This is a genomic window from Trinickia terrae, from assembly GCF_005144415.1.
In the GTDB taxonomy this organism is placed as follows: domain Bacteria; phylum Pseudomonadota; class Gammaproteobacteria; order Burkholderiales; family Burkholderiaceae; genus Trinickia_A; species Trinickia_A terrae.
This window is the reverse complement of record NZ_SWJE01000022.1, coordinates 1-56,453: the sequence shown is the minus strand read 5'-3', so window position 1 is coordinate 56,453 and position 56,453 is coordinate 1. Positions and strand designations below refer to the sequence as shown.

Here is a 56,453-nt window from a genome sequence, read left to right as displayed (position 1 = left end):
TCGATCAGCAGGAACGAGATGCCCTCTTGCTTCTTCGCGCCGCTATCCGTGCGCACGAGGCAGAACATCATGTCGGCATGCTGGCCGAGCGTCGTCCAGGTCTTCTGACCGTTCACGACGTAGTGATCGCCAACACGCTCGGCCCGCGTGCGCAGCGACGCGAGATCGGAGCCCGAGCCCGGCTCCGAATAGCCCTGGCACCACCAGTCGGTGCCGTCGAGAATGCGCGGCAGGTAATGGCGCTTCTGCGCTTCGCTGCCGTACTTCATCAGCACGGGCGCCACCATCGATACACCGAACGGCAACACGGGCGGCGCCCCCACTCGCGCGCATTCCTCTTCCCAGATATGGCGCTGCGTCGCGTTCCAGCCAGGCCCGCCGTATTCGACAGGCCACGCGGGTGCGGACCAGCCGCGCGTACCGAGCTTCTTGTGCCAGCTGGCAATGTCGTCGCGCGACAGACGTTTGTGATTGAGGATTTTGGCGGCGAGCCCGGCAGGCAGGTTAGCCTCGAGCCAGGCGCGGATTTCGGCGCGGAACGCGCCTTCGGCGGGGGTGTAGTCGAGATTCATGCGCAGTGTCTCCTGGCCGCGCCGTGGGCCGCCAGGATGACGCTGCGTCTATTGCAGCGACTCTTTGAGTGCGGTCGGAACCGGCAACGGCATCACGTCGATGCCCTCTTCGACCAAGGCCTTCGCATCCTCCGGCGTCGTGACGCCGCGAATGCTGCGCGCGGGCGCTTCGTTATAGTGAATGCGCCGCGCTTCCTCGGCAAAGCGATCGCCCACGTTCTCGGTTTTATCCAGCAATTCGCGCAACGCACGCATCGCACGCGCCTGCAACTCACCGGCATCCGCCGCGGGCCGCGCATCGCTCGCACCCGACAGGTTGAGACGGGGTGCAGACGGCATGCGGCTCACTTCGGTCGCACCGCAGATCGGACATTCGACGAGCTTGCGGGACAACTGCGATTCGAAATCATCGGCGGAAGCAAACCAGCCTTCGAACCGATGGCCATGCGGACACTGTAAGTCGAGGACCTTCATGAGTCAGGGCTTGCGCACGAGTGTAGCGCAAAATCTAGATTTGTGAACGATCGTTCGTAAATTTATGAGGAGGCAGCGGAGAAAAAATCGCAGCATGTGCGCGATTTTAACGCTTTGCGTGAAATTGCGCCGAAGGTGTCAGCGCGATGACAGGCTTCGAGGAATGGCCAGCGAATGCCGCACTTGCCGCATCACGCCCGTGCAACGGCACTGCGAATGCAAAAAAAAACGGCGGATAACTCCGCCGTTTTTTGGTATTGCGACGCCTTGTCGTCGGAGCAACGGAGCCGTCGTCGCTCGCCGGCATTCAGCCCGGCGGCGCTTCGCCCATCGTCCACGTGCCGGAAAGCACCTTCTCGAGCCAGAACGTACCGATGATCGTCTTCACGTCGCTGATCTTACCCGTGCGCACCCACTCGCTCACCTGCGCGAGATCGACGGTGAACGTCTCGAGAAACTCGCCGTCGTCGAGCTTACGCTCGCCGGCCGTCAAGCCGCGGGCCAGGAAGATATCGATGAATTCCGTCGAGTACGAGATGATCGGATGAATGCGCGTCAGGTACACATACTCGCGCGCCGTGTAGCCGGTCTCCTCGCGCAGCTCGCGCTTGGCGCAAGCGAGCGCGCCCTCGTTCGGATCGAGCTTGCCGGCAGGATATTCCGTCATCACCTTGCCGATCGGATACCGGTATTGGCTTTCCATCAGCACGCGACCGTCGTCGAAGAGCGGGATCACCATCACCGCCCCCGGGTGCTGCACGTATTCGCGCGTCGCGTGCTTGCCGTCCGGCAGGCGCACGGTGTCGCGCTTGAGCGTCAGGAAGGAACCGGCGTGGATCGTATTGCTGTCGACGCAGGTCTCGGTGAGCGCGGCGTCGTGATTAGGCAATTCAGCCATGTAGCACCCTTACAGCCAGGAGCGCGATGGCGCGATGCCATCAGCGGCGTTTGACGAGATATTGAAACGTGAAGCCGGGAAACGCGAACACGACAAACAGGCTGAACGTGATCGCGTAGAACTGCCAGCCTTGCTCGAAGCGGTTGCCGGCGCGCGCTTCGAGCATGAAGCCGAGCGCGCCAACCGCAAAATACAGCACGATCAATTCGCCGATCCGAATCCACGCGCTCTTCCTGACCGCCTTGAGCGGTACCACGGCGAAGAGCTTCTGATTCAGAAACGGCAAGTTGGCGCCTGCTAGCGCCAACAGCACGATAAACCAGCCAGCTGCCGACATTACAGCGACACGGGCAGCGTGTGCGTGATCGCGTTCAGGCAGAGGGTCATCAACGGACCCGGGATGATGCCGAGCACCACCACCGCGACGCCGTTCAGCGCCAGCAGGATGCGGTTGCACGCATCGCCTGCGATCGGCGCGGTGTCTTGCGGTGCGTCGAAGTACATCAGCTTGACGATGCGCAGGTAGTAGAACGCGCCGAAGAGCGACGTCACCACCGCGAGCACCGCCAGCCAAGTAAGGCCGGCGTTCATCGCTGCCTGCAGCACGGCGAGCTTCGCGTAGAAACCGACGGTCGGCGGAATGCCGGCCAGCGAAAACATCATCACCATCATCACGAACGCGAAGACCGGGCTGCGCTTGTTCAAGCCCTTGAAGTCGTCGAGCGTATCGGCTTCGAACTCGCGGCGTGCGAGCAGCATCACCACGCCGAACGAGCCGAGCGTCGTGATCACATAGACGATGCTGTAGAACATCGCCGAGCTGTATGCACCGGCCATGCCGCCAGCCTTGCCGTCGACCACGCCTGCGAGCAGGCCGAGCAGCACGAAGCCCATGTTCGAGATCGCCGAGTAAGCCAGCATCCGCTTGACGTTGCGCTGGACGATACCCGTGATGTTGCCGACGATCATCGACAGCGCCGCCAGGATCACGAGCATTTCCTGCCAGTCGACTGCGAGCGGCAGCAGGCCCATCACGAGAAAGCGCAGACCCCACGCGAATGCCGCGACCTTCGGCCCGCCGCCGACCAGGAGCGTCATGGCAGTCGGCGCGCCGTGATAGACGTCCGGCACCCACATGTGGAACGGAACGGCGCCCATCTTGAAGGCGATGCCCGCGACGATGAAGATCACGCCGAACAGCAGCACGACATCATTGATGCGGCCCGAAGCCGCGGCCTTCAGCACTTCGTTCAGGTCGAGCGAGCCGGTCGCGCCATAGAGCATCGAGATGCCATACAGCAGGAAGCCCGAAGCCAGCGCGCCAAGCACGTAGTACTTCATCGCGGCTTCGTTCGACTGCGACGCGTCGCGGCGCAGCGCGATCGCCGCATACAGCGACAGCGACATCAGTTCGAGGCCGAGATAGAGCGTCAGGAAGTTGTTGCCCGAGATCATCACGAGTTGCCCGAGCAGCGAGAACATCCCGAGCAGGATGAAGTCGCCGCGCAGCAGGTTGCGATCTTCGAGGTACTTGCGCGAGTAGACGAGCGTCACCGCAAACGTCAGCGACACCACCGCCTTCATCGCGCTCGCGAACGAGTCGACCACGTACATCCGCGAGTAGAAATACAGCGTCTGCGTATCGAACGCGAGCGCCGCGAACCACAGGCCCGCGACGACCGACGAGACGACCGCGATCAGATACGTCAGGCGGCGGCCGGACTGGCCGACGAACGTGTCGTTCAGCCAGGCCACGACGATCGCGGCCATGACCAGCGCGTCCGGACCCAGAGCAGACATAGAAGCGTTTTGCATGATCTTTAAATCCCTCTGCTCTCTCTTACTGTGACAACGGCGGCAGCTTCGACTGCGCGACGTGGGCGAGGAGGTTTTCCACGGAGACGTGCATCACATCGGTGAAGGGCTTCGGATAGAGACCCATGAACAATGTCAGCGCTGCCAGCACGATCAGGAAGAAGAACTCGCGGCGATTGACGTCCTTCAGTTCCGCCACGTGGTCGTTCGCCACCTTGCCGAAGTACACGCGCTTGTACATCCACAGCGTGTATGCCGCACCGAGGATCAGCGTGAAGGCCGCGCCGAACGCGATCCAGAAGTTGTACTGGACCGAGGCCAAGATCACCATGAACTCGCCGACGAACCCCGAGGTGCCCGGCAGGCCGCAGTTCGCCATCGCGAACAGCATCGTGAGCGCCGCGAACTTCGGCATCGTGTTGACGACACCACCGTAGTCGGCGATCTGGCGCGAGTGCATGCGGTCGTACAGCACGCCGATGCAAAGGAACATCGCGCCGGACACGAAGCCGTGCGAAATCATCTGCACGATCGCGCCTTCAACGCCGAGCTGGTTGAAAATGAAGAAGCCGAGCGTCACGAAGCCCATGTGCGCAATCGACGAGTACGCGACCAGCTTCTTCATGTCGGCCTGCACCATCGCAACGAGGCCGATGTAGATCACCGCGATCAGCGACAGCGCGATGACGACGGGCGCCAGCGTGTGGCTCGCGTCCGGCATGATCGGCAGCGAGAAGCGGAGGAAACCGTACGCGCCGAGCTTCAGCATGATCGCGGCCAGCACGACCGAGCCGCCCGTCGGCGCTTCCACGTGGGCGTCAGGCAACCACGTGTGCACCGGCCACATCGGCACCTTCACCGCGAACGCGAGGAAGAACGCGATGAAGAGCAGCACCTGCGGCGTCATCGCGATAGGCGCGTTCTGCCACGTCGCGAGATCGAACGTGCCGGTCTGAATGTACAAGTAGATCAGACCAACCAGCATCAGGAGCGAGCCGGCCAGCGTGTAAAGGAAGAACTTGAACGCCGCATAGACGCGGTTCGGTCCCCCCCACACGCCGATGATGATGTACATCGGAATCAGCGTCGCTTCGAAGAACACGTAGAACAGCATGCCGTCGGCAGCCGAGAACACGCCGACCATGATCCCCGACAGGATCAGGAACGCCGCCAGATACTGCGACACGTGCTCGGTGATCACCTCCCAGCCGGCGATCACGACGATCACCGTGATCAGCGCGGTCAACACCACGAACCACATCGAGATGCCATCGACACCGAGGTGGTACGTGATATGGAAGCGCTCGATCCAGTTCGACTGCTCGACGAACTGCAACGCCGCCGTGCTCGAATCGAAGCCGGTAATGAGCGGCAGCGTGACGAGCAGGCCCAGGACCGAACCGATCAACGCAAGCCAGCGCGCCGGCGCGGGGTTCCTGTCGGAACCGATAGCGAGAACTGCGAGGCCGAAAACGATCGGCAGCCAAATCGCGATACTGAGAATCGGAAAAGAGTGCATTAGTATCCCCCGCCTTATTTGCCGCCGAGCGTTACAAACAGGGTCAGGAGCCCCAACATGCCGATAATCATGGCGAACGCGTAGTGATAGATGTAACCGGATTGGAGGAAGCGGATCACGCTCGCGAACCAGCCGATGAAGCGCGCGCTTCCGTTGACGACACCGTCGATGACCACGACATCGCCCTCTTTCCAGAGGCCACGGCCGATCGCCACGGCGCCCTTCGCGAAGACCATGTCATTGATCTTGTCCATGTAGTACTTGTTATCGAGCAGCGTATAGATCGGGCCGAACGCACGGCGGATCACCGCGGGCAGATCCGGACGCTTCAGGTACAGGAACCATGCGGTCACCACGCCAGCGAGCGCGAGCCACACCGGCACACCCGACACCGAGTGCAGGCCCATCGCCGCCCAGCCTTGGAATTCGTCGGCCATCTCGTGCAGCGCCGGATGGTTCTCGCCGATGAAGATCACCTGGCTGAACGCGACGCCATGCTGGAAGAAGTCGCCGAACAGCATGGGGCCGACGGCGATCGCACCGATCACGACCGACGGAATCGCGAGCAGCACCAGCGGCACCCAGACGACCCACGGCGTTTCGTGCGGCTCGTGTGCGTGATCGTCGTGGCCGTGACCATGGCCGTGGTCGTCATGACCGTGGCCATGCGCGTGCGACGCGGCTTCCGCGCCCATCGGCGAATCAGGGTGCTTCGGACCGCGGAAGCGCTCTTCGCCGTGGAACACCATGAAGTACATACGGAACGAGTACAGCGCGGTGACGAACACGCTCGCCACGACCGCGAAGTACGCGAAGCCCGAACCCGGCAGATGCGAGAGCTTCACCGCATCGATGATCGAGTCCTTGGAATAGAAACCGGCGAAGAACGGCGTACCGATCAGCGCCAACGAGCCGACCAGCGACGTGATCCAAGTGATCGGCATGTACTTGCGCAGGCCGCCCATGTTGCGCATGTCCTGGTCGTGGTGCATACCGATGATCACCGAGCCGGCGCCGAGGAACAGCAGCGCCTTGAAGAACGCGTGCGTCATCAGGTGGAATACCGCGACCGGGTAAGCCGACACGCCGAGCGCCACGGTCATGTAGCCGAGCTGAGAGAGCGTCGAGTACGCGACGACGCGCTTGATGTCGTTCTGGACGATGCCGAGGAAGCCCATGAAGAGCGCCGTGATCGCGCCGATCACCGTGATGAACGACAGCGCGGCGTCCGACAGCTCGAACAGCGGCGACATGCGCGTCACCATGAAGATGCCGGCCGTCACCATGGTCGCCGCGTGGATCAGCGCGGAGATCGGCGTCGGGCCTTCCATCGAATCAGGCAGCCACACGTGCAGCGGGAACTGCGCCGACTTACCCATCGCGCCGATGAACAAGCAGATGCAGGCGACCGTCAGGAGGCCCCAGCTCGTGCCCGGGAAATTCAGGCTGGCGAGGTCGTGGCTCTTCGCGAACACGTCCGTGTAATTCATCGAGCCCGCGTACGCGAGGATCAGGCCGATGCCTAGCAGAAAGCCGAAGTCGCCCACGCGGTTCACGAGGAACGCCTTCATGTTCGCGTAGATCGCGCTTTCGCGCTCGAAGTAGAAGCCGATCAGCAGGTACGACACGAGACCCACCGCTTCCCAGCCGAAGAACAGCTGCAGGAAGTTGTTGCTCATCACGAGCATCAGCATCGAGAACGTGAAGAGCGAGATGTACGAGAAGAAGCGCTCGTAGCCGTCGTCTTCGGCCATGTAGCCGATCGTGTAGATGTGCACCATCAGCGACACGAAGGTCACCACGCACATCATCATTGCGGTCAGCGAATCGACGAGAAAGCCGACTTCGAACTTCAGCGTACCGACTCGCATCCATTCGTAGACCGTCGCGTTGAAGCTCGCGCCGTTCAGCACGTCGGCGAACACCATCGCCGACAGGATGAACGAAACGAGCACGCCCAGGATCGTGACCCGGTGGCTCCCCTTGCGCCCTACCGTCTTGCCGAACAGCCCCGCAATCAGCGAGCCGGCGAGCGGTGCGAGCGGAACCGCCAGCAGCAGGTTTTCATTGAGTGTCGTTGACATAACAGCTGTGCCTGAATTTAACCTTTGAGCTGATCGAGGTCTTCGACGTTGATCGTGTCGAGACTACGGAACAGAGTCACCAGAATCGCGAGGCCGATCGCGGCTTCGGCCGCCGCCACCGTCAGCACGAAAAACACGAAGATCTGGCCGTGCACGTCGCCGAGGTAATGCGAGAACGCGACGAAATTGGTGTTCACCGCCAGCAACATCAGTTCGATCGCCATCAGGATGATGATGACGTTGCGGCGGTTCAGGAAAATGCCGACGACGCTGATCGCGAACAGGATCGCGCCGAGCACGAGGTAGTGAGCAAGGGTCAACATGTTTTTCTCCAGTGCGCTCAGGCCTTGTTGCCGACCGTGCCGGCGCCGGTGTTGCCCGGCGCGGCTTCGCTTGCGGCGGCTTCCGGCAATGCCTTTTCCGCCGGCATCTTCACGAGGCGCACGCGGTCTTCGCGACGCACCTTGACCTGTTGCGATACGCGCTGGCGTTTGCTGTCCTTGCCTTGGCGGGCGGTCAGCGCCACAGCGGCGATGATCGCGACGAGCAGCACGAGGCCGGCAATTTCAAACGCGAAGATGTAATCGGTGTAGATGACCTTGCCGATGATGCGCGTGTTCGGCATCGCACCCGCTGCCGCGCTCAAGCCGGCGGCCGTCACATCGTGCACCGGCGTGATGGTCGCGCCGTAGCCGTGCCACAGGATCAGCGCCGTCTCGATCACGATGATCGCGCCGACCACCGTCGCCATCGGCACGAAGCGCTTGAAGTCCTTGCGCAGGACGTCGAGGTTGATGTCCAGCATCATCACGACGAACAGGAACAGCACCATCACCGCGCCGACGTAGACGAGCACCAGCAGGATCGCGAGGAATTCGGCCTGCAGCAGCATCCAGATGGCCGCCGCGTTGAAGAACGCGAGCACGAGGAAGAGCGCAGCCGCAACCGGATTGCGCGAGGTGATCACCTTCAGCCCCGACACCGTCAGGAGCGCAGCGAAGATGTAGAACAGTACGGTCGTGAATTCCATGATTACCGATTCATCGTTAGCCCATCGTCAGGCATGGTGGTTCTTTGGCTCGTGGCATCCGCCAGACGGCACAGCGGCCTGCCGCGCCGCGGATCGCCCCGCGGCGCACGGCCTTCAAGCCGGCAGCAGCAAACCCAAAACGGTCAAGCTAAAGCGTTGCAACGCGTTTCAACGGTACTGCGCATCGGCCGCCTTGGCCGCTGCGATCTCGGTCTCGTAGCGATCGCCGACTGCCAGCAGCATCTCCTTCGTGAAGTACAGGTCGCCGCGCTTTTCGCCGTGGTACTCAAGAATCTGCGTTTCGACGATCGAATCGACCGGGCAGCTTTCCTCACAGAAACCGCAGAAGATGCACTTGGTCAGGTCGATGTCATAGCGCGTCGTGCGGCGCGTGTTGTCCGCGCGCGTTTCCGACTCGATCGTGATGGCCATCGCCGGGCACACCGCTTCGCACAGCTTGCAAGCGATGCAGCGCTCTTCGCCGTTCTCATAGCGGCGCAGCGCATGCAGCCCGCGAAAACGCGGCGAGATCGGCGTCTTTTCCTCCGGGAACTGCACAGTGAACTTGCGCTTGAACGTGTAGCGTCCGGTCAGCGCCAAGCCCTTGAGCAGCTCGGTCAGGAAAAACGTCTTGAAGAAGTTTTGGATTGCGGTCATGTTCTCGTCCGCCCTTTATTTCCAGATATTCAACGGCGACATGATCCAGAACCCGACCACGATCACCCACACCACGCACACCGGCAGGAACACCTTCCAGCCCAGGCGCATGATCTGGTCATAGCGGTAACGCGGGAACGTGGCGCGCGCCCAGATGAATACCGACAACAGCAAGAAGACTTTCAGCACGAGCCAGAAGATGCCCGGGATGAACGACAGGAAACCGAACGGTGCGCTCCAGCCGCCGAGGAACATCGTGGCCGCCAGCGCCGAAATCACGATCATGTTGATGTACTCGGCGAGGAAGAACAGCGCGAACGCCATACCCGAGTAGTCGATCATGTGGCCCGCGACGATTTCCGACTCCCCTTCCACCACGTCGAACGGGTGGCGGTTCGTTTCGGCGATGCCCGAGATGAAGTAGATGACGAACACCGGCAACAGCGGCAGCCAGTTCCACGACAGGAACGTCAGACCATAGTTCGCGAAAATACCGCGCTCTTGCGACGTCACGATATCCGAGAGATTCAGGCTGCCTGAGGTCATCAGCACGACGACAAGCGCGAAGCCCATGGAGATTTCGTACGACACCATCTGCGCCGCGGCGCGCATCGCGCCAAGGAACGCGTACTTCGAGTTCGACGCCCAGCCGGCCAGAATCACGCCGTACACGCCGACAGACGAAATCGCGATCGCGTACAGGAGACCCGCGTTGATGTCGCCGAGCACCGCGCCCGCCTGGAACGGAATCACCGCCCACACCGCGAACGCCGGCACAACCACCATGACCGGCGCGATCAAGTAGATCCAGCGGCTGGCCGCGGACGGCTGAATCACTTCCTTGAGCAGCAGCTTCAAGACGTCGGCGATCGGCTGCAGCAAGCCGGCGGGACCGACGCGGTTCGGACCGAGACGCACATGCATCCAGCCGATGAGCTTGCGCTCCCAGAGGATCAGATAGGCCACGCACAGCAGGATCGCGACGGACACCACCAGGATCCGGATGAGCGCCCACACCGTGGGCCATGCTATGCCGAGAAGCTGACCGCCGCCCGAGTTGATCGTATCGAACAAGCTCATTTACGCCTTCTCCACCACCAGTTCACCGAACAGGCTGCCCAGCGCAGCACCGGCAGGCGTAGCCGCCGATACGCGGACAACGTCTGCAGCAAGATTTGCCTCGCGCACCGCGGGCGCTTGCACCTCGCGGTCGCCCTGACGCACACGCACCGCGTCACCATCCTTCAACGCCAGCTTGTCGAACAACGCGGCAGGCAGGCCGATCGTGTTCGCAGCGCGCGCGGCGGCCGTCAGATGCAGCGACGGCGCGCGCCGCACGAGCGGGTCGGCGTGATAGATCGGCACGTCGGCGATGCGCTCGAATTTGCCAACGGCCGCCTTGACGGCGCCGTTGGCGCGCGCGGGCGCGACACCGGTGCGGTTCGACAGACGCGCGGCGATTTCGCCATCACCGAGCGCGGCCGTACGCACTTCCTCAGCCGTATCGAATTCGAAGTTAGCCAAGCCGAGCAGGCTGCCGAGCACGCGCAGCACTTTCCATGCGGGACGCGTTTCGCCGAGCGGACGCACCACGCCGCTGAAACTCTGCACAGTGCCTTCGGCGTTGACGAACGCGCCAGCCGTCTCGGTGAACGGGGCGATCGGCAGCAGCACGTCGGCGTAGTCGGTGCCGTGCTTGAACGCCGACAACATCACGACCATTTCCGCCTGGTTCAGCGCAGCCAGCGCTTGCGTCGGATTGGCGGTATCGAACTCGGGTTCGACGTTGAGCAGCAGATAGCCCTTGCGCGGCTGCTCGAACACTTCGCGAGCGTTCAGGCCGCCCTCGCCCGGCAGCGCGCCGGCCAAGTGTGCGCCGACGGTGTTCGCCGCTTCGGTGACGAAGCCGAGCGTAGCGCCCGTGTTTTCGGCAATCCATTGAGCCGCTGCGTGGATGCGTGCGAACTCGGGATGACGCACGGCGCTGTTGCCGAGCAACACTACGCGCAGTTCGCCGGTGGCGAGCGAAGCAGCAACGTCCTTCGCGGAAGCCGATGCCTCCACCAAGCCGAACGCTTCCGGCAGCGCCACGCCGCGCGCTTGCGCGACGGCGGCTGCAATGCCCGCGAGCTCGTCGAGCCATGCCGACGGCGCCGCGGCGATGCGCTTGGCGGTCGGGATCAGCGCGTCGTCGCTGGTCGCGTTGAGGAAATGGATCTTTGCTCCGCTCTTTGCCGCTTGACGCAGACGCGCCGCGATCAGCGGATGGTCGCGACGCAGGAACGAACCGATGACGAACGCGGCATCGACCTTCGACAGATCGGCGAGCTTCACGCCAAGCCACGGCGCGCCTTCCACCTTCGCCGAGAAATCGGCCTGACGCAGACGGAAGTCGACGTTCGGCGTGCCGAGCGCGTCGGCGAGCTGCTTCACCAGGAACAGCTCTTCGACCGTGCCATGCGGGCTCGCGAGCGCCGCAAGCGCCTTCGCCCCGTGATCGGCGGTAATGCCCTTGATGCCCTTCGCGACGTATTCGAGCGCCGTCTGCCAGTCGGTTTCGATCCACTGGCCGCCTTGCTTGATCATCGGCTGCGTGAGGCGTTCTTCGCTATTGAGGCCTTCGTACGAGAAACGGTCCTTGTCGGAGATCCAGCACTCGTTGATCGCTTCGTTCTCGAACGGCAGCACGCGCATCACGCGATTGTTCTTCACCTGGACGACGAGATTCGCACCGACCGAATCATGCGGGCTCACCGACTTGCGACGCGACAGTTCCCAGGTACGGGCGCTGTAGCGGAACGGCTTGCTCGTGAGCGCGCCGACCGGGCACAGGTCGATCATGTTTCCGGACAGCTCGGAGTCGACGGTCTTGCCGACAAACGACGTAATTTCGGAATGTTCGCCGCGACCGAGCATGCCGAGCTCCATCACGCCGGCGATTTCCTGGCCGAAGCGCACGCAGCGCGTGCAGTGAATGCAGCGCGACATCTCTTCCATCGAGATCAGCGGGCCGACATTCTTATGGAACACGACGCGCTTTTCTTCGCTATAGCGCGACGACGACTTGCCGTAGCCGACTGCGAGGTCCTGCAACTGGCATTCGCCACCCTGGTCGCAGATCGGGCAATCGAGCGGGTGATTGATCAGCAGGAATTCCATCACCGATTGCTGAGCCTTCACCGCCTTGTCGGACTTCGTATGCACGATCATGCCTTGCGAGACCGGTGTCGCACATGCGGGCACGGCCTTCGGCATTTTCTCGACGTCGACGAGACACATCCGGCAGTTGGCCGCGATCGAGAGCTTCTTGTGATAGCAGAAGTGAGGAATGTACGTGTCGACCTTATGCGCAGCCTGGATCACCATGCTGCCTTCGGCCACCTCGACCTTCTTGCCGTCTATTTCAAGTTCAACCATGATGGTGAATGGTCCTTAACCTATTTACCGCTCAATCATTCGCTCAGTGCCGGCCCGGCGATTCGCCGCCAGGCCGCTCAATCTCGCAATGAAATCCGTGCGTGGGTACTGCGCCGCGCTTTACGCGGTCACCGCTTCTGCCGAAGCCGTCGCGCCGGCGTGGCCGCCGACGAGGCAATGCTTGTGCTCGACGTGATAGGCGAATTCGTCCCAGTAGTGCTTCAACATCCCGCGCACCGGCATCGCCGCTGCGTCGCCGAGCGCGCAGATCGTGCGGCCCATGATGTTTTCCGCTACCGAATTCAGCAGATCGAGGTCTTCCTTGCGGCCCTGACCGTGCTCGATGCGATGCACGACGCGATAGAGCCAGCCCGTGCCTTCACGGCACGGCGTGCACTGGCCGCACGATTCCTCGTAATAGAAATACGAAAGACGCAGCAGCGAACGCACCATGCAGCGCGTCTCGTCCATCACGATCACCGCGCCCGAACCGAGCATCGAGCCTGCCTTCGCGATCGAGTCGTAGTCGAGATCGGTCTGCATCATGATGTCGCCCGGCACGACCGGCGCCGACGAGCCGCCAGGAATCACAGCCTTGATCTTCTTGCCGCCGCGCATGCCACCGGCGAGCTCCATCAGCGTCGCGAACGGCGTGCCGAGCGGCACTTCGTAGTTGCCCGGACGCTCGACGTCGCCCGACACCGAGAAGATCTTGGTGCCGCCATTGTTCGGCTTGCCGAGCTCGAGATACGCCTGCGGCCCGATCGCGAGCAGGAACGGCACGGCGGCGAACGTCTCGGTGTTGTTGATGGTGGTCGGCTTGCCGTAGACGCCGAAGCTCGCCGGGAACGGCGGCTTGAAGCGCGGCTGGCCTTTCTTGCCTTCGAGCGATTCGAGCAGCGCGGTTTCTTCGCCGCAGATATAGGCGCCGTAACCGTGGTGCGCGTGCAGCTGGAACGAGAAACCCGAGCCGAGGATGTTGTCGCCAAGGAAACCCGCACGGCGCGCTTCTTCGAGCGCCTCTTCGAAGCGCCTATAAGTTTCGAAGATCTCGCCGTGGATATAGTTGTAGCCGACCGTGATGCCCATCGCGTATGCGCCGATGGCCATGCCTTCGATCAGCGCGTGCGGATTCCAGCGCAGGATGTCGCGATCCTTGAACGTCCCCGGCTCGCCCTCGTCAGAGTTGCAGACGAGATACTTCTGCCCCGGGAACTGACGCGGCATGAAGCTCCACTTCAGGCCGGTCGGGAAGCCCGCACCGCCACGGCCGCGCAGACCCGACGCCTTGACGTCGGCAATCACCTGCTCGGGCGGGATCTTTTCTTCGACGATACGGCGCAGCTGGGCGTAACCGCCGCGCGCCACGTAGTCTTCGAGGCGCCAGTTGTCGCCGTTCAGGCCGGCGAGAATCAGCGGGTTGATGTGACGATCGTGGAGAGACGTCATTTCGAAAGTTCCTCCAGCAACTGGTCGATCTTCTCGCGGCTCATGAAGCTGCACATGCGGTGGTTGTTCACGAGCAGCACCGGCGCGTCACCGCACGAACCCATGCACTCGCCTTCCTTCAATGTGAACTTGCCGTCGGGCGTGGTTTCGCCAAAGTCGATGCCAAGCTTTTTCTTCAGGTATTCGGCAGCGCTGTCGGAGCCGCCGTCCGGGCCGAGCTGGCACGGCAGGTTCGTGCAGAGCGTGATCTTGTATTTGCCGACAGGCGCCGTCTCGTACATCGTGTAGAACGTCGCGACTTCCTGCACGGCAACCGCAGGCATGCCGAGATAGTCCGCGACGTACTGCATGATTTCGGGCGACAGCCAGCCGTGCTCTTCTTGAGCCACGGCCAACGCCGACATCACGGCGGACTGTTTCTGATCGGCGGGATACTTCGCGATCGCACGATCGATTTCTTTCAGGCCTTCAGCTGAGATCATTTTCAGACACGACTCTTTCAATTCCTACCGAACGAAAACCTGCCGCTGGTGTTTCATGCGACAGACCTAGCGCTCCTCTTGGCTCCTGACGGGGTCGCGATTCTCGCGTCGCCCCGCGGGCAGACTCGCCGCCTCGGACGGCACCCGCCGTATCCGGCGCGTGCCCCCGTGACAGTTTGACAGGGCTAGCGGTCGACTTCCCCGAACACGATGTCCTGCGTACCGATGATCGTCACGGCGTCGGCGATCATGTGGCCGCGCGCCATTTCGTCGAGCGCGGACAGGTGCGCATACCCCGGCGCGCGAATCTTCAGGCGATACGGCTTGTTTGCGCCATCGGAAATCAGATAGATGCCGAACTCGCCCTTCGGATGCTCGACAGCGGCGTATGCCTCGCCTTCCGGCACATGGAAGCCTTCCGTGAAGAGCTTGAAGTGGTGAATCAAGTCTTCCATGTTCGACTTCATGCCGACGCGCGACGGCGGCGCAACCTTGTGATTATCGGTCATCACCGGGCCCGAGTTCTTCCGCAGCCACTCAATACATTGTTTCGCGATGCGCGTGGACTGACGCATCTCTTCGACACGCACCAGGTAGCGGTCATAGCAGTCGCCGTTCACGCCGACCGGGATGTCGAAGTCGAGGCGGTCGTACACTTCGTACGGCTGCTTCTTGCGCAAATCCCACTCGATACCCGAGCCGCGCAGCATCGCACCGGTCAAGCCGAGCTGCATCGCGCGCTCCGGACTCACGACGCCGATGCCGACCAAACGCTGCTTCCAGATACGGTTATCGGTGAGCAGCGTTTCGTATTCATCGACGCAAGTCGGGAAGCGCGAGAAGAAATCGTCGATGAAATCGAGCAGCGACCCTTGGCGCGCTTCGTTCATCCTCGACAACGCCTTCGCGTTGTGGATTTTGGACGCCTTGTATTGCGGCATCGCGTCAGGCAGATCGCGATAGACGCCGCCCGGACGGTAGTACGCCGCGTGCATCCGCGCGCCGGACACCGCCTCGTACACGTCCATCAGATCTTCGCGCTCACGGAACGCATATAGGAATACCGCCATCGCGCCGACGTCGAGCGCGTGCGCTCCGATCCACATCAGGTGATTCAGGCAGCGAGTGATTTCGTCGAACAGCACGCGGATGTATTGCGCGCGAATCGGCACGTCGATGCCGAGCAGCTTTTCGATCGCGAGCACGTAACCATGCTCGTTGACCATCATCGACACGTAGTCGAGACGGTCCATGTACGGCACGGACTGGATGAACGTCTTGGTTTCCGCAAGCTTTTCCGTCGCGCGGTGCAGCAGGCCGATGTGCGGATCGGCGCGCTGAATCACTTCGCCGTCGAGCTCGAGCACGAGGCGCAACACGCCATGGGCTGCCGGGTGTTGCGGGCCGAAGTTGAGCGTGTAGTTCTTGATTTCTGCCATGGCGTCCTCTTAGTGTTTCAGACCGCCATAGCGATCCTCGCGGATCACGCGCGGCGTGATTTCGCGCGGCTCGATCGTCACCGGCTGGTAGACGACGCGCTTCTCTTCCGGGTCGTAACGCATTTCGACGTAGCCGGAGACCGGGAAATCCTTGCGGAACGGATGGCCGATGAAGCCGTAGTCGGTCAGGATGCGACGCAGATCCGGATGGCCTTCGAATACGATGCCGTACAGATCGAACGCTTCGCGCTCGTACCAGTTCGCCGAATTCCAGATATCGACGACCGACGCGACGAGCGGCATCTCGTCATCCGGCGCGAACACCCGCACCCGCAGACGCCAGTTGTTCGAGATCGACAGCAGTTGCAGCACCGCTGCAAAGCGTGGGCCGTCGTAAGCGCCGTCGCCATAGGTTTGGTAGTCGACGCCGCACAGATCGATCAACTGCTCGAAACCGAGCGTACGGTCGTCGCGCAGACGCTTCGCGATGTCGAGGTATTCGCTGGCCTTCACGACGATCGTCAGTTCCCCGATCGATTCCGTGATGCTTACGAGGCGGCCGCCAAATGCCGCATCGAGGTTCGCTTTGAGAGTCTCGAGTTTGCTTGCCATGTTGTGGGGAAGGCTAGGCCTTATTGACGCGCGATGGTGTTGGTGCGGCGGATCTTCGCTTGCAGCTGGATCACGCCGTAGACGAGCGCCTCGGCCGTCGGCGGGCAGCCCGGCACGTAGACGTCGACCGGCACGATCCGGTCGCAGCCGCGCACCACCGAATACGAGTAGTGATAGTAGCCGCCGCCGTTCGCGCACGAGCCCATCGAGATCACCCAGCGCGGCTCCGCCATCTGGTCGTAGACCTTGCGCAGCGCCGGCGCCATCTTGTTGCACAGCGTGCCGGCGACGATCATGACGTCCGACTGGCGCGGACTCGGACGGAACACGACCCCGAAACGATCGAGGTCGTAACGGGCTGCGCCCGCATGCATCATCTCGACCGCGCAACACGCGAGACCGAACGTCATCGGCCACAGGGAACCGGTGCGCGTCCAGTTGATCAGCTTGTCAGCCGTGGTGGTGACAAACCCTTCCTTCAAGACCCCTTCGATACTCATTTGCTTTCCACTCCAGACGGGCGGCGGTGAGTGGCCGCCCACGCAAACCGGCGAATAGCCCGTCACTCCCAGTCAAGGCCGCCTTTCTTCCAGATGTAGGCGAAGCCCAGCAGGAATTCGAGCAGAAAAATCATCATCGCCAAAAAGCCCGGCCAGCCGATGTCGCGCAGGGCAACGCCCCACGGAAACAGGAACGCGGTCTCAAGGTCGAAAATGATGAACAGGATTGCAACAAGGTAGTAGCGCACATCGAACTTCATGCGCGCGTCTTCGAACGCTTCGAAGCCGCATTCGTACGGCGCGTTCTTTTGATTATCGGGCTTGTTGGGGCCGAGGATCTTACCAATGCTGACCAGCGCTACGCCTAAACCGGTGCCCACGAGGAGGAACAACAATACGGGGAAATAGGCTGCGAGGTTCAAGACTATCCTCAATTGGTTGGTTCTGAATTCCGCCGGGAGTGTACACCCTAACGGGAAATCACTTCGTCCAACTTCGCATCGCAAGGATGACGCAAGGCCAGGGCCAGAAGTGACAATGCCAGCCGAAGCGATGCATGCGGCTGGCATTGGATAACTTTGGTGCCGACGGCGAGACTCGAACTCGCACAGCTTTCGCCACTACCCCCTCAAGATAGCGTGTCTACCAATTTCACCACGTCGGCACTGTCTGCAATCCGGGAAAACAACTTATATTACTCGCGAATCGCTTCAAGACTTAAATTCTAACCCGTCTAAACAGATTGTTCAACGCACAAATGCGTTTTGAACGAAATTTTTATTTCGGCACATTCTGACCCGGAGCCGACGCCGACGAAGCGGCCGCCGGCAGCGAAGCCGCAACCGGAACCGAAGCAGCAGACGCCATCGCCGGCGCTGCCGGAACCTCACCCAGCACCCCGGCGGAAGGCTTCGATTTGTACGAACCGAGGTAGGTCAGCGCAAGCGTGGTCACGAAAAAGAGCGTCGCGAGGACCGCCGTGGTACGCGACAGGAAGTTCGCAGAGCCCGTCGCGCCGAACAGACTTCCCGACGCGCCGCTACCGAAGGCCGCGCCCATATCGGCGCCCTTGCCGTGCTGCAACAGCACGAGACCGATGACCCCAAGCGCCGACAGCAACTGGACGACGATGATCAACGTTTTCAAATACAGCATTGCACTCACCTGAGTTTGGGTTAATCGTCCGACACAAATGCGTCAGACGTGTGTCCTGCCAGCGCGCCCGCGCAACATCGCAGACGCCCTCTTCAATCACTGCGCCGCGATCGCCGCCTGCGCCGCCTCGCAGATCGCGAGGAAATCCTTGCTCTTCAACGACGCGCCGCCAATCAGGCCGCCGTCAATGTCCTTTTGGCGGAACAACTCTTCCGCGTTCTCAGGCTTCACGCTGCCGCCGTACAAGAGCGGCACGTCACCCACCGCGGCGCCCTTCGCAGCCAGACGCGCACGCAGGAAAGCATGCACCGCCTGCGCCTGCGCCGACGTTGCGCTCAACCCGGTACCGATCGCCCAAACGGGCTCGTACGCGACGACAATGCGCGCCGCTTCGTCTGCCGACAACAGCGCCAGTACAGCGTCGAGCTGCGCACCGACGACTGCCTCCGTCGCGCCGGCCTCGCGCTCCTCGAGCGTCTCGCCAATACAGACGATCGGCGTCAAACCCGCCTGCAGCGCGCGCCGCGTTTTCGTCGCGACGAGCTCCGCACTTTCGCGGTGATACGCCCTGCGCTCCGAATGCCCGACGATCGCGAGCGTCGCTCCGAAATCGATCGCCATCTCCGCCGCCACTTCACCGGTGTACGCACCATGCGTGTGCGCAGAAATGTCCTGCACGCCGTAGCCGACACGCGTGCCGCCCAACAAGGCCTGCACCTGCGCCAGATAGGGCGACGGCACGCACACGCCGACGTGCACGCCGCCGGAAAGCGAAGCTGCATCCTTCACGACGGACCGAAGCAGCGCCTCGTTCTCCGCAAGGCGCCCGTGCATCTTCCAGTTACCGATTACCCGCTTCGCTCGTTGTCTCGACATTGTTTGGTCCTGGCCGATCCCGACCTTTTGATGCTGCTCCCGGTACCGCAGCCAACCGCACGCGGCGTGCGCAAAACATGCAATTTTACTGCGTGCCAGCCAAGCAGGTCAAACCGCGCGCGTCAAGCACCTGGACTCCAATCAAGCACGATCTTCCCAATGTGCTCGCCGCTTTCCATCAGCGCGTGGGCTTGAGCAGCCTGCGCCGCCGGAAACACGCGATAGATGACCGGCTTGATGCGGCCCTCTTCGAGGAGCGGCCATACGTGTTCTTTCAATTGCGCCGCGATCCTCGCCTTGAAGTCGACGGGGCGGGGGCGCAGCGTCGAACCCGTCACCGTCAGCCGCCGGCGCAGAACCTCGTTGAAGTTGAGTTCAGCCTTCGCCCCGCCGAGAAGCGCGATCAGGACGAGCCGCCCGCCGTCCGCGAGCGCCGTCAATTCGCGCGGCACATAGCTTCCCGCAACCATGTCGAGAATCACGTCAACGCCGCGATCGTTCGTCAGCGACTTCACGACTTCGACGAAATCTTCCGACTTGTAGTTGATCGCACGGTCCGCCCCCAGTTGCTCGCACGCGCGGCACTTGTCGGCGGAGCCCGCCGTGGCGAATACGCGGTATCCGAGCGCGTGCGCGATCTGGATAGCCGTCACGCCGATCCCGCTCGACCCGCCCTGCACGAGCAGGGTCTCGTTCTCGCCGCCTTCGCCGCCCCCCAATTGCGCGCGCTCGAAGACATTGCTCCACACCGTGAAGAATGTCTCGGGAAGCGACGCCGCCTCGACGTCGGAGAACCCCTTGGGCGCTGGCAGACATTGCAGGAGCGGCACGCTCGCGTACTCGGCATAGCCGCCGCCCGCCAGGAGCGCACACACGCGATCGCCGATCTTGAGGCCGAACGGATTGCGTTTTTCGTCGATCACGCCGCCGACGATCTCGCCTGCGATCTCCAGCCCAGGAAGGTCCGACGCGCCCGGCGGCGGCGCATAACCGCCTTTGCGCTGAAACACATCCGGGCGATTGACACCCGATGCCGCCACCTTGATGAGCACCTCGCCGGCCTTCGGCTCGGGCATCGGACGCTCCCCAAGCACCAGGACTTCCGGTGCACCGAATTCGGTAATTTCGATCGCCTTCATCTACGTCACCTCCAAGGTTGGGATGGCCTTGCGAGTTGCATCCTCGCCGCCCGCAAGGCCATCCACCCTGCTACAAGATTGCCGCAAGAAAACGGCCGGCTCGCTTTCGCGCAGCCGGCCGTCCTTACATCACTGCATTACTGCTGCGGCGCCGACTCCGGCTGCGCCGCACCCGAAGCCGCGTCGTTCAACAGCGCCTTCGCAGACAGGCGCACGCGACCCTTCTCGTCCGTCTGGATCACCTTGACCTTCACGATCTGGCCTTCCTTCAGGTAGTCGTTGATGTCCTTGATGCGCTCGTTGGCGATCTCGGAGATATGCAGGAGACCGTCCTTGCCCGGCAGGATGTTCACGATCGCGCCGAACTCGAGCAGCTTCAGGACGGGGCCTTCATACACCTGACCCACCTCGACTTCCGCCGTGATGTTCTCGATGCGCTTCTTCGCCTCGGCCATCCCTTCGCTGCTCGTGCTCGCGATGGTGACGACGCCGTCGTCGGAGATGTCGATCGTCGTACCGGTTTCTTCCGTCAGCGCGCGGATCACCGAACCACCCTTGCCGATCACATCGCGGATCTTTTCCGGGTTGATCTTGATCGTGATCATGCGCGGCGCGAACGCCGACAGCTCGGTGCTGGCGCCTGCCACGGCGGCCGTCATCTTGCCGAGGATGTGCATGCGGCCTTCCTTCGCCTGCGCGAGCGCGACCTGCATGATTTCCTTGGTGATGCCCTGGATTTTGATGTCCATCTGCAGCGCGGTCACGCCAGCTTCCGTGCCGGCCACCTTGAAGTCCATGTCGCCGAGGTGGTCTTCGTCGCCGAGGATGTCGGTCAGCACGGCGAACTTGTTGCCTTCGAGGATCAGGCCCATCGCGATACCCGCGACGTGCGCCTTCATCGGCACGCCGGCGTCCATGAGCGCCAGGCAGCCGCCGCAGACCGACGCCATCGACGACGAACCGTTCGACTCGGTGATTTCCGACACGACGCGGATCGAATAGCCGAATTCGTCGGCGCTCGGCAGGCACGCGACGAGCGCGCGCTTGGCCAGACGCCCGTGGCCGATTTCGCGACGCTTCGGCGAGCCGACGCGGCCCGTTTCGCCGGTCGCGAACGGCGGCATGTTGTAGTGGAGCATGAAGCGGTCGCGGTACTCGCCTTCGAGCGCGTCGATGATCTGCTCGTCGCCCTTGGTGCCGAGCGTCGCGACCACGAGCGCCTGCGTTTCGCCGCGCGTGAAGAGCGCCGAGCCGTGCGTGCGCGGCAGCACGCCGGTGCGGATCTCGATCGGACGCACGGTACGCGTGTCGCGGCCGTCGATACGCGGCTCGCCATTCAGGATCTGGCTGCGGACGATCTTCGCTTCGATGTCGAACAGGATGTTGCCGACGGTGGCCTTGTCGGCCGACGCGGCGCCCGAAGCTGCCGCCTCCTCGTCGAGCTTCGCCGAGACGGTTGCGTACACTTCCTTCAGCTTCGTCGAACGGGCTTGCTTGTCGCGGATCTGGTAGGCGGCGAGCAGGTCGCCTTGCGCCTGCGCCGTCACGCGCGAGATCAGCGCCTCGTCCTTCGGCGCCGGCTGCCAGTCCCATTCCGGCTTGCCGCCGTCACGCACGAGCTCGTGGATTGCGTCGATCACCGTTTGCATCTGTTCGTGACCGAACACCACGGCGCCCAGCATCACGTCTTCCGGCAGCTGGTCGGCTTCCGATTCAACCATCAGCACCGCACGCTCCGTGCCCGCGACCACGAGATCGAGGCGCGAATCCTTGATTTGCGCGCGCGTCGGGTTCAGCACGTATTCGTTGTTGATGTAGGCCACGCGAGCCGCGCCCACCGGGCCGTTGAACGGCAGGCCCGAGACCGCGAGGGCGGCCGACGCGCCGATCAGTGCGGGGATGTCCGCCGGGACTTCCGGGTTCACCGACATCACGTGCACGACGACCTGCACTTCGTTGTAGAAGCCTTCCGGGAAGAGCGGACGCAGCGGACGGTCGATCAGGCGCGAGGTCAGCGTTTCATGCTCCGACGGACGGCCTTCGCGGCGGAAGAAGCCGCCAGGGATCTTGCCCGCGGAGTAGGTTTTTTCGATGTAATCGACGGTCAGCGGGAAAAAATCCTGGCCCGGCTTGGCCGACTTAGCACCGACGACGGTGGCGAGCACGACGGTGTCTTCGACGTCGACGATCACGGCGCCGCCTGCCTGACGAGCGATTTCGCCCGTTTCCATCCGGACGTTATGTTGTCCCCACTTGAACTCTTTGACGACTTTATTGAACATGGACATGGTCACTCCTTCTCTCTTTTCGCTCATTTCACTTGTATCGTTTCGCCGCAGCCTGCATCGGCGCGGCGACGTCGCAGCCGAAGCCCATCCGGGGAGAGGAGTGTCATGCCATTCCAGCGGTCCGCTTCACGCGGCGAGTGAATCGCTGGAATGACACAAAGCTCTGCCCGTCAAGCCAGGCCGTGTTACGCGCCGGGCGCCGCATCATTCATGGCCACGGCGCCCTGCGTTTCGACGCAACTCACATGAAGTGCGCCATTCAAAAACAAAATGCCTGTATCAGTAGACTGACACAGGCATCTTGCTGAAGAGACGATCGTCCGATTACTTGCGCAGGCCCAGCTTCTCGATCAGCGAACGATAGCGGTCAGCATCCTTGCCCTTCAGGTAGTCGAGCAGCTTGCGGCGGCGGCTCACCATGCGCAGCAGCCCGCGGCGGCTGTGATGGTCCTTCGAGTGGGACTTGAAGTGGCCGGTCAACTCGTTGATGCGAGCCGTCAGCAGAGCGACTTGCACTTCCGGGGAGCCGGTGTCATTGGCAGCACGCGCGAATTGCGCGACGACGTCGGACTTCTTGATATCAGCAACAGACATTTGATTTCCTTAAGAACTAGACAGGCGGTCACGGAAGAAAGGCCGTGCCGTGGGGGTACAGCAAGACGCGTATTGTAGCACAGCCGAGATCGGCGGCTAGCGGTCCCTGGAGCCGCCTCTTTCGAGCACGTTCAAGGGCGCCTCATCTGGCACGTCGTCGGCAGCGCCGTGCGCTCGGGCGGCAGCGCCAGCATCGTCCGGAAACCGTATCCCGTGCCCTCGTTGTCGAAGCGCACGCCGGGCGTGCCCGCCTTGTCCATCTCCATCACGTAAAGGGGCTGGATCAACTGATGATCCTCGGCACGCATCCAGGCGCGATGGAAGCCGTTGTCGAACTTAATCCCCTCGAGCGCCTTGGCGACCGCCGCCGGGTCCGGCGTGCCGGCGCGCGTCATCGCGTCGGCCAGCATCTCGATCATCACCTCCATGCGCAGCACCGGGTAGTCGTCCTCGGCAGCCGGGAAGCGAGCGCGAAACGCCGCGTAGTAAGCGTCGGACGCCGCCCCTCCGGCGTTCGGATGCCAGTCCGCGACGGCGAGCACGCGCTTCACGCCGGCATCGCCGAGCGCAGCGGGCGCATCGAGGCTGTTTCCATAAAACGTGTAGAACTTCGCATCGAGCCCCTGCTCGCGCGCCGCCTTGACCAGCAGGCTCAAGTCGTTGCCCCAGTTCCCGGTGATCACCGCATCGGCTCCGCTCGCGCGCATCTTCGCGATATAGGGCGTGAAGTCCTTGACGCGGCCGATCGGATGAAACTCGTCGCCTACGATCGCGACGTCCGGGCGCTTTTGGGCGAGCGCCTGTTGCGCGAGCGTGCTGACGTCGTGCCCGAAGCTGTAGTCCTGATTCAGTAGATATACCTTTTTCACCGCGCGGTCCTGCTGGATCACGTCGGCAAGCGCATCCATGCGCATCCCCGCATGGGCGTCGAAGCGGAAATGCCAGAAGCTGCAGCTGGCGTTGGTGAGCGCGGGGTCGTCGGCGGAATAGTTGAGGAACAGCTCGCGATTATCCGGCTCGCGCGAGTTCTGCTTTTCGATCGCCGCGATAAGCGCCGCTGCCACCGCCGAGCTGTTGCCTTGCATGACGAAGCCGATATGGCGATCGGCGGCCGCGCGCAGTTGCACGAGCGCGCCTTCGGTGCTGCCCTTGCTGTCCAGCACGACGAGCTCGAGCGGATGCGCACCATCCGCAAGCTTCACGCCGCCGCGCGCATTCACGCGCTCGACGCCGAAGCGCAGATTCCGCTCGACCGCCGCTCCCGCGTTCGCGAAGGGCCCCGACACGCCTTCGATCAAGGCGAGCTGGATCGGCGTGCCGGCCGCCGCCGTCGCCTTCGCCGCCGGCATCGCCGCCACCCATGCCGCAACGGCAAGCGCCGCCAGCCGGCTCGTCCATGCTCGTGTCATCGCTACCCCGCTTGAATCGATCGAAGCGCGGATCATAGGCCGGCCTGCGGATGATTCGCAAGCGCAAGCGCCGTCGCGCCACGCGCCGGCAGCGCCAAAATCTTTTGCCGCGCAACCTGTCAAAATCTTGTGACCCCGTGCTAAAACGCGTCACTCAACGAATCGGAGGACTCCATGACGAAGCGCCTGACATCCCTGCTTGCGTGTACCGCGGCGCTCATGCTCGCCGGTTGCGCGCAGCCGTGGCAGCAATTCCAGGCGGGCGCGGACCAATCGACGATCGTGAGCCGCCTCGGCCCGCCGCGCGAAGTCTACGACCTGCCCAACGGCGGCAAACGTCTGATGTGGCCGACTCAGCCGATGGGCGAAGTCACCACAGCGGCCGATATCGACGCATCCGGCAAGATCGTCAACGTGCGGCAGGTGCTGCAGCCGAACGAGTTCTACCGCGCGCAAATCGGGGAATGGACCAAGAAGGATGTGCTCATCAACTTCGGCCGCCCCGTCGAGACTTCGTACTTCCCGATGATGAAGCGCGAGGTATGGACGTATCGATACATGGAAGACAACGTCTGGTATCTCATGTACAGCTTCTATTTCGACGATCAGGGCATCCTGCGCCTGACGCAGAAAACCCCCGATCCGCTGCACGATCCCGACCGCCGCAACCTGTTCTGACACGCGCCCGGCTCTCCTTGGGCCTCGCCGCCTTGGCGCGGACGTAGCCAAGCTTCTGGATGAAGCGGCTTCCGGAAGCCAACTGGTTCGCCGCGCCCGCATATGAAAACCCCCGCGTCCTTGCGGAGCGCGGGGGGTTCGAGCACGGCGGGGAATCGAGGCGGTACTGCCAATAGCGCCGCGTCCCCGCGCATCAAGAGCGCTGCGGGTTGAGCTTTTCCGAATTCGAGTAGAGCTTGTTCAGCGCCGAGATGTACGCCTTCGCCGACGCTGCGACGATGTCCGGATCGGTGCCGACGCCGTTCACGATACGCCCACTCTTCGACAGACGCACCGTCACTTCGCCCTGCGCCTGCGTGCCGGTCGTGATCGCATTCACGGAGTACAGCAACAGCTCGGAGCCGCTGCCCACTTCGCTTTCGATCGCATTGAGCGTCGCGTCGACCGGCCCGTTGCCGTTCGCCTCGCCCGTCATCTCCTTGCCGTCGACCGAAAAGACGACGCGCGCATGCGGCTGCTCGCCGGTCTCGGAGTGCTGCGCCAGCGACACGAACTTGTAGTGCTCGCGCTCCTGCGCCTGCGCCGATTCCTCGGTGACGATCGCGATGATGTCTTCGTCGAAGATTTCCGCCTTGCGGTCGGCGAGCTCCTTGAAGCGTGCAAACGCGGCGTTCAATTCGGCTTCACTATCGAGCGCGATGCTCAGCTCCTGCAAGCGTTGCTTGAACGCGTTGCGGCCCGACAGCTTGCCGAGCACGATCTTGTTCGCGGTCCAGCCCACGTCTTCCGCGCGCATGATTTCGTAGGTGTCGCGTGCTTTCAGCACGCCATCCTGGTGGATGCCCGACGCGTGCGCGAACGCGTTCGCGCCCACCACGGCCTTGTTCGGCTGCACGACGAAGCCCGTGATCTGGGATACCAGCTTCGAAGCCGGCACGATCTGGGTCGTGTCGATACCGAGATCCAGGCCGAAATAATCCTTGCGGGTCTTCACGGCCATCACGATTTCCTCGAGCGACGTGTTGCCCGCGCGCTCGCCGAGACCGTTGATCGTGCACTCGACCTGACGCGCGCCGCCGATCTGCACGCCCGCGAGCGAATTCGCAACCGCCATACCGAGATCGTTATGGCAATGGACCGAGAACACCGCCTTGTGCGAGTTCGGAATGCGCTCGCGCAGTGTCTTCACGAGATTGCCGTACAGCTCGGGAACGCCGTAGCCGACGGTGTCGGCGATATTGATCGTCGTCGCGCCTTCATCGATCACGGCTTCGAGCACGCGGCACAGGAAATCCATGTCGGAGCGGCTGCCGTCCTCCGGCGAGAACTCGACGTCGTCGGTAAACTTGCGCGCGAAACGCACCGCGAGGCGCGCCTGCTCGTAGACCTGGTCGGGCGTCATCCGCAGCTTCTTTTCCATGTGCAGCGGCGACGTCGCGATGAACGTGTGGATGCGGAAACGCTCCGCGGGGCGCAGGGCATCGGCGGCGCGCTGAATGTCCTTGTCGTTCGCGCGGGCGAGCGAGCAGATCGTGCTTTCCTTGATGAGCGACGCGATCGTGTTGATCGCGTCGAAGTCGCCGTTCGAGCTGGCGGCGAAGCCCGCTTCGATCACGTCGACGCGCATCCGCTCCAGCTGCTTCGCGATGCGGATCTTCTCTTCCTTCGTCATCGACGCTCCGGGCGACTGCTCGCCGTCGCGCAACGTCGTATCGAAAATGATCAGTTTGTCAGCCATGTCAGGTCTCCGGGGGACTCGTTCGTTCAATCGATGGGATACAGAAACGGAATTCGGGTGTTTGCGCCACCGCAGGCGACGCCAAACAACGAACGAGGCAAACGGAGGGCGGAAACGATCAGCGCGGCAGGCGCGCTAGAGCTAGCGCGCGTAGCGGCGCACCGGCTAGAAGGGAAAGGAAGGGGAACTGGAAAGTTGCCATGCCGCAGACTATAGCGGCATTCTAAGAATCGCGCAAATGGCGGAGCCCCCCGCTGGTTAGCACAAACAAAAACGGCAGCCGCGATGGCTGCCGTTGACGGAAAACAGGTCAATCAGTGATCGTGCGGTGACGAACGGGCCGGATTCTCCCTGCCCCTGACCGCCATGTAGGCCCAGAAGGCGTAACCCGAGAAGCCGTACAGCACGAACAGGCCGAACAACATCAGCGGCGGATCGGACGACACGAGCACGAATGCAACGACGACCAGCAGCGTCGCCGCGAACGGCACCCGATGACGGACGTCGAGCGCCTTGCCGCTATAGAACGGCGCGTTCGACACCATCGTCACGCCCGCATAGACCGTCAGCGCGAACGCGACCCACGGCAGCCACACGAGCTTGACCGGCACGCGGTTGTCGGTCGCGAGCCAGACGAAACCCGCGATCAGCGCCGCCGCCGCCGGACTCGGCAACCCCTGGAAGAAACGCTTGTCGACGACGCCGATGTTCGTGTTGAAGCGCGCAAGACGCAACGCCGCGCCCGAGCAGTAGACAAACGCCGCCAGCCAGCCCCAGCGGCCGAGATCCTTGAGCACCCATTCGTACATCACAAGCGCCGGCGCCACGCCGAACGACACCATGTCCGAGAGGCTGTCGAACTGCTCGCCAAACGCGCTTTGCGTGTGCGTCATCCGCGCGACGCGGCCGTCCATGCCGTCGAGCACCATCGCCACGAAAATGGCGATCGCCGCGATCTCGAAGCGCACGTTCATCGCCTGCACGACGGCGAAGAAGCCGCAGAACAGCGCCGCGGTGGTGAACGAGTTGGGCAGCAGATAGATGCCGCGCTTCCTCAGGAACTGCTGGCGCTGGACGCGCCGGCTCTCGACCGGCGCCGTCTCCGCCGCCAGCGCCTTGTTGCGGCGGAACGGCCTCGGCAAGTGAGCGCCTTTCAAGCGGGGGCGGCGCGGTTTCAATGCGGCCATCGATACCTCCTTGTGCCGCCTTAGAGTTCGGCAAGAATCGTCGACGACGCGGAAACCTTCTCGCCAATCGAGACGCGCGGACGGCTGCCGACCGGCAGATACACGTCGACGCGCGAGCCGAAGCGGATGAAGCCGTAGCGCTGACCGCGCGTGAGCGGCTCACCGGCGCGCACGTAGCAGAGAATGCGCCGCGCGATGAGGCCCGCGATCTGCACCGAGGTCACGGTCTGGCCGCTGGCGGTCTGGATCACGACCGCGTTGCGCTCGTTCTCGAGCGACGCTTTGTCGATCGCCGCGTTCAGGTAGGCGCCCGGGAAATATTCGACCTTGGAGATCGCGCCATCCACCGGCGAGCGCTGCGAATGGACGTTGAAGACGTTCATGAACACGCTGATCTTCAGCGCTTCGCGATTCGCGTAAGGATCGTGCGTGGTTTCGACTGCGACAATCCGACCGTCGGCCGGACACAACACGGCATTCTCCTGCGTCGGAATCGGACGCGGCGGATCGCGGAAAAATTGCACGACGAAAATGAGGAGCAGCCAGAACGGCCAGGCAAAGCCGAACCCCGCGACGGCATGGATCAAGAGCGCGACGACGCCGGCGATTGCAATAAACGGCCAGCCTTCGCGCGCGATGATCGGGTGAGGGTAATTCATGGATTGATTCAGTGTTTTTGTAAAACCGTAGGATAGCAAAAGCCGCCCGGTGCACAGCGGCTCCGGACGGCTTTTTGGTGCAGCCGGCACGCTTTTCGCGCCGGCTGCGGCAAGGCCAGCAAATGCGCGCGCCTTAGTTCTTCGACTGATCGACCAGCTTGTTCTTCGCGATCCACGGCATCATCGCGCGCAGCTTCGAGCCGACCTGTTCGATCTGGTGCTCGGCCATCAGGCGGCGGCGCGATTGCAGCGTCGGCGCGCCGGCGCGGTTTTCGATGATGAAGCTCTTCGCGTACTCACCCGTCTGGATGTCCTTCAGGACGTCCTTCATCACCTTCTTCGTTTCTTCGGTGATGACGCGCGGACCCGTCACGTACTCGCCATACTCGGCGTTGTTCGAGATCGAGTAGTTCATGTTCGCGATGCCGCCTTCGTAGATCAGGTCGACGATCAGCTTCAGCTCGTGCAGGCACTCGAAGTACGCCATTTCCGGCGCGTAGCCCGCTTCGACCAGCGTCTCGAAGCCGGCCTTGATCAGCTCGACCGTGCCGCCACACAGCACGGCTTGCTCGCCGAACAGGTCGGTTTCGGTTTCTTCGCGGAAGTTCGTTTCGATGATGCCGGCACGGCCGCCGCCGTTAGCCGCCGCGTACGACAGCGCGATGTCGCGCGCCGCGCCCGACTTGTCTTGCGCCACTGCGATCAGGTGCGGCACGCCGCCGCCTTGCGAGTACGTGCCGCGCACCGTGTGGCCCGGCGCCTTCGGCGCGATCATGATCACGTCGAGATCGGCGCGCGGAATCACCTGGCCGTAGTGGACGTTGAAGCCGTGCGCGAACGCGAGCGCGGCGTTCTGCTTGATGTTGGCGTGCACTTCCTTCGCGTACACCTCGGCGATCTGCTCGTCGGGCAGGAGCATCATCACGACGTCGGCGCCCTTCACGGCTTCCGCCACTTCCTTGACGGCGAGGCCCGCGTTCTCGGCCTTGCTCCACGACGCGCCGCCCTTGCGCAGACCGACCGTCACGTTGACGCCGCTTTCCTTCAGGTTCAGCGCGTGCGCATGGCCTTGCGAGCCGTAGCCGATGATCGTGACCTGCTTGCCTTTGATGAGGGAGAGGTCGGCGTCTTTATCGTAGAAAACTTTCATGTCTGTTCCTTCGCGTAATCAATGAAATTCAAATGCGTTGCGTGGTTGCGCCGGGCTTTGCGAATGTTTTCGCACCCGGCGCCGATCGAAGCGGCGTCACACCTTCAGAATGCGTTCGCCACGCCCGATCCCCGAGCTGCCCGTGCGGACCGTTTCGAGAATCACGGCGGCGTCGAGCCCTTCAATGAAGGCGTCGAGCTTGTCGCTCGCGCCTGTCAATTCGATCGTGTAGGTTTTTTCGGTGACGTCGATGATACGTCCGCGGAAGATATCCGCCATCCGTTTCATCTCTTCACGCTCCTTCCCGACCGCCCTGACCTTGATCAGCATCAGCTCGCGTTCGATGTGGGCGCCCTCGGTCAGGTCGACCACTTTCACCACCTCGATCAGGCGGTTCAGATGCTTCGTGATCTGTTCGATCACGTCGTCGGAGCCAATGGAAACGATGGTCAGGCGCGACAGCGAATGGTCTTCGGTCGGCGCCACCGTCAAGGTTTCGATGTTGTAGCCGCGTGCCGAAAAGAGCCCGACGACGCGCGATAACGCGCCCGGTTCGTTTTCCAGCAGGACGGAAATAATGTGTCTCATGGTTTGCTTTCCCGCGAATTTTCTCGATTGATCCAGTTCGATGCGAGCACCTGCCGCCGCTTCGCCTGCACTGCGCCCTTCGTGAAGGCATGTGCGAACCGAAGCCGGCGACGGGCAGTCGTTATAGGTCTTCCGAACCGAGCAGCATCTCGGTGATGCCCTTGCCGGCCTGAACCATCGGCCAGACGTTCTCGGTCGGATCGGTCTGGAAATCGAGAAATACGGTGCGATCCTTCAGACGCAGCGCTTCCTTGAGCGCCGGCTCGACATCCGCAGTGCGTTCGATGCGCATGCCGACGTGGCCATACGCCTCGGCGAGCTTCACGAAATCGGGCAGCGCATCCATGTACGAATGCGAATAGCGCTTGCTGTATTCGATCTGCTGCCACTGCCGGACCATGCCGAGGTAGCGGTTGTTGAGCGAGATGATCTTGACCGGCGTGTCGTACTGCTTGCAGGTCGAGAGCTCCTGGATGCACATCTGGATCGAGCCTTCGCCCGTGATGCAGACGACATCGTCGTCCGGATGCGCCATCTTCACGCCCATCGCCGCCGGCAGGCCGAAGCCCATCGTGCCGAGGCCGCCCGAATTGATCCAGCGGCGCGGCTTGTTGAAGCGGTAGAACTGCGCGGCCCACATCTGGTGCTGGCCGACGTCGGAGCAGACGAACGCATTGCCGTCGGTCAGCTCCCAGAGCTTTTCGACGACGTATTGCGGCTTGATGATGTCGCTCTCGCGGTCGTACTTGAGGCAGTTCTTCGAGCGCCAGCCTTCGATCTCCTTCCACCATTGCGCGAGCGCTTCGGTGTCGGGGCCGTGCTCGGCGTGCTGAAGCTGCTCGATCAGCTCCTTGAGCACTTCCTTCACGTCGCCGACGATCGGAATGTCGACCTTCACGCGCTTGCTGATCGACGACGGATCGATGTCGATATGGATGATCTTGCGCGGACGCGATGCGAAGTGCGCCGGGTCGCCGATCACGCGGTCGTCGAAGCGCGCGCCGATGGCGATCAGGACGTCGCAGTTCTGCATCGCCATGTTGGCTTCGTACGTGCCGTGCATGCCGAGCATGCCGAGGAACTTCTTGTCGCTCGCGCGGTAGCCGCCAAGCCCCATCAGCGTGTTCGTGACAGGGTAGCCGAGCAGGTCGGCGAACTGATTCAGCTCGCGCGACGCGTCGGCGAGGATGATACCGCCGCCGGTGTAGATGTACGGGCGCTTGGCCGACAGCAGGAGCGAGACGGCCTTGCGGATCTGGCCGGAGTGCCCCTTGGTGACCGGGTTGTACGAGCGCAGCGACACGCTTTTCAGCGGCTCGTACTGGCACGGCGCCTTGGAGACATCCTTGGGAATGTCGATCAGCACGGGGCCTGGACGGCCGGTGCGGGCGATGTAGAACGCTTTCTTGACGGTGGCGGCGAGATCGCGCACGTCCTTCACGAGGAAGTTGTGCTTCACGCACGGACGCGTGATGCCGACCGTATCGCACTCCTGGAACGCATCCTGGCCGATCGCGGCGGTCGGAACCTGGCCGCTGATGATCACCATCGGGATCGAATCCATGTAGGCCGTCGCGATGCCGGTCACCGCGTTGGTGACGCCGGGGCCGGAGGTCACGAGACAGACGCCGACCTTGCCCGTCGAGCGCGCATAGGCGTCGGCGGCGTGCACGGCAGCTTGCTCGTGGCGCACGAGGATGTGCTGAAACTTGTCTTGCTTGTAGAGCTCGTCGTAGATGTAGAGTACCGAGCCGCCGGGATAGCCCCAGATGAATTCGACGTCTTCGTCGGCCAGCGCGCGCATGAGCACGGTTGCGCCGATGGAGTCAGCTTCGTGAGGGAGAGGGGTATCCGACGTGGAAAATTCCGCGCTAGGCATGTTCATCGTTCACCTTTCGAATTTTCGGCAAAAAATTGATCGGGTGCTCTCTGCCGGGCTTGTGGCTCGGGTTCAAGCGGCGCGTCCAGTTTGACAGGCGGGCTTCTTGGGCTCGCCCCAAAAGAGACAGTCACTTATGTTGCGAACCGTCGACGATATCCGCTGCGCGTGGCGCGGTCAAGTCATATTTCCCGCATCGCAGCACGCATGACGCCGCAGCGCGTCAAAATCGGCCGTAAAAACCGCGTAAAAACAACGCACCGGCCACGCTTTGGAGCGCGGGACGACCCAGCGTCGCAAAAGTTTGTTAGCATCCGCGGGTTTTACGACATTTTTCAATCGATTACGGCGCGCACTCGCTGCGCCGATTCCCACGGATGGCATCAGACAAGGAACTCGCCGATTTTCTGGCGGGCGTCGAAAGGCGCGCGTTCAAGCAGACGGTCTACGCCGTGCGCGACGACGATGCCGCCCTGGATATCGTTCAGGACGCAATGATCAAGCTCGCCGAGAAGTACGGCGACCGTCCCGCAGCCGAGCTTCCTCTTCTCTTTCAGCGTATTCTCCAGAATGCGACGCACGATTATTTTCGTCGCCAGAAAGTACGCAATACTTGGGTCAGTCTTTTCTCATCGCTAGGCAACGCCGAAGACGAGGAATTCGACCCGCTCGAAACCCTCGAATCCGAGGCAGGCTCGGTCGGGGCCGAGAGCAGCGAGCAGGCGCTCGAGCGCGATCAGGTGCTCGCGCTGATCGACGCGGAGATCCAAAAATTACCGGCACGTCAACGGGAGGCGTTTCTCATGCGTTACTGGGAAGATATGGATGTCGCCGAGACCGCCGCCGCAATGGGCTGCTCCGAAGGCAGTGTCAAGACCCACTGCTCGCGAGCCACGCACACACTGGCGGCCGCGCTCAAGGCCAAAGGAATCACGCTATGAGCTCCGCTCCCGATACAAAAGAACTCGAATTCGCACTCAAAGTGCGTCGCGCGCTCGACGAAAACGCCGCCAACCTGCCTGCCTCCGCTGTCGGCAAGCTGGCCTTGGCGCGGCGCGCCGCCCTCGCCCGCAAGAAGCCGGAAGCCGTCACTGCACCGGTCTTCGTGCCGGTGCTCGCCCATGCCGGCGTCAATGCGAGCATGCCCGCTTCGCCCCCCGGGCAACACCGCGCGTCGCCGCTGCGCCGGCTAGCCCGCATGTGGCCGCTCGTCGCGCTCGTTCTGGGCGTGATGGCCGTTGCCTACTGGGAAGACGTGCAGCGCTCCGCCGAACTCGCCGATATCGATGCCGCCATGCTGAGCGACGACCTGCCGCTCAACGCATACCTCGATCACGGGTTCAACGCCTATCTGTCGCGCGCCCGCTAAAGCGGCAGGGAGAACATCGGGGTGAGCTACAAGCGCGGCTTGGCCGTTGTGTTCGGGTGCGCGATCGCGGGCCTGGTCGCATTCGCCGCCACCTATCCACGCTTCTATCCGGCGCAGGGCGCCGCGCCCTCGGCAGGCGCGGCTACGGGTGCGTCTGCGCCTCCGTCGCTGGCGGCCGACCTCCCGTCGCTGCCGATCGACAGCAACCCGCTCTCGTGGGCGCACCTGACGCCCGACGAGCACGCGGCGCTCGCACCGTTCGCGTCCGAATGGGACGGGTTCAGCGACGAACGCAAGCGCAAATGGATCAAGATCGCGTCGCGTTTCGCGAAGATGTCGCCTGAAATGCAAAAAAGACTACACGATCGCATGATGGAGTGGGCCAAGATGACGCCGGAGCAGCGGCGTGTCGCCCGCGAGAACTATCAAGTCTCGAAAGAGCTTCCGGCGCAGGCGCGCCAGAACGCCTGGAAGGCCTATCAGCAGTTGCCCGAAGAGCAGAAAGAGAAGCTGGCCGCGACCGAGCGCAAGCGCCGCCCCACCGTCGTCAGCGCGCCGCCGTCAGGCAGCAAGAGTGAGATCAAGGGGATCAACCGCCTCGTGAACCAGCACGAGCACCCGGGCGGCAGCGTGGCAGCCCTGCCCGCGCCGAGCCCCACGAGCGAGCCGGCGTCCATCGGCTCGCCGCAAGCGCCGATGCCGGGCACCGTGACGCCGGCGGTGCCGACGCCGGTATCGCCATCCGAAGCGCCGTCGATCTACCAAGGCTCCTGACCGCGGTTGCGCCCTCCCGTGCCTACGCCCGCCCCCGCAACCGACGCCCTCCCGCCTCACCCTCCCGCCGCGAGCGCGCCACCGACCGTGCGCCGCAGGCTTGCGGCGCTGGCCTATGAAGGCGTGATCCTGTTCGGCGTGGTGTTCTTCGCCGGCTATCTCTTCAGCACGTTGACGCAGCAGCGCAACGGCCTTACCCATCACAACCTGCTGGCCGCCTGGATCGGCCTCGTGGTCGGCATCTATTTCGTCTGGTTCTGGACCCACGGCGGCCAGACGCTGCCGATGAAAACATGGCGTCTGCGCGTAGTCAGCGCCGACGGCGCGGCCGTGCCGGCGATGCGCGCAATCGTCCGCTATGTGCTCGCGTGGCTGTGGTTTCTCCCGCCGCTCGCCTTGCACCCGCTCCTGAACCTGAGCGTGCCCGCGACGCTTGGCGCCTGTGCCGCCTGGTTCGTGCTGTGGGCCGCCGCGGCGCAGCTCGACAATGAGCGACAGTTCCCGCACGACCGGCTCGCGGGCACCCGCATCGTCACCGCCGATCTCGCCCGGCCCGACACAAAAAAGGGCCGATGATGCACTTTTGCAACGCCCGGCACGTCGCCGGAGGGGAGTAATAAGAACTTCTCGTGACTGTCACGGAGCAGTCACAGCCTCATGGCGGAATGCGCGTATTGCAACTCGGCGCGTGAGCCATGGACCAGAACACGTCCGCGACTTCCCTCCTCCGCCAAATTGGCGCCAGCGTCGACCCCGTCGCGTTCCGTCCGGCCTCCGCGGGGGGCTCGCCGCCCGTCCCGCAAGAACCTGGTCTTCCGCCCGCGTCAGCGAGCAGCCACCACGATGACGACGATGCCAGCTCGCACCGCTACCGCACCATCTGGCTGTCGGACATCCATCTGGGCTCGAGCGGCAGCCAGGCGCCATACCTGCTCGACTTCCTGCGCCACAACGAATCGGAGTACCTGTACCTCGTCGGCGACATCATCGACGGCTGGCAGTTGAAGAAAGGCTGGTACTGGCCGCAGGCGCACAACGACGTCGTGCAGAAGATCCTGCGCAAAGCCAGAAAAGGCACGCACGTCGTCTACATCCCGGGTAACCACGACGAAGGCGCGCGGCAGTTCTGCGATCTCGCGTTCGGCGACATCCACGTACGCGGCGAGGCGTTCCACACGACGCTCACCGGCAAGCGCCTGTGGATCGTGCACGGCGACTTGTTCGACGGCGTGATCCAGCACGCGAAGTGGCTTGCCTACCTCGGCGACACCGCCTACTCGCTGATCCTGATCCTGAACCGCTGGTTCAACCGCATCCGCATCAAGCTCGGCTTCCAGTACTGGTCGCTCTCGCAATACCTCAAGCACCAGGTGAAGAACGCGGTCAACTTCATCTCGTCGTTCGAACGCGTGATGACCGATGAAGCGCGCCGCCGCGGCTGCGACGGCGTCGTCTGCGGACACATCCACAAGGCCGAGATCCGCGACATCGACGGCGTGCTCTATTGCAATGACGGCGACTGGGTCGAGAGCCTGTCGGCGCTCGTCGAAACACTGGAAGGCGAGCTCAAGGTCATCTACTGGACCGTGATGCGCTCGCCGGAAGTCAGCTCTCGCAAGGCGAAAGCCACTGCCTAACTCTGTTCCTCATCGGACCGCCAACAATGAAAATCCTGATCGTCACAGATGCATGGGAACCGCAGGTCAATGGCGTGGTGCGCACGCTGAAGAACACGTCGCGCGAGCTGGCGGCGCTCGGCCACCGCGTCGAACTCCTCACGCCGCTCGAGTTCAAGACGATCCCGTGCCCGACTTATCCGGAGATCCGGCTGTCGCTGTTTCCGCGCCGCAAGCTGAATGCGCGCATCGACGAGTTCGCGCCCGACGCGCTGCACATCGCGACCGAAGGCCCGCTCGGCCTCGCCGCGCGCGCCTATGCGATCAAGCACAAGCTGCCGTTCACGACCGCCTATCACACGCGCTTTCCCGAGTACGTGCAGGCGCGCTTCGGCATTCCGCTCGCGGCCACCTACAAGTTCCTGCACTGGTTCCATAAGCCGTCGCTGGCGGTGATGGCGCCCACGCCGGTCGTCAAGGCCGATCTCGAGAAGTACGGCTTCACCAACGTCGTGCTGTGGACGCGCGGCGTCGATCTCGACATCTTTCATCAGATGGAATCGAAGGTCCTCAACACCGCGCGGCCGATCTTCCTGTACGTGGGGCGCGTCGCTGTCGAGAAGAACGTCGAAGCGTTCCTGAAGCTCGACCTGCCCGGCTCGAAGTGGGTCGCGGGCGAAGGCCCGGCGCTCGCCGAGCTGAAGTCGCGCTATCCGCAGGCCAACTATCTCGGCGTGCTGACGCAGGCCGAGCTGGCGAAGGTCTATGCGGCCGCCGACGTGTTCGTGTTCCCGAGCCGCACCGACACCTTCGGCCTTGTGCTGCTCGAAGCGCTCGCCTGCGGCACGCCGGTGGCGGCCTACCCGGTGACGGGCCCGATCGACGTGCTCGGCGACGGCGGCGCGGGCGCGATGCACGAGGACTTGCGCGAAGCCTGCCTCGAAGCACTGAAGATCGACCGCAACCATGCCCGCGCGTGGGCCGAGCGCTTCTCGTGGGCGGCGGCTTCCGAGCAGTTCGCGGCGCATTTGAAACCGCTGCCGCGCCAGTCGTTCAGCGAGGAAAGCGCAGCCGCATGACGCGCGGCACGACAGGCGCCAAGGCGCAGCCGATGCCGCCCGCGACGCCGCGGGCCGGTCGGCCGTCGCCGGACGCCGCTTCGCGCGACGGCAGGCTCGCTGCCGAGCCGTTCGGCGACCCCGCGCCGTCGCCCCCCGCGCACGCCGTGAGCACGCCCTCCCCCTCGGGCGCGATAATGACCACACCGTCGAACGACACGTCTAGCAACCCGCCAGCCGCGCCGGCCGGTCACGCCCCGCAGGTCACGCCGATGCGCCTTCATCTCTCCGATTCGCACGATAGCGCCGACGCGCACGAGCCGCTCGGCCCCGACGATCCGCTCGCGCCGCTGCCGTTCAACCCGTACAAGGGCAACCGCGGCATCACGCGCGCCTGGCATGCGCTCAAGAACTCGCTGAACGGATTTCGCGTGGCGATCCGCGAGGAGAGCGCATTCCGTCAGGAGCTCACCCTTACGGCGATCCTGGTGCCGTGCGGCATGTTCGTTCCCGTCGATGCGGTTTCGCACGTGCTGCTGCTAGGCTCAGTGCTGCTCGTGCTGATCGTCGAGCTGCTCAATTCGAGCGTCGAAGCGGCGATCGACCGCATTTCGCTCGAACGCCACGAACTCTCCAAGCGCGCGAAAGACCTGGGCAGCGCGGCGGTGATGGTGGCGCTTTTCGTCTGCGTAATGACCTGGGTGCTGATCGTCGGGCCGCTCGTGGTGCGCTGGACCGGGCACTGGATCGGGCGCTAGAAGCGCTTCGGTTCGGACCCCAAAACGCAGACAACACGCCTGTGCGAAGCGGCAATTCGGTCTAGACCAGTAAAAACCCTGAATCCAAACCTGGATAAGAGAACGACCGTTTATAATCGCCCGGCAGTCTCAAAATCATAGAAACCGAGCCGGGTCTACGCCGCGACACCCCCATTGCCGTGCGCCAGTCCCGGCGGAAACCAGGGCCGAGAGATGGAAGCCAAACCTCCCCGCCGTACTCGTGAGCGCATTCTCGAGTTGTCGCTGAAGCTCTTCAACGAGATCGGTGAACCGAACGTCACGACGACGACGATCGCCGAGGAAATGGAGATCAGCCCCGGCAATCTTTACTACCATTTCCGTAACAAAGACGACATTATCAATAGCATCTTTGCGCAATTTGAACAGGCTATTGAACGTCGTCTGCGCTTTCCCGAAGACCATCGTCCGACGATCGACGAGACCTGGTCCTATCTGCAGTACATGGCCGAGTTCATGTGGGCCTACCGTTTCCTGTACCGGGACCTGAACGACCTGCTCGCGCGCAACCGCACGCTCGAAACGCACTTCAAGCAGATCATCAGCCACAAGGTGCGGTTCGCACACGAGATGTGCGAACTGCTCGTCGCCGACAACGAGATGGTCGCCACGCCGGAAGAGATCCAGGTGATCGCGACCAACATGGGCGTCGTCTCGACCTACTGGCTGTCCTACCAGTTCGTCATGAACCCGCGCAAGTACAACGAGCAGGACGCGATCCGCGACGATCTGCACAAAGTCAGCGTGCACGTGATCTCGATGATGGCGCCCTACCTGCGCGGGCGCTCGCGCCAGCTCTTCGACGACCTCGTCTCCGGCAAGCTGCCCAAGCGCGAGTTCGCCGACTTCCTGCCACCCCGCGAGCCCGGCGCGGCACGCTCCGATGCGAAGGACGCCCGCTAGATGAAATCGGTATGCGTGTACTGCGGCTCTTCGTTCGGCGCGAAGCCGGTCTATGCGCAGGCCGCGCAGGCGTTCGGCCGCGCGCTCGTGGACGCGGGCCTGACGCTCGTCTACGGCGGAGGCCGCGTCGGCTTGATGGGCACGATCGCCGATGAGGTGCTTGCCGCCGGCGGGCGCGCGATCGGCGTGATTCCCGAGCTGCTCGTCAACAAGGAGGTCGGGCATCGCGGGCTGTCGGAGCTGCACGTCGTGCCGGACATGCATCAGCGCAAGAAGATGATGGCCGACCTCTCCGACGCGTTCGTCGCGCTGCCGGGCGGTGCGGGCACGCTCGAAGAGCTGTTCGAGGTCTACACCTGGGCGCAGCTCGGCTATCACCACAAGGCCGTGGCGCTCTACAACATCGACGGCTACTACGATCCGCTCGTGACGATGCTCGAGCACACGGTGCAGGAAGGCTTCATGCAGCAGACCTACCTCGATATCCTGCAGATCGACACCGATCCCGCCGCGCTGATCGACAAGCTCAAGCGCTATCGGCCGCCCGGCAATGACAAGTGGTCCGCCACGCCTGCTACCGGCGCAGTGTGACAGCGGCGCCGCCACCTTCCCCCAACCCTCGACAAGCCCCCTAATGACAAAAACGGTTCTGATCACGGGCGCGAGCCGCGGCATCGGCCGGGCGACAGCGCGCCTGCTGGGCGCGCAGGGCTGGGCGGTGGGCGTGAATTACGCAAGCAACCGCGCGGCTGCGGAAGACACTGCCGCCGAGGTGGTGCGAGCCGGCGGCCAGGCATGCGTCGTTCAAGGCGACGTCGCCGACGAAACGGCTGTCGTTGCAATGTTCGACGCCGTCGTGGCCGCCTTCGGCCGCATCGACGCGCTGGTCAACAACGCAGGCATCGTCGCGGCCTCGCTGCCGCTCGCCGAGATGGACTATGCCCGCCTGAAGCGCATGTTCGATGTCAACGTCCTCGGCACCTATCTCTGTGCGCGCGAAGCGGCGCGACGCATGTCGACGGACCGCGGCGGCCATGGCGGCGCGATCGTCAATGTTTCGTCGGCAGCCTCTCGCCTCGGCTCGCCGAACGAGTATGTCGACTACGCCGGCTCGAAAGGCGCGATCGATACGCTGACGATCGGCCTCGCCAAGGAGCTCGGCCCGCGCGGCGTGCGTGTGAACGCTGTGCGTCCCGGCCTGATCGACACGGAGATCCACGCGAGCGGCGGCCGTGCCGACCGCGCCGCCGTGCTCGGCGCACAAACGCCCGCCGGGCGGCCCGGCACGGCGGACGAAGTAGCCGAAGCGATCGTCTGGCTGCTCGGCGACGCTGCGTCTTACGTGACCGGCGCCCTTCTCGATGTCGCCGGCGGACGCTAGGGTGTCCCACCCTTACCCAGCCTTTGCGAGAGCGAGCGCCCGTATCCGTGCGGATCTTCGCGTGAGCGGCCCCCGCGAGCCCTCGCCATTTGCGCCAAGAATCCGCATGCAAACGACATAACTTCACAATTCTCCACAAATCCCCGTAATACTCAGTAACAAATGCGAGATAGCATGGCGCAACCCTGACAGCTTGGCGCCCGCGCGTGTCGCGCTTGTCAGCGACCCACGCGACGAAGCATCACGAGGCCGGGTTCCAAGCAGAATTCGGCCGTCAGGACCGGACCATGCAGGACTCCTCATACTCCTCCTCGCGCCACGCACGCGCCGGTGCGCCGGTCGCGCCAGGCGCCGTATCGATGACGCCCTCGGTGGCGACACCCTCCACCGTCGCCCGGCCTGCAGGGCGTGCGCTGCCCTGGTCGGGACTGCGCATCGCGCTGGCGGTCGTCGCCATGCTGTGCGCCTACCTGCTGCCCGGCACGCTAGGCCACGATCCCTGGAAACAGGACGAGACCTATACCTTCGGCATCATCCAACACATGCTCGAATCCGGCGACTTCGTCGTGCCGAGCAACGCCGGCCAGCCGTTCGTCGAGAAACCGCCGCTCTACGACTGGATCGCGACCGGCCTTGCGTGGCTCTTCGAGCGCTGTATGCCGCTTCATGACGCGGCGCGGCTCGCGAGCGCGCTCTTCACGGCGCTCACGCTCGGCTGCGTCGCACGGCTTGCGCGCGGCGCGACTCGCGCGCGCGGCTGGCTCGACATCCGCGTGCTGGGCGCGCTCGCGCTCTTTGCCGGCACGCTCGTCGTGCTCAAGCATTCGCATGACCTGATCACCGATGTTGCGCTGATGGCCGGCACCGCACTCGGATTCTGCGGGCTGATCGAGCTTACCGTCGCCTTCGTGCGGCGACCGCAGGGGCCGGCCAGGCAAGCGGTCCGGACGGCCTCGATCATGCTCGGCGCAGGCGTCGGCATGACGTTCATGACGAAAGGCCTGTTCCTGCCGCTCGTCTTCGGCGCAACGTTCTGTGCGATCCCGCTGCTCTACCCCGCCTGCCGCAGCCGCGCTTTCCTGCGATCGCTCGGGCTCGCCGCGCTCGTGTTCGCGCCGTTCGCGCTGATCTGGCCGATTGCGTTCTATCTGCGCTCCGAAGCGCTCTTCGAGGTCTGGTTCTGGGACAACAACGTCGGCCGCTTCTTCGGCTTTTCGGTGTCGGCGCTCGGCTCCGAGAACAACAAGCCGTTGTTCATCTGGCGTGCGCTCGTCACCGTCGGCTTCCCGGTTGCTCCGCTCGCCGCAGCCGCGCTCGCGAGCGGCGCGTGGCGGCGCTGGCGCGAGCCGCAGATCGCGCTGCCGGTCGTGTTTTGCGGCGTCGGCCTCGTCGTGCTGCAAGTGTCGGCGACATGCCGGGAACTCTATGTCCTGCCGTTCATCGCGCCGCTCACGCTCGTTGCGCTGCAGGGTGTCGAGCGCCTGCCGCAGCGCGTTCACCTGGCCTGGGACTACGCGAGCCGCGCGCTGTTCGGCGCCATTGCGGCAGTAGCCTGGGTCGTCTGGTCGGACATGACGGACCCGGCGAGCACGCATGCAAACCTGCAATGGCTCGGCCGCTGGCTGCCGCTCGACTGGACCCTGCCGATCAGGCCGCATCTGGTGCTCGCCGCACTTACGCTGACGATAGGCTGGGTGTGGCTGATGCCGCTCTTCGCGCGCGCCGGCAAATGGCGCGGTGCGTTCAGCTGGTGCACAGGCGCCGTCGTCACGTGGGGACTCGTGTTCACGCTGCTCGTGCCGTGGATCGACGAGGCCAAGAGCTATCGCTCCGCCTTCGAGGATCTGGACACCCACCTGAACACGGCATGGATTCCCGGCGACTGCATGGCGAGCCTGAATCTCGGCGAATCGGAAGCGCCGATGCTTTATTACTTCACGGGGGTCCTGCATCGGCCAGCGGCCACGCCGGATGCTTCCGCCTGCAGGTGGCTCATCGTACAAAGCGTTCGCACCGACGCAGCGGCGCCGGACAGCAACTGGGAGCCGTTCTGGTCAGGCGCGCGTCCCGGTGACGATAGCGAGCTCCTGCGCGTGTTCGTGCGCAAGCCAGGGCAAGCGCTCGCCGTGCGTTGAGCGGTTGAAGGCAGCGGTTGCGCTGAACGCCAATTGCTGCCCGCGCCTCGCGGAGCGTTCAAAACGAAGACCCGGGCTCGCGCAGGAACGCGATCTCCTCGTCGGTCGAAGCGCGGCCAAGCACGGCGTTGCGATGCGGAAATCGCCCGAAGCGCTCGATGATGCGCGCGTGCCGATGCGCGTAGTCGAGATAGCCGGTGTCCCCCGCTTCGCGCTCCAGCTCGCCGAAGAGACGTATCGCTTCGCGCTGGCTCTCGATCGACTCGTCGTGCTCGAACGGTAGATAGACGAAGGCACGGTGAATGCAGGACGGCAAACGCAAGTCCGCGCCGGTCTCGACCATCCGCTTGGCGACTTGCAGCGCACGCGCATCGGCTTCGAATGCGCGCGCGCCGCCGCGGTGGCAGTTGCGCGAAAACTGGTCGAGCACGACGACGAGCGCCAGCGCGCCGAGCGGCGTGCGCTGCCAGTCGTCGTGGCCGCCGCTCGCCGCCGTCGCAAGCGTCGCGCCGAAACGCTCGCGCAGGAGCACGTCGAAAGTGTCGTCGCGGGCAAACCACATCTTGCGGTCGCGGCCGAATTCCGCCGAACCCGGCACGCCGAACCAGAAGTCGAGCACGGCGCGCGGGGCCGGATCGAGCGCGGCGTAATCGCCCGGTTCCGGTGTGCTGGCGGCGGTGGAAGCGCCGCTGCTGCGCGGCGTCATGATGCGAGCTCCAGCACGAGGCGCCGCGTGCGCGCGCTCTTCTTCTCGAGCTTCACCACCCGCAGCGCGCCGATCTCCTGCGTATTGCGCACATGAGTGCCACCGCAAGGCTGCAAGTCGACGCTGTCGATGCGAAGGAGCCGCACGCGCCCAAGCCCCATCGGCGGCTTCACGCTCATCGTGCGCACGAGCTCGGGACGCTGCTCCAGCTCTTCGTCGGTAATCCATTGGGTCGCGACGGCATGCGCGCCGCCGACCAGTTCTGCGAGCCGCGCTTCGACGAACTCGCGCTCGATTGGCTCGACGGTGGCGAAATCGAGCCGCGCGTAGTCTGCCGTGATGCTGCAGCCGTCGACCGGATACGGCAGCACCGCGCACATCAGGTGGCTCGCCGTGTGCAGCCGCATGTGCCGGTAACGGCGCGCCCAGTCGATCTCGACGGCCACGCGAGCGCCCGCCGCGAGCCGCGCGAGCAGCGCCTCCTGGCCGGCAGCCGGAACGTGGACCGCGTCGTCGGACGTCGCCCCTTCGAACTTCGCCTTGCGCGTATCGGCGATCTCGACGCGCGTGCCGTCGGCGAGCGTGAGCGCGCCGGTGTCGCCCGCCTGGCCGCCGCCGAGCGGGTAGAACACGCTCTGGTCGAGATGGATGCCTTGCTCGTCGATGCGGGTAATCGACGCGTCGCAGCGCGTGAGATAGGCATCGTCGCGAAAGAGTGCACGCATGGTCATCGGGAGTCCTTTTCTGAAGCGCCAAACGAAAAAGCCATTATGCCGAGCCGCGATTCACGTCGAAAGATCAGCCATTCGGCCGATATCGGCAAAGCCGTACCGGCTGACGACCCAGGCCAATTTCAGGCCGGCGTGCCGCGCGTCAGCCCGGCCGGTTGCGCATCCAGTCGGCCGTGTCGAAAAACGAATGCAGCAGCCGCTCGCGCAACGCGTCGTCGATGCCGACGCCCTCCATCGCCCACGCCATGCAGCGCAACCACTGGTCGCGCTCGGACGACGCGATCGCGAACGGCAGATGCCGCGCGCGCAGCCGCGGATGGCCGAAGCGGCTGATGTAGTGGTCCGGGCCGCCGAGCCAGCCGCACAGGAACCAGAAGAGCTTGTCGCGCGAGCCGTCGAGCGTCGGAGGATGCAGCGCGCGAATGCCCGCGAATTCGGGCTCGAGGTCCATCAGGTCGTAGAAGCGGTCGACGAGTTCGCGCACGCGCGCCTCGCCGCCCACCAGATCGAAGGCCGTCGGCTGTGACGGGGCCTCGTCGTCGAGATCGGTCATACGGTAAGCCAAGAGAAAAAAGTGATCGCCGGGGCTGCCGCGCCGCTCACGCATCCCGCAGCGACTGCGCGGCCGGTCGCCGCAGCACATGCCGCAGGCTCAGCCAGCCGCCGACGCCCGCGCACGCCACGCCGGCCGCCACCCCGGCGGGCAGCACCCATGGATCGAAGTCGAGATAGAACTCGAAGACGCGCGTCGCCAGCACCACGCCGAGCGCCTGCGCGCCGATCGCGCCCATCAGCCCGGCAAGCGCGCCGACGGCGACGAACTCCGCCACCTGCACCGAGCGCACCTGCCGATGCGACGCGCCGAGCGCGCGCAGCAGCGCGGATTCTCGCATACGCTCGTCGCGCGTGCCGGCGAGCGCCGCGTACAGCACGAGCACGCCGGCCGTGAGCGTGAACGCGAACAGGAACTGCACCGCGCCGATCACCTGCGAGACGACGCGCTGGATCTGCGCGAGGATCGGCCCGGTGTCGATGGCGGTGAGGCTCGGGTAGGCGGCGATCAGGCCGTCGATCACCGCCCGCCGCCCGGTCGGCAGATGGAAGCTCGTGATGTAAGTCGCCGGGAAGCGCTCGAGCGCGGCCGGCGGCATCAGCACGAAGAAGTTGACCTTGAACGACCCCCAGTCGAGCTTGCGCACGCTCGTGACCTGCGCATCGATCGGCAGGCCCGTCACGTCGAAGCGCAGCATGTCGCCGTTCTTCACGTGGATCAGCTTCGCGAGCCCCTCTTCGATCGAGATCTGCGGCTTCGCCGTATCGCCGAACCAGTCGCCCGCGACGATGCGGTTGTCGTCGGGCAGCGTCGTGCGGTACGACAAATTGAATTCGCGATCGACGAGGCGCTTCGCATCGTCTTCCTTGTAGGAACCCGGATCGACCGGCTTGCCGTTGATCGCGACGAGACGGCCCTTCACCATCGGCTCGAGCGCGGCGCCGAGAATCCCCTGCGACGCCAGATACCGCTCGACGGCTGCCTTCTGGTCGGCCTGGATATCGATGATGAATTCGTTCGGCGCGTCGGGCGGCGTCGATTTGCGCCAGCCGGCGACGAGGTCGTCACGCGTGATCGCGATCAGCAGCAGGCACATCAGGCCGATCGCCAGCGCCGTGATCTGCAGCGCGCTGGCGGCGCTGCGCCGCTCGAGCGACGCGAGCGCATAGCGCCAGCCGATCCCCGCGTTGACGCGCTCGCTGCGCGCGATGCGCGCAGCGCTCCAGAGCACCGCGCGCGCAATGCCGACAAACACCAGCATGCCGGCCGCGAAGCCGCCCGCGACGATGCCTCCGAGCTTCAGCTCGCCCGCCGCGAGCACGAGCAGTCCGGCAAAGAGCGCAATGCCGAGTGCATACGCCAGCCACGCGATGCGCGCGGTCTCGCCCCATTCGCGGCGCAGCACGCGCACCGGCGGCACGCGCGTGAGCGGCAGGAGCGGCGGCAGCGCGAAGCCGAGCAGCAGCACGAGCCCGGCCGCGATGCCTTCGAGCGCGGGCCATACGCTCGGCTGTGGCAGCTGGACGTCGATCAGGCTGCCGAGCCAGACGAGCAGCGCCCAATGCCCCCCGTAGCCGAGCGCGACGCCGAGCACACCGCCCGCCAGGCCGAGCAGCAGGAATTCGAGCGCGAAGAGCGCGCGCAGCGCGCCCTGGCTGAGCCCCAGGCAGCGCAGAACCGCGCCGCCGTCGAGATGGCGCCGCATATAGCGATGCGCGGCCATCGCGATCGCGACAGCCGCGAGCAGCGCGGTCAGGAGCGCGACGAGCGTGAGGAAGTGGCCGGCGCGATCGAGCGTCTGCCGGACCTGCGGCTGGCCGTCCTGCAACGATTCGAGCGCGACGCCGCGCATCTTGCCGCCGTCGACGCGCTCATGGGCGAACGCCGCGAACTGCGCGACGGCCGCATCGCCGCCCGCGACGAGCAGCCGGTAGGTCACGCGGCTGCCGTAGCCGATCAGGCCCGTCGACGCGAGCTCGTCCTCGCGCATCATCAGGCGCGGCGCGAAGTTGACGAACGCGAAGCCTCGGTCGAGCTCGCGCGTGATGACGGCGGCGATCGTGAACGTGCGCGTGCCGACCTCCACCGGATCGCCGACGCGCACATGCAGCGCCTCGAGCAGCTGGGCGTCGACCCAGACGGTGCCCGGCGCGGGAATGCCGCCGGCGGGACGATCGGGCGCATCGGGCCCGGCAGCGATGCGCAGCGCGCCTCTCAACGGATACGTGCTCGTCACCGCCTTCACGGCGGCGAGCCGAGCAATCGATTGCGCGTCCTTGTCGGCCGCTTCCTGCGACGAAATCATGCTGGCGAAGATGATGGTCGTCGCCGTCTTCAAGTCGAGCGCCTTCGCCCTGGCGGCGAACTGCGCATCGACCGGATGATCGGCGCGCACGATGAAGTCGGAGGCGATCATCCGCCGCGCGTCGCGCTCGAGCCCCTGATGCAGCCGGTCAGCGAGAAAGCCGACGCTCGCGAGCGCCGCCACCGCCAGCACGAGCGCGAAGAGCAGCATCGTCAACTCGCCCGCGCGCCAGTCGCGCGCCGTCATGCGCCACGACTGGCGCACGAGATCGGCGAAGGAAAGACGGTTCTTGCCGGATGCGAGGGTTGGCCGGCTCAATCGTGCTTGCTCCCGAACGAGCCGAGCCGGGAGACCATATGCGTCGCCATGCCGCGAAAACCGCCCTGCACGCCGCGCCACAGCCGCGGCAGCACCCAGCTCGCGAACAGCAGGAAGCCCGCCATCAGCGCGAGGAACAGCACCGGCACGAGCAGCGCGAGCGCGAGCCCGACGAACACGAGCCCGTCCTCGGCCGACGAGGCGACCCAGTTCGAGAAGGGCTCCGGCGACAAATTGATCAGCGCGCGCGTGCCTGCCTTCGCCAGATGCGCGGAGCCGGCCAGCGTGCCGCCCGCGAGCGCGGCGACGGTCAACAGCGCCGGATCGGCATGGCCGAGCGCGCCGGCCGCGAGCAAGGCGCCCGCCGGGATGCGGATGAAGGTGTGGACCGCGTCCCAGAGCGAATCGAAGGCGGGAACCTTGTCGGCAAGGAATTCGGCGACGGTCAGCACGGCCGCCGCGCCGATCACCCAGGGCGACGACAGGACGGCCAGCGTATCGGGGAGGTGGATAACGCCGAAGCGCTGCAGGACGCCGGCGAGGAAAACGGTCAAGTAGAGGCGCAGGCCGCTGGCCCACGACAGGCCGGCTCCGAGCGAAAGTGCGTCTAGCATTGCCCCCTCCTTGCGTAACCGCCGGCTGCCGGCTTCGCGCGGCGGGCAGCTTCGGCAGCATTCAGCGCGACGCTCGACAAGGCCAGGGCCGGCGACGCTGCCACCCGCGCAAGCCATGCGCGGGACTATTTCAAGATGGAATCGGCTTCATTATAGCCACGCCGATTCGCCATCCGCATGCGTCGCGTGAACGCAACGCCCGGACGGCAAAACCGCCGCCCGGCTCGCCGGGCGCGGGCTCGGGAAAGTCTCCGGGAAACCGGTCAGACCGCGCCCACCAGCCGGTAGCCGACGCCCGTCTCCGTCACGATGTGCTCGGGCTGGGCAGGATCGGTCTCGAGCTTCTGCCGCAGATGCGCCATGTAGATCCGCAGATAGTGGTTGCTTTCCACGTGCGACGGCCCCCACACGTCGCGCAGCAGCTGCCGGTGCGTGAGCACGCGGCCGGCGTGCCGCACGAGCGTCGCGAGGAGCCGGTACTCGATCGGCGTCAGGTGGACCGCCTCGCCGTTGCGCCAGACCTGGCGCAGCGCGAGATCGACCGACACGTTGCCGAAGCGCACTTGCGGCGACTCGCTCGCGCCGCCCTGGTTGCGGCGGCGCAGATGCGCGCGGATCCGCGCGAGCAGCTCGGAGACGCCGAACGGCTTGGTCAGGTAGTCGTCGGCGCCGGCGTCGAGCGCGGCGACCTTCTCCGTCTCCTGGGTGCGCGCCGACAGCACGATCACCGGCATCTCGGACCAGCCGCGCAGTTCGCGGATCACGTCGAGCCCGTCGGTATCGGGCAGGCCCAGATCGACGATCACGAGATCGGGCTTGCGCGTCGCCGCTTCGACGAGCCCCTGCTTGCCGGTTTCGGCGTCGAAGACGGCGATTCCCTCGGTTTCGAGCGAGGCGCGCACGAAGCGGCGAATCTGCTTTTCATCCTCGATCAGGACAACGGTGACGGTCGGCTCACTCATGGCTGGCGGTTCGGGTTGTTGTCGGAGGAATGAGCGAGACCGGCTGCCGCGGCAGGTTCGGCGGATTCCGGTGACTCCCCGGTATCGGGCTCGGGCGGCGGCGTTTCGACCGGCAGCGTAAACCAGAAACGCGCACCGGCCACGCTGCCGTCGCCCGCGGTGCGGTTGAACGCGCCGATCGTGCCGCCGTGCGCGTCGACGATCGCCCGGCAGATCGCGAGGCCCAGCCCGATGCCCGGCTTGGCCGATTCCTTCTCGCCACGCGTGAACTTCTCGAATACGCGCGCTTCCATGCCGGGCGGCAGGCCGGGGCCGTTGTCGTCGATCGTGACGCGCACGAACGGCTTGCCGTCCTCTTCAATGCGCTCGGCGCCGATCAGAAGCGGCGTGCCGGCGGGCGTGTACTTCGCGGCGTTCTCGAACAGATTGGCGAAAAGCCGCTCCATCAGCACCACGTCGAGCTGCAGCAGCGGCAGATCGGGCGGCAGCTTCACCTGCGCCGGATGCTGCGCGAGCACGCGCTTGCAAGCGCCCAGCGCCGCGCCGACCGTCTCCTCGAGCAGCGACCATTGGCGGTTCAGCTGCAGGCCGCTCGACTGGAGGCGGGCCATGTCGAGCAGGTTCGTGACGATGCCCGTCATGCGCAGCGCTTCCTCGTGGATCGCCTCGACGAGGTCGTCGCCCGGCTGCGGCGCGGCGTTCGCTTCGCGGCTTTGCGCAAGCATCGACGAGAAGCCGACGATCGACGTCAGCGGTGTGCGCAGGTCGTGCGAGATCGCCGACAACAGCGAGTTGCGCAGCCGTTCGGACTCCATGTTCACGAGCGCGTCGCGCGCGATCTCGACGTAGTGGACGCGCTCGAGCGCGAGGGCGATCTGCGCGGCGAACGTATCGAGCATGCGCTGCTGCTCGGGCACTTCGAGCTCGCCCATGTCCTGCATCATGACGGCGAGCACGCCACGCGTGCGCATCGGCGCCTTCAACGGCAAATACAGCGCCTGCGCGGCAGGCAGCGTATCGGTGCCGCGGCCCGCGGGCTTTTGCTGGTCGTAGACCCACTGGCCGACGTCGATGTCGAGCTCGCTGCCTTGCAGCGTGATCTTCTCGTCCGGGTCCTCGACCTTCTGCTTCACCTTGTCGGCGCTGTCGGGCAGCAGCATCGCGACGCGCGCGCGGAACACCTCGCTCATGTGGCGGCTGCCGATCTCGACGATCTGCTCCGTCGTGAGCGCCGCGGCCAGCTCGCGCGCCATCGCGTACATCGCGCCGGTGCGCCGCTCGCGGCGCCGCGCGACGGACGCCTCGCGGCGGAAGCTCGAGGTCAGGTGGCTGATCACGAGCGAGGTCAGCAGCATGCCGAAGAAGGTCAGCACGTATTGCGTGTCGGAGACCGAGAACGACATGCGCGGCGGCACGAAGAAAAAGTCGAACGCCGCCACCGACAAGAACGACAGCACGACGCCCGGCCCGCGCCCCAGCTTCACCGCCGCGAACACGACGCCGAGCAGGTACAGCATGACGAGGTTGGTCAGGTCGATGTGATCGTGCAGCTGGCTCGAGAGCGCCGTGATCGCGGCGCAGATCGCCGCCGCGTACGCGTACATGCGCGGCGGCGATCTGCGCTCGCCGCCGGCCGCCAGGGCGTCGCGCCAAGCGCGCGTCGCGGCGTCGAGCGTACTGCCCTGCTCGCGCGTCTCGCGTTCGGCGAAGGCGCGGATCAGCGTGACGTCGAGGTCGCCCGCCTGCTCGGCGATCTTCTCGCCCATCGGACGCTTGAGCCAGCGGTTGAAGCCGACGCGCGACGAGCCGCCCGCGACCAGCTTCGAGACGTTGCGCACGCGCGCATAGCCGACCAGCGCGGCGACGGCGTCGTTGCCGGCGAGCGTCGCGGTCTCGGCGCCGAGCTCGGCGGCGAGCTTCAGTGCGTTCAAGGTGCGCTCGCGGATCTTGTCGGGCAGTTTCTGCAGCTTCGGCGTTTCGACATAGACAGCGATCCAGTCCGCCTTCAGGCTCGCGGCCAGGCGCGCCGCCGCGCGCACCAGCGCGGGCGCCTCCTCGCCGGGGCCGACGCAGGCGAGCAGCCGCTCGCGCGCCTGCCAGATGCGCTGGATCGAGCGGTCGGCGCGGTACTCGCGCATCTGCGCGTCGACACGGTCGGCCGTGCGCCGCAGCGCCAGCTCGCGCAGCGCGATCAAGTTGCCCTTGCGGAAGAAGTTGCGCACCGCCCGCTCAGCCTGCTGCGCCATGTAGACCTTGCCTTCGCGCATCCGGTCGAGCAGCTCCTCGGCGGGCAAATCGACGAGCGTGACTTCATCGGCCATGTCGAACACGCGGTCGGGCACGGTCTCCCAGACGCGGATGCCGGTGATCTGCCCCACCACGTCGTTGAGGCTCTCGAGGTGCTGGACGTTGACGGTCGTGTAGACGTCGATGCCCGCGTCGAGCAATTCGTGCACGTCCTGCCAGCGCTTGAGATGCCGTGCGCCCTGCACGTTCGAGTGCGCGAGCTCGTCGACGAGAATCAGCTGCGGCTTTCTGGCGAGCGCCGCATCGAGGTCGAACTCGCCGATGGTGCGGCCGCGGTACTCGATCTGCTGGAGCGGCAGCACGTCGAGCCCTTCGAGCAGCGCGGCGGTCTCCTCGCGTTTGTGCGTCTCGACGATGCCGACGACGATGTCCACGCCTTCGTCCTTGCGACGGCGCGCCGCCTGCAGCATCGCGTAGGTCTTGCCCACGCCCGCGGACGCACCGAAGAAGATCTTCAGCTTGCCGCGCTGGCGCTTTTCCTCGTCGCGCTGGAGCTTGTCGAGCAGTTCATCGGGATTGGGTCGGTTCATGCGTGTGGGCTCGTGCAGGCGATGTCGTTATTGTGTTCGTAACGCTTACAAATGGCAAAAAGCGACGCCGCCCGTGGGCAGCGCCGCCTTCTCTCGCGAAGCGGGTTCAGCCGCGCTTGGCTTCGTCGAGCGCGAGGTTCAGCTCGAGCACGTTCACGCGCGGCTCGCCGAGCACGCCGAGCTGGCGGCCCTGCGTGAACTTGTCGACGAGCGCGGCCACGTCGGCTTCGGACATGTTGCGCGCCTTCGCGACACGCGCGACTTGGTACTGCGCCGCCGCCGGACTGATCTCCGGATCGAGGCCGCTGCCCGAGGACGTCACGAGATCGACCGGCGCCGGCTTGCTCACGTCGGTGCCCGCCGCCTTCAGCGCGGCGATGCGGCCCTTGACCTCATCGGCGAGCGCCGGGTTGGTCGGGCCCGTGTTCGAGCCGCCCGAGTTCAGCGGGTTGTACGGCATCGGCGTCGTGGCCGACAGACGCCCCCAGAAGTACTGCGGCGCGTCGAACTGCTGGCCCATCAGCGACGAGCCGACCACCTTGCCGTCCTTCTCGATGAGGCTGCCGTTCGCCTGCTTCGCGAACACGGTCTGCCCGATCACGGTCATCACGGCGGGATAAGCGAGTCCGGTGATCGCGGCGAGCACCGCGAAGATCACGATCAGCGGACGGAACAATGTCTTCATGATTGTCTTCCTCAAACTATGCCGTTCAGGCCCAGCCGAACGCCGTCAGGACCATGTCGATCAGCTTGATGAACGGGAACGGCAGCAGGATGCCGCCAAGGCCGTAGACCAGCAGATTGCGGCGCAGCAGCGACGCGGCGCCGAGCGGACGGTACTTCACGCCCTTCAGCGCGAGCGGGATCAGCGCCACGATGATCAGCGCATTGAAGATCACCGCCGACAGGATCGCCGACGACGGCGACGTCAAATGCATGATGTCGAGCACGCGCAGCTGCGGGTAGGTCGTCGCGAACGCCGCCGGGATGATCGCGAAGTACTTCGCGACGTCGTTGGCGATCGAGAAGGTCGTCAGCGAGCCGCGCGTCATCAGCATCTGCTTGCCGATCTCGACGATCTCGATCAGCTTGGTCGGGTTCGAGTCGAGGTCGACCATGTTGCCCGCTTCCTTCGCCGCCTGCGTGCCGGTGTTCATCGCCACCGCGACGTCGGCTTGCGCGAGCGCCGGGGCGTCGTTGGTGCCGTCGCCGGTCATCGCCACGAGCCGCCCTTCGGCCTGGTGCGCGCGGATGGTCTTGAGCTTGGCCTCCGGCGTGGCCTCGGCGAGGAAGTCGTCGACGCCCGCTTCGGCCGCGATCGCGGCGGCGGTCAGGCGGTTGTCGCCCGTCACCATCACGGTCTTGATGCCCATCTTGCGCAGCTCGGCGAAGCGCTCCTTGATGCCGCCCTTGACGATGTCCTTCAGCTCGATCACGCCGAGCACGCGCGCCGCGCCTTCGCCCTTCTCCGCCACCACGAGCGGCGTGCTGCCGCGCCGCGCGACGTCGGCGACCGCGCTCGTCACTTCGCTCGGCACGCGGCCGCCGTTGGCTTCGACGTAGGTCTTGATCGCATCGGCCGCGCCCTTGCGGATCTCGCGGCCGGGCAGGTCGACGCCGCTCATGCGTGTCTGCGCCGAGAAGCCGATGAACTCCGCGTGCAGCGAGGCCATGTCGCGCTGGCGAATGTTGAAGCGCTGCTTCGCCAGCACGACGATGCTGCGGCCTTCCGGCGTCTCGTCGGCCAGCGAAGACAGTTGCGCGGCATCGGCGAGTGCTTCCTCGGTCACGCCCGGGGCGGGCACGAAGGTCGACGCCTGGCGGTTGCCGAGCGTGATCGTGCCGGTCTTGTCGAGCAGCAGCACGTCGACGTCGCCCGCGGCTTCGACCGCGCGGCCCGAAGTCGCGATCACGTTCGCCTGCATCATGCGGCTCATGCCGGCCACGCCGATTGCGGACAAGAGACCACCGATCGTCGTCGGAATCAGGCACACGAGCAGCGCCACGAGCGCGGTGATCGTCACCACATGCCCTGCCTTCGCGGCTTCCACCGAGAACATCGAGAACGGCAGCAGCGTCGCGGTCGCGAGCAAGAGCACGATCGTCAGCGCGACGAGCAGGATGGTCAGCGCGATCTCGTTCGGCGTCTTCTGGCGCTTCGCGCCTTCGACCATCGCGATCATGCGGTCGAGGAACGCCTCGCCCGGGTTCACCGTGACCTTCACGACGATCCAGTCCGACAGCACGCGGGTGCCGCCCGTCACCGACGAGAAATCGCCGCCCGATTCGCGGATCACCGGCGCGGATTCGCCCGTGATCGCCGATTCGTCGACCGAGGCGACGCCATCGACCACTTCGCCGTCGGCCGGAATCGTGTCGCCCGCTTCGACGAGCACGATGTCGCCCTTGCGCAGCTCGGTCGCCGAGATAACGCGGATCGGCGCCTTCGGATGCGGCTCGTTGAGCTTCTTCGCCGTCACGTCGCGCTTCGCGCTCTTCAACGACGCAGCCTGCGCCTTCGAGCGGCCTTCGGCGAGCGCCTCGGCGAAGTTCGCGAACAGCACCGTGAACCAGAGCCACAGCGCGATCGCGAGGATGAAGCCCGCGGGCGCTTCGGCCTGGCCCGCGAGCGCCGCGAACCACAGAATCGTCGCCAGAACGCTGCCGACGTAGACGCAGAACATCACCGGGTTACGCAACTGGTGACGCGGCGTCAGTTTCTTGAATGAATCCACGATCGCCGGACGCACGAGCGCCGGATCGAACATCGACCGTGTTGCAGAATGTTGAGTCATTGGAATCCTCTAATGCTCTTTTTTCGTGACCCTGGGTTAGTGGTTCGACATCATCAGCAGATGTTCGATACCCGGGCCGAGCGCCAGCGCAGGCACATAAGTCAGCGCGCCGACGAGCAGAACCGTACCGAGCAGCAGCACCACGAAGAGCGGCCCATGCGTGGGCATCGTGCCGCTCGTCGCCGCAATGCGCTTCTTCGACGCGAGCGAACCCGCGATCGCCAGCACCGGCACGATCGTGCCGAAACGGCCGAACCACATCGCGATGCCCGTCAGCCAGTTGTAGAACGGCGTATTGACGGACAAGCCCGCGAACGCGCTGCCGTTGTTGTTCGCCGCCGAGCTGAACGCATAGAGAATTTCGGAGAACCCATGCGCGCCCGGGTTGGCGATGCCGGCCTTGCCGGCATCGGTGAGCACCGCGATCGAGGTCAACACGAGCACGAGCAGCGGCGTGAGCAGAATCACGATCGACACCATCTTCATCTCGTACGATTCGATCTTCTTGCCGACGTATTCGGGCGTGCGGCCGATCATCAGGCCCGCGACGAACACCGCCAGGAGCGCGAACACGAGCATCCCGTACATGCCGGAGCCGACGCCGCCGAAGATCACTTCGCCGAGCTGGATCAGGAGCATCGGGATCAGGCCGCCGAGCGGCGTCAGCGAGTCGTGCGTGTTGTCGACGGCGCCGCACGATGCCGCCGTGGTCGCGACCGTGAAGATGCCCGACTGCGCGATGCTGAAGCGCGTTTCCTTGCCTTCCATGTTGCCGCCCGCCTGCAGCGCGCCAGCCGACTGGTCGACGTTCAGCGACGCGAACACCGGGTTGCCCGACTGCTCCGCGTTGATCTCGCCCACCACGCAGACGGAGAACGCGATCGTCATCACCGCGAGCACCGCGACGCCTTGCTTGCGATCGAGCACCATGTTGCCGAACACGAGGCACAGCGAGGCCGGGATGATCAGAATCGCGAGAATCTGCAGGAAGTTAGAGAACGGCGTCGGGTTCTCATACGGATGCGCCGAGTTCGCATTGAAGAAGCCGCCGCCGTTGGTGCCGAGCATCTTGATCGCTTCTTGCGACGCGACCGGCCCCATCGCGATGGTCTGCTTCGTCACTTGCGTGTCGGCCATCACCGGGTTGCCCTTGGCGTCCTTGACCGGGTTGCCCTGCGCGTCGGTCTTCGGCGCGCTGTAGGTGGTCTGCTGCAGGACCGGGACGTCCTCGTAAGCCTTGAAGTTCTGGATCACGCCCTGGCTCATCAAGAGCGCGGCAATAATCGCCGACATCGGGATCAGCACGTACAGCGTGACCCGCGTGAGGTCGACCCAGAAGTTGCCGATCGTCTTCGCCGTATGGCGCGCAAAGCCGCGGATCAGCGCAATCACGACGACGATGCCGGTCGCCGCCGACAAGAAGTTCTGCACGGTGAAGCCGAGCATCTGCGTCAGATAGCTCACCGCCTGTTCAGGCGTGTAGTCCTGCCAGTTCGTGTTGGTGACGAAGCTGACCGCCGTGTTGAACGCACCGTCGACCGTCATCGCGGAGAACTGCTGGGGATTGCCCGGCAGGAAGGCCTGCACGCGCAACAGCAAATAGAGGAACACCGTGCCGAACACGTTGAACGCGATCGTCACGATCGCGTAGTGCTTCCAGCTCATCTCCGCCTGCGGATCGACGCCCGCGACGCGGTACAGCACGCGTTCGAGCGGACCGAAGAGGCGCACGACGCCCGAAGTGCCGTCCATGACGCGCGTGAGGTACTTCGACACCGGCACCGCGCATGCGAGCAGGACGACGATATAAAGCGCCGATTGAAGGATATTGTTCGCGTTCATTCAATATCCTCCGCATAGAGAAGTGCATACACGAGATAGACAAACAAGAGCGCCGTGGCCGCCCCCGCCAACCAGAGCATCCAGTTCATGGCCGTTCCCCTTGGCCGCGCCGCGACTGGAACAGCTTGTCGCAGCCGGCAATCAACGCAAAGGTCAGCGCTGCAAAAAGCACCAGACCGCCGACGTACACCACATCCATTTTGTGTTCTCCATTTACGGATTTTGGACAACCGGAACGTTATGCCAACGGACGTAAAGGGCTGGTCAAAGCTCGCCGGGGGCATATAAAAAATCCGTAAACGGGATAGGGGCGCTCAGGTAGCCTGAGCGATCCTCTCCCATACATGGACGCCCCCGTTTTGCAAGGCCTTCGCGAACGATCGGCAGATGGGATTGAGATTGCGGCCATACATCCGGACTGTTGAGGAGGCGACAGCAACGCCTCTGTCCCTGATGGAATCTGCTGATC

General features: G+C 64.5%; 54 protein-coding genes and 1 tRNA gene (1 of these 55 running past the window's edge). 12 read left to right on the top strand and 43 right to left on the bottom strand.

Annotation, left to right across the window (positions count from 1 at the left end; genetic code table 11):
• From FAZ69_RS30090 to FAZ69_RS29970, 25 genes are all read right to left on the bottom strand, one after another.
• A protein-coding gene (locus FAZ69_RS30090; RefSeq protein ID WP_136898741.1) for an acyl-CoA dehydrogenase family protein crosses the window boundary here: on the bottom strand, window positions 1–572 show its start. It extends 625 nt beyond the left edge of the window; only the first 572 of its 1,197 coding nucleotides appear in the window; its start codon is at window positions 570–572; the stop codon falls past the left edge of the window.
• A gap of 48 nt (window positions 573–620) precedes the next feature.
• Window positions 621–1,046, bottom strand: coding sequence for a DUF1178 family protein (locus tag FAZ69_RS30085; protein WP_136898740.1), 426 nt, complete (start codon window positions 1,044–1,046; stop codon window positions 621–623).
• A 307-nt stretch (window positions 1,047–1,353) separates the two neighbouring features.
• On the bottom strand, window positions 1,354–1,944 hold the full coding sequence (locus tag FAZ69_RS30080) for an NUDIX domain-containing protein (RefSeq protein ID WP_136898739.1): 591 nt from the start codon (window positions 1,942–1,944) through the stop codon (window positions 1,354–1,356).
• A gap of 40 nt (window positions 1,945–1,984) precedes the next feature.
• On the bottom strand, window positions 1,985–2,281 hold the full coding sequence (locus tag FAZ69_RS30075) for a DUF2818 family protein (protein ID WP_136898738.1): 297 nt from the start codon (window positions 2,279–2,281) through the stop codon (window positions 1,985–1,987).
• Window positions 2,281–3,759, bottom strand: a complete 1,479-nt coding sequence (gene nuoN, locus FAZ69_RS30070) for an NADH-quinone oxidoreductase subunit NuoN (protein WP_136898737.1) — start codon at window positions 3,757–3,759, stop codon at window positions 2,281–2,283. The genes FAZ69_RS30075 and nuoN overlap by 1 nt, the downstream gene beginning before the upstream one ends.
• A 25-nt stretch (window positions 3,760–3,784) precedes the next feature.
• Window positions 3,785–5,278, bottom strand: coding sequence for an NADH-quinone oxidoreductase subunit M (locus FAZ69_RS30065; RefSeq protein ID WP_136898736.1), 1,494 nt, complete (start codon window positions 5,276–5,278; stop codon window positions 3,785–3,787).
• 14 nt (window positions 5,279–5,292) lie between these two features.
• Window positions 5,293–7,362 (bottom strand): NADH-quinone oxidoreductase subunit L, encoded by a 2,070-nt coding sequence (gene nuoL / locus FAZ69_RS30060; RefSeq protein ID WP_136898735.1) that lies wholly within the window; start codon window positions 7,360–7,362, stop codon window positions 5,293–5,295.
• 17 nt (window positions 7,363–7,379) lie between these two features.
• The gene (gene nuoK, locus FAZ69_RS30055) at window positions 7,380–7,685 is read right to left on the bottom strand and encodes an NADH-quinone oxidoreductase subunit NuoK (protein WP_013339863.1); all 306 of its coding nucleotides are present in this window, start codon (window positions 7,683–7,685) and stop codon (window positions 7,380–7,382) included.
• Between the two features lie 17 nt (window positions 7,686–7,702).
• The gene (locus tag FAZ69_RS30050; protein ID WP_136898734.1) at window positions 7,703–8,392 is read right to left on the bottom strand and encodes an NADH-quinone oxidoreductase subunit J; all 690 of its coding nucleotides are present in this window, start codon (window positions 8,390–8,392) and stop codon (window positions 7,703–7,705) included.
• A 168-nt stretch (window positions 8,393–8,560) separates the two neighbouring features.
• Window positions 8,561–9,049: an NADH-quinone oxidoreductase subunit NuoI gene (gene nuoI / locus FAZ69_RS30045; protein WP_136898733.1), complete on the bottom strand. Its 489-nt coding sequence runs from the start codon at window positions 9,047–9,049 to the stop codon at window positions 8,561–8,563.
• Between the two features lie 15 nt (window positions 9,050–9,064).
• Window positions 9,065–10,129, bottom strand: a complete 1,065-nt coding sequence (gene nuoH, locus FAZ69_RS30040; protein ID WP_136898732.1) for an NADH-quinone oxidoreductase subunit NuoH — start codon at window positions 10,127–10,129, stop codon at window positions 9,065–9,067.
• A complete protein-coding gene (gene nuoG, locus FAZ69_RS30035; protein ID WP_136898731.1) occupies window positions 10,130–12,466 on the bottom strand; it encodes an NADH-quinone oxidoreductase subunit NuoG in 2,337 nt (778 codons plus the stop codon).
• A 120-nt stretch (window positions 12,467–12,586) separates the two neighbouring features.
• Window positions 12,587–13,915: an NADH-quinone oxidoreductase subunit NuoF gene (gene nuoF, locus FAZ69_RS30030; RefSeq protein ID WP_136898730.1), complete on the bottom strand. Its 1,329-nt coding sequence runs from the start codon at window positions 13,913–13,915 to the stop codon at window positions 12,587–12,589.
• A complete protein-coding gene (nuoE, locus tag FAZ69_RS30025) occupies window positions 13,912–14,397 on the bottom strand; it encodes an NADH-quinone oxidoreductase subunit NuoE (RefSeq protein WP_136898729.1) in 486 nt (161 codons plus the stop codon). Before nuoE ends, nuoF begins: the two co-directional genes overlap by 4 nt.
• Before the next feature lie 185 nt (window positions 14,398–14,582).
• Complete coding sequence (locus FAZ69_RS30020) at window positions 14,583–15,836, bottom strand: NADH-quinone oxidoreductase subunit D (protein WP_136898728.1); 1,254 nt, start codon at window positions 15,834–15,836, stop codon at window positions 14,583–14,585.
• A gap of 9 nt (window positions 15,837–15,845) precedes the next feature.
• Window positions 15,846–16,448: an NADH-quinone oxidoreductase subunit C gene (locus tag FAZ69_RS30015; RefSeq protein WP_136898727.1), complete on the bottom strand. Its 603-nt coding sequence runs from the start codon at window positions 16,446–16,448 to the stop codon at window positions 15,846–15,848.
• A 20-nt stretch (window positions 16,449–16,468) separates the two neighbouring features.
• Window positions 16,469–16,948 (bottom strand): NuoB/complex I 20 kDa subunit family protein, encoded by a 480-nt coding sequence (locus FAZ69_RS30010; RefSeq protein WP_006052903.1) that lies wholly within the window; start codon window positions 16,946–16,948, stop codon window positions 16,469–16,471.
• A gap of 62 nt (window positions 16,949–17,010) precedes the next feature.
• Window positions 17,011–17,370, bottom strand: coding sequence for an NADH-quinone oxidoreductase subunit A (locus tag FAZ69_RS30005; RefSeq protein ID WP_136898726.1), 360 nt, complete (start codon window positions 17,368–17,370; stop codon window positions 17,011–17,013).
• 157 nt (window positions 17,371–17,527) lie between these two features.
• Window positions 17,528–17,612, bottom strand: a tRNA-Leu gene (locus FAZ69_RS30000).
• Between the two features lie 113 nt (window positions 17,613–17,725).
• Window positions 17,726–18,103 carry a preprotein translocase subunit SecG gene (gene secG, locus FAZ69_RS29995; protein ID WP_136898725.1) on the bottom strand — a complete coding sequence of 126 codons (378 nt, stop codon included), beginning with the start codon at window positions 18,101–18,103 and terminating at the stop codon, window positions 17,726–17,728.
• A gap of 96 nt (window positions 18,104–18,199) precedes the next feature.
• Window positions 18,200–18,979: a triose-phosphate isomerase gene (tpiA, locus tag FAZ69_RS29990; RefSeq protein ID WP_136898724.1), complete on the bottom strand. Its 780-nt coding sequence runs from the start codon at window positions 18,977–18,979 to the stop codon at window positions 18,200–18,202.
• 122 nt (window positions 18,980–19,101) lie between these two features.
• A complete protein-coding gene (locus FAZ69_RS29985) occupies window positions 19,102–20,118 on the bottom strand; it encodes an NAD(P)H-quinone oxidoreductase (RefSeq protein ID WP_136898723.1) in 1,017 nt (338 codons plus the stop codon).
• A gap of 137 nt (window positions 20,119–20,255) precedes the next feature.
• On the bottom strand, window positions 20,256–22,406 hold the full coding sequence (gene pnp / locus FAZ69_RS29980) for a polyribonucleotide nucleotidyltransferase (RefSeq protein WP_136898722.1): 2,151 nt from the start codon (window positions 22,404–22,406) through the stop codon (window positions 20,256–20,258).
• A gap of 324 nt (window positions 22,407–22,730) precedes the next feature.
• Window positions 22,731–23,000 carry a 30S ribosomal protein S15 gene (gene rpsO / locus FAZ69_RS29975; RefSeq protein WP_136898721.1) on the bottom strand — a complete coding sequence of 90 codons (270 nt, stop codon included), beginning with the start codon at window positions 22,998–23,000 and terminating at the stop codon, window positions 22,731–22,733.
• 131 nt (window positions 23,001–23,131) lie between these two features.
• The gene (locus FAZ69_RS29970) at window positions 23,132–24,409 is read right to left on the bottom strand and encodes a branched-chain amino acid ABC transporter substrate-binding protein (RefSeq protein WP_136898720.1); all 1,278 of its coding nucleotides are present in this window, start codon (window positions 24,407–24,409) and stop codon (window positions 23,132–23,134) included.
• 174 nt (window positions 24,410–24,583) lie between these two features.
• On the opposite strand from FAZ69_RS29970, the gene FAZ69_RS29965 reads away from it, so the two are divergent.
• Entirely contained in the window at window positions 24,584–25,087 is a 504-nt protein-coding gene (locus tag FAZ69_RS29965; RefSeq protein WP_136898719.1) for a hypothetical protein, read from the top strand.
• 193 nt (window positions 25,088–25,280) lie between these two features.
• Here the strand turns inward: FAZ69_RS29965 and FAZ69_RS29960 are convergent, their stop codons facing one another.
• The 6 genes from FAZ69_RS29960 to FAZ69_RS29935 all read right to left on the bottom strand — a co-directional run bounded on the left by FAZ69_RS29960 (window position 25,281) and on the right by FAZ69_RS29935 (window position 32,294).
• The gene (locus FAZ69_RS29960; protein ID WP_136898718.1) at window positions 25,281–26,825 is read right to left on the bottom strand and encodes a 2-isopropylmalate synthase; all 1,545 of its coding nucleotides are present in this window, start codon (window positions 26,823–26,825) and stop codon (window positions 25,281–25,283) included.
• A gap of 314 nt (window positions 26,826–27,139) precedes the next feature.
• Window positions 27,140–28,012, bottom strand: a complete 873-nt coding sequence (pssA, locus tag FAZ69_RS29955; RefSeq protein ID WP_136898717.1) for a CDP-diacylglycerol--serine O-phosphatidyltransferase — start codon at window positions 28,010–28,012, stop codon at window positions 27,140–27,142.
• 20 nt (window positions 28,013–28,032) lie between these two features.
• Window positions 28,033–28,671 carry a phosphatidylserine decarboxylase gene (locus FAZ69_RS29950; RefSeq protein ID WP_136898716.1) on the bottom strand — a complete coding sequence of 213 codons (639 nt, stop codon included), beginning with the start codon at window positions 28,669–28,671 and terminating at the stop codon, window positions 28,033–28,035.
• A 133-nt stretch (window positions 28,672–28,804) separates the two neighbouring features.
• Window positions 28,805–29,821 carry a ketol-acid reductoisomerase gene (gene ilvC / locus FAZ69_RS29945; RefSeq protein WP_136898715.1) on the bottom strand — a complete coding sequence of 339 codons (1,017 nt, stop codon included), beginning with the start codon at window positions 29,819–29,821 and terminating at the stop codon, window positions 28,805–28,807.
• Between the two features lie 96 nt (window positions 29,822–29,917).
• Window positions 29,918–30,409 (bottom strand): acetolactate synthase small subunit, encoded by a 492-nt coding sequence (ilvN, locus tag FAZ69_RS29940; RefSeq protein WP_136898714.1) that lies wholly within the window; start codon window positions 30,407–30,409, stop codon window positions 29,918–29,920.
• A 121-nt stretch (window positions 30,410–30,530) separates the two neighbouring features.
• Window positions 30,531–32,294, bottom strand: a complete 1,764-nt coding sequence (locus FAZ69_RS29935; protein ID WP_136898713.1) for an acetolactate synthase 3 catalytic subunit — start codon at window positions 32,292–32,294, stop codon at window positions 30,531–30,533.
• 371 nt (window positions 32,295–32,665) lie between these two features.
• Between FAZ69_RS29935 and FAZ69_RS29930 the strand changes: the two genes are divergently transcribed.
• The 11 genes from FAZ69_RS29930 to FAZ69_RS29880 all read left to right on the top strand — a co-directional run bounded on the left by FAZ69_RS29930 (window position 32,666) and on the right by FAZ69_RS29880 (window position 42,321).
• Window positions 32,666–33,229, top strand: coding sequence for an RNA polymerase sigma factor (locus tag FAZ69_RS29930; RefSeq protein ID WP_136898712.1), 564 nt, complete (start codon window positions 32,666–32,668; stop codon window positions 33,227–33,229).
• Window positions 33,226–33,657 (top strand): DUF3619 family protein, encoded by a 432-nt coding sequence (locus FAZ69_RS29925; protein ID WP_136898711.1) that lies wholly within the window; start codon window positions 33,226–33,228, stop codon window positions 33,655–33,657. Before FAZ69_RS29930 ends, FAZ69_RS29925 begins: the two co-directional genes overlap by 4 nt.
• Before the next feature lie 21 nt (window positions 33,658–33,678).
• Window positions 33,679–34,431 (top strand): DUF3106 domain-containing protein, encoded by a 753-nt coding sequence (locus tag FAZ69_RS29920; protein ID WP_136898710.1) that lies wholly within the window; start codon window positions 33,679–33,681, stop codon window positions 34,429–34,431.
• Window positions 34,432–34,437: 6 nt separating this feature from the next.
• Complete coding sequence (locus FAZ69_RS29915; RefSeq protein ID WP_439654815.1) at window positions 34,438–35,007, top strand: RDD family protein; 570 nt, start codon at window positions 34,438–34,440, stop codon at window positions 35,005–35,007.
• 119 nt (window positions 35,008–35,126) lie between these two features.
• Window positions 35,127–36,068: a UDP-2,3-diacylglucosamine diphosphatase gene (locus FAZ69_RS29910; protein WP_136898708.1), complete on the top strand. Its 942-nt coding sequence runs from the start codon at window positions 35,127–35,129 to the stop codon at window positions 36,066–36,068.
• Window positions 36,069–36,094: 26 nt separating this feature from the next.
• Window positions 36,095–37,126: a glycosyltransferase family 4 protein gene (locus tag FAZ69_RS29905; RefSeq protein WP_136898707.1), complete on the top strand. Its 1,032-nt coding sequence runs from the start codon at window positions 36,095–36,097 to the stop codon at window positions 37,124–37,126.
• Window positions 37,123–37,863 carry a diacylglycerol kinase gene (locus FAZ69_RS29900; protein WP_240702529.1) on the top strand — a complete coding sequence of 247 codons (741 nt, stop codon included), beginning with the start codon at window positions 37,123–37,125 and terminating at the stop codon, window positions 37,861–37,863. The genes FAZ69_RS29905 and FAZ69_RS29900 overlap by 4 nt, the downstream gene beginning before the upstream one ends.
• 213 nt (window positions 37,864–38,076) lie before the next feature.
• Window positions 38,077–38,805 (top strand): TetR/AcrR family transcriptional regulator, encoded by a 729-nt coding sequence (locus FAZ69_RS29895; protein ID WP_136898706.1) that lies wholly within the window; start codon window positions 38,077–38,079, stop codon window positions 38,803–38,805.
• Window positions 38,806–39,396, top strand: coding sequence for an LOG family protein (locus FAZ69_RS29890; RefSeq protein ID WP_136898705.1), 591 nt, complete (start codon window positions 38,806–38,808; stop codon window positions 39,394–39,396).
• A 43-nt stretch (window positions 39,397–39,439) separates the two neighbouring features.
• Window positions 39,440–40,186: an SDR family oxidoreductase gene (locus tag FAZ69_RS29885; RefSeq protein ID WP_136898704.1), complete on the top strand. Its 747-nt coding sequence runs from the start codon at window positions 39,440–39,442 to the stop codon at window positions 40,184–40,186.
• A 287-nt stretch (window positions 40,187–40,473) separates the two neighbouring features.
• Window positions 40,474–42,321 (top strand): ArnT family glycosyltransferase, encoded by a 1,848-nt coding sequence (locus tag FAZ69_RS29880; RefSeq protein WP_136898703.1) that lies wholly within the window; start codon window positions 40,474–40,476, stop codon window positions 42,319–42,321.
• Window positions 42,322–42,379: 58 nt separating this feature from the next.
• On the opposite strand, the gene FAZ69_RS29875 is transcribed toward FAZ69_RS29880, so the two are convergent.
• From FAZ69_RS29875 to FAZ69_RS29820, 12 genes are all read right to left on the bottom strand, one after another.
• A complete protein-coding gene (locus FAZ69_RS29875; protein WP_136898702.1) occupies window positions 42,380–43,027 on the bottom strand; it encodes a DUF924 family protein in 648 nt (215 codons plus the stop codon).
• Window positions 43,024–43,758, bottom strand: coding sequence for an alanyl-tRNA editing protein (locus tag FAZ69_RS29870; protein ID WP_136898701.1), 735 nt, complete (start codon window positions 43,756–43,758; stop codon window positions 43,024–43,026). The genes FAZ69_RS29875 and FAZ69_RS29870 overlap by 4 nt, the downstream gene beginning before the upstream one ends.
• 142 nt (window positions 43,759–43,900) lie before the next feature.
• Window positions 43,901–44,311, bottom strand: coding sequence for a group II truncated hemoglobin (locus tag FAZ69_RS29865; protein ID WP_136898700.1), 411 nt, complete (start codon window positions 44,309–44,311; stop codon window positions 43,901–43,903).
• 46 nt (window positions 44,312–44,357) lie between these two features.
• Window positions 44,358–46,862 carry an ABC transporter permease gene (locus FAZ69_RS29860; protein ID WP_136898759.1) on the bottom strand — a complete coding sequence of 835 codons (2,505 nt, stop codon included), beginning with the start codon at window positions 46,860–46,862 and terminating at the stop codon, window positions 44,358–44,360.
• A gap of 68 nt (window positions 46,863–46,930) precedes the next feature.
• Entirely contained in the window at window positions 46,931–47,548 is a 618-nt protein-coding gene (locus FAZ69_RS29855; RefSeq protein WP_136898699.1) for a DUF4126 domain-containing protein, read from the bottom strand.
• A 263-nt stretch (window positions 47,549–47,811) separates the two neighbouring features.
• Window positions 47,812–48,510, bottom strand: coding sequence for a two-component system response regulator KdpE (gene kdpE, locus FAZ69_RS29850; protein ID WP_136898698.1), 699 nt, complete (start codon window positions 48,508–48,510; stop codon window positions 47,812–47,814).
• Window positions 48,507–51,347 (bottom strand): DUF4118 domain-containing protein, encoded by a 2,841-nt coding sequence (locus tag FAZ69_RS29845; RefSeq protein ID WP_136898697.1) that lies wholly within the window; start codon window positions 51,345–51,347, stop codon window positions 48,507–48,509. The genes kdpE and FAZ69_RS29845 overlap by 4 nt, the downstream gene beginning before the upstream one ends.
• A gap of 106 nt (window positions 51,348–51,453) precedes the next feature.
• On the bottom strand, window positions 51,454–52,032 hold the full coding sequence (gene kdpC / locus FAZ69_RS29840; protein ID WP_136898696.1) for a potassium-transporting ATPase subunit KdpC: 579 nt from the start codon (window positions 52,030–52,032) through the stop codon (window positions 51,454–51,456).
• Window positions 52,033–52,057: 25 nt separating this feature from the next.
• Window positions 52,058–54,142, bottom strand: coding sequence for a potassium-transporting ATPase subunit KdpB (gene kdpB, locus FAZ69_RS29835; protein WP_136898695.1), 2,085 nt, complete (start codon window positions 54,140–54,142; stop codon window positions 52,058–52,060).
• A gap of 36 nt (window positions 54,143–54,178) precedes the next feature.
• Window positions 54,179–55,984 (bottom strand): potassium-transporting ATPase subunit KdpA, encoded by a 1,806-nt coding sequence (gene kdpA, locus FAZ69_RS29830; protein ID WP_136898694.1) that lies wholly within the window; start codon window positions 55,982–55,984, stop codon window positions 54,179–54,181.
• Window positions 55,981–56,073, bottom strand: coding sequence for a potassium-transporting ATPase subunit F (locus tag FAZ69_RS29825; protein WP_136898693.1), 93 nt, complete (start codon window positions 56,071–56,073; stop codon window positions 55,981–55,983). The genes kdpA and FAZ69_RS29825 overlap by 4 nt, the downstream gene beginning before the upstream one ends.
• Window positions 56,070–56,183: a potassium ABC transporter ATPase gene (locus FAZ69_RS29820; protein WP_136898692.1), complete on the bottom strand. Its 114-nt coding sequence runs from the start codon at window positions 56,181–56,183 to the stop codon at window positions 56,070–56,072. Before FAZ69_RS29820 ends, FAZ69_RS29825 begins: the two co-directional genes overlap by 4 nt.
• Window positions 56,184–56,453 lie beyond the last annotated feature (270 nt).

Excerpts from the sequence above, each read along its gene's own strand:
- FAZ69_RS30085 (WP_136898740.1), bottom strand. The coding sequence starts at position 1,046 with ATGAAGGTCCTCGACTTACAGTGTCCGCATGGCCATCGGTTCGAAGGC.
- FAZ69_RS30080 (WP_136898739.1), bottom strand. The coding sequence starts at position 1,944 with ATGGCTGAATTGCCTAATCACGACGCCGCGCTCACCGAGACCTGCGTC.
- FAZ69_RS30075 (WP_136898738.1), bottom strand. The coding sequence starts at position 2,281 with ATGTCGGCAGCTGGCTGGTTTATCGTGCTGTTGGCGCTAGCAGGCGCC.
- nuoN (WP_136898737.1), bottom strand. The coding sequence starts at position 3,759 with ATGCAAAACGCTTCTATGTCTGCTCTGGGTCCGGACGCGCTGGTCATG.
- FAZ69_RS30065 (WP_136898736.1), bottom strand. The coding sequence starts at position 5,278 with ATGCACTCTTTTCCGATTCTCAGTATCGCGATTTGGCTGCCGATCGTT.
- nuoL (WP_136898735.1), bottom strand. The coding sequence starts at position 7,362 with ATGTCAACGACACTCAATGAAAACCTGCTGCTGGCGGTTCCGCTCGCA.
- nuoK (WP_013339863.1), bottom strand. The coding sequence starts at position 7,685 with ATGTTGACCCTTGCTCACTACCTCGTGCTCGGCGCGATCCTGTTCGCG.
- FAZ69_RS30050 (WP_136898734.1), bottom strand. The coding sequence starts at position 8,392 with ATGGAATTCACGACCGTACTGTTCTACATCTTCGCTGCGCTCCTGACG.
- nuoI (WP_136898733.1), bottom strand. The coding sequence starts at position 9,049 with ATGACCGCAATCCAAAACTTCTTCAAGACGTTTTTCCTGACCGAGCTG.
- nuoH (WP_136898732.1), bottom strand. The coding sequence starts at position 10,129 with ATGAGCTTGTTCGATACGATCAACTCGGGCGGCGGTCAGCTTCTCGGC.
- nuoG (WP_136898731.1), bottom strand. The coding sequence starts at position 12,466 with ATGGTTGAACTTGAAATAGACGGCAAGAAGGTCGAGGTGGCCGAAGGC.
- nuoF (WP_136898730.1), bottom strand. The coding sequence starts at position 13,915 with ATGACGTCTCTCCACGATCGTCACATCAACCCGCTGATTCTCGCCGGC.
- nuoE (WP_136898729.1), bottom strand. The coding sequence starts at position 14,397 with ATGATCTCAGCTGAAGGCCTGAAAGAAATCGATCGTGCGATCGCGAAG.
- FAZ69_RS30020 (WP_136898728.1), bottom strand. The coding sequence starts at position 15,836 with ATGGCAGAAATCAAGAACTACACGCTCAACTTCGGCCCGCAACACCCG.
- FAZ69_RS30015 (WP_136898727.1), bottom strand. The coding sequence starts at position 16,448 with ATGGCAAGCAAACTCGAGACTCTCAAAGCGAACCTCGATGCGGCATTT.
- FAZ69_RS30010 (WP_006052903.1), bottom strand. The coding sequence starts at position 16,948 with ATGAGTATCGAAGGGGTCTTGAAGGAAGGGTTTGTCACCACCACGGCT.
- secG (WP_136898725.1), bottom strand. The coding sequence starts at position 18,103 with ATGCTGTATTTGAAAACGTTGATCATCGTCGTCCAGTTGCTGTCGGCG.
- tpiA (WP_136898724.1), bottom strand. The coding sequence starts at position 18,979 with ATGTCGAGACAACGAGCGAAGCGGGTAATCGGTAACTGGAAGATGCAC.
- FAZ69_RS29985 (WP_136898723.1), bottom strand. The coding sequence starts at position 20,118 with ATGAAGGCGATCGAAATTACCGAATTCGGTGCACCGGAAGTCCTGGTG.
- pnp (WP_136898722.1), bottom strand. The coding sequence starts at position 22,406 with ATGTCCATGTTCAATAAAGTCGTCAAAGAGTTCAAGTGGGGACAACAT.
- rpsO (WP_136898721.1), bottom strand. The coding sequence starts at position 23,000 with ATGTCTGTTGCTGATATCAAGAAGTCCGACGTCGTCGCGCAATTCGCG.
- FAZ69_RS29970 (WP_136898720.1), bottom strand. The coding sequence starts at position 24,409 with ATGACACGAGCATGGACGAGCCGGCTGGCGGCGCTTGCCGTTGCGGCA.
- FAZ69_RS29965 (WP_136898719.1), top strand. The coding sequence starts at position 24,584 with ATGACGAAGCGCCTGACATCCCTGCTTGCGTGTACCGCGGCGCTCATG.
- FAZ69_RS29960 (WP_136898718.1), bottom strand. The coding sequence starts at position 26,825 with ATGGCTGACAAACTGATCATTTTCGATACGACGTTGCGCGACGGCGAG.
- pssA (WP_136898717.1), bottom strand. The coding sequence starts at position 28,012 with ATGGCCGCATTGAAACCGCGCCGCCCCCGCTTGAAAGGCGCTCACTTG.
- FAZ69_RS29950 (WP_136898716.1), bottom strand. The coding sequence starts at position 28,671 with ATGAATTACCCTCACCCGATCATCGCGCGCGAAGGCTGGCCGTTTATT.
- ilvC (WP_136898715.1), bottom strand. The coding sequence starts at position 29,821 with ATGAAAGTTTTCTACGATAAAGACGCCGACCTCTCCCTCATCAAAGGC.
- ilvN (WP_136898714.1), bottom strand. The coding sequence starts at position 30,409 with ATGAGACACATTATTTCCGTCCTGCTGGAAAACGAACCGGGCGCGTTA.
- FAZ69_RS29935 (WP_136898713.1), bottom strand. The coding sequence starts at position 32,294 with ATGAACATGCCTAGCGCGGAATTTTCCACGTCGGATACCCCTCTCCCT.
- FAZ69_RS29930 (WP_136898712.1), top strand. The coding sequence starts at position 32,666 with ATGGCATCAGACAAGGAACTCGCCGATTTTCTGGCGGGCGTCGAAAGG.
- FAZ69_RS29925 (WP_136898711.1), top strand. The coding sequence starts at position 33,226 with ATGAGCTCCGCTCCCGATACAAAAGAACTCGAATTCGCACTCAAAGTG.
- FAZ69_RS29910 (WP_136898708.1), top strand. The coding sequence starts at position 35,127 with ATGGACCAGAACACGTCCGCGACTTCCCTCCTCCGCCAAATTGGCGCC.
- FAZ69_RS29905 (WP_136898707.1), top strand. The coding sequence starts at position 36,095 with ATGAAAATCCTGATCGTCACAGATGCATGGGAACCGCAGGTCAATGGC.
- FAZ69_RS29900 (WP_240702529.1), top strand. The coding sequence starts at position 37,123 with ATGACGCGCGGCACGACAGGCGCCAAGGCGCAGCCGATGCCGCCCGCG.
- FAZ69_RS29895 (WP_136898706.1), top strand. The coding sequence starts at position 38,077 with ATGGAAGCCAAACCTCCCCGCCGTACTCGTGAGCGCATTCTCGAGTTG.
- FAZ69_RS29890 (WP_136898705.1), top strand. The coding sequence starts at position 38,806 with ATGAAATCGGTATGCGTGTACTGCGGCTCTTCGTTCGGCGCGAAGCCG.
- FAZ69_RS29885 (WP_136898704.1), top strand. The coding sequence starts at position 39,440 with ATGACAAAAACGGTTCTGATCACGGGCGCGAGCCGCGGCATCGGCCGG.
- FAZ69_RS29880 (WP_136898703.1), top strand. The coding sequence starts at position 40,474 with ATGCAGGACTCCTCATACTCCTCCTCGCGCCACGCACGCGCCGGTGCG.
- FAZ69_RS29875 (WP_136898702.1), bottom strand. The coding sequence starts at position 43,027 with ATGACGCCGCGCAGCAGCGGCGCTTCCACCGCCGCCAGCACACCGGAA.
- FAZ69_RS29870 (WP_136898701.1), bottom strand. The coding sequence starts at position 43,758 with ATGACCATGCGTGCACTCTTTCGCGACGATGCCTATCTCACGCGCTGC.
- FAZ69_RS29865 (WP_136898700.1), bottom strand. The coding sequence starts at position 44,311 with ATGACCGATCTCGACGACGAGGCCCCGTCACAGCCGACGGCCTTCGAT.
- FAZ69_RS29860 (WP_136898759.1), bottom strand. The coding sequence starts at position 46,862 with ATGACGGCGCGCGACTGGCGCGCGGGCGAGTTGACGATGCTGCTCTTC.
- FAZ69_RS29855 (WP_136898699.1), bottom strand. The coding sequence starts at position 47,548 with ATGCTAGACGCACTTTCGCTCGGAGCCGGCCTGTCGTGGGCCAGCGGC.
- kdpE (WP_136898698.1), bottom strand. The coding sequence starts at position 48,510 with ATGAGTGAGCCGACCGTCACCGTTGTCCTGATCGAGGATGAAAAGCAG.
- FAZ69_RS29845 (WP_136898697.1), bottom strand. The coding sequence starts at position 51,347 with ATGAACCGACCCAATCCCGATGAACTGCTCGACAAGCTCCAGCGCGAC.
- kdpC (WP_136898696.1), bottom strand. The coding sequence starts at position 52,032 with ATGAAGACATTGTTCCGTCCGCTGATCGTGATCTTCGCGGTGCTCGCC.
- kdpB (WP_136898695.1), bottom strand. The coding sequence starts at position 54,142 with ATGACTCAACATTCTGCAACACGGTCGATGTTCGATCCGGCGCTCGTG.
- kdpA (WP_136898694.1), bottom strand. The coding sequence starts at position 55,984 with ATGAACGCGAACAATATCCTTCAATCGGCGCTTTATATCGTCGTCCTG.
- FAZ69_RS29825 (WP_136898693.1), bottom strand. The coding sequence starts at position 56,073 with ATGAACTGGATGCTCTGGTTGGCGGGGGCGGCCACGGCGCTCTTGTTT.
- FAZ69_RS29820 (WP_136898692.1), bottom strand. The coding sequence starts at position 56,183 with ATGGATGTGGTGTACGTCGGCGGTCTGGTGCTTTTTGCAGCGCTGACC.